Source organism: Pelagovum sp. HNIBRBA483, from assembly GCF_040931995.1.
In the GTDB taxonomy this organism is placed as follows: domain Bacteria; phylum Pseudomonadota; class Alphaproteobacteria; order Rhodobacterales; family Rhodobacteraceae; genus JAEPMR01.
In genome coordinates, this window is record NZ_CP162412.1 from 2,907,189 (window position 1) to 2,963,303 (window position 56,115).

At 61.6% G+C, this 56,115-nt stretch carries 55 protein-coding genes, 1 pseudogene and 1 riboswitch (2 of these 57 running past the window's edge); of the genes and pseudogenes, 22 read left to right on the top strand and 34 right to left on the bottom strand.

Annotated features, from left to right (window positions below; genetic code table 11):
• Nucleotides 1-711: the 5' portion of an N-acetyltransferase DgcN gene (gene dgcN, locus AB1E42_RS14285; protein WP_368344905.1), read on the bottom strand. 291 nt of this gene lie to the left of the window's left edge; the window shows 711 of its 1,002 coding nt (coding positions 1-711); it begins with the start codon at nucleotides 709-711; its stop codon lies off the left edge, out of view.
• Between the two features lie 267 nt (nucleotides 712-978).
• On the opposite strand from dgcN, the gene AB1E42_RS14290 reads away from it, so the two are divergent.
• Together AB1E42_RS14290 and AB1E42_RS14295 are read left to right on the top strand one after the other, a co-directional pair.
• Nucleotides 979-1,935, top strand: a complete 957-nt coding sequence (locus AB1E42_RS14290; protein WP_368344906.1) for an L-malyl-CoA/beta-methylmalyl-CoA lyase — start codon at nucleotides 979-981, stop codon at nucleotides 1,933-1,935.
• Between the two features lie 67 nt (nucleotides 1,936-2,002).
• Complete coding sequence (locus AB1E42_RS14295; RefSeq protein WP_368344907.1) at nucleotides 2,003-2,965, top strand: acetyl-CoA carboxylase carboxyltransferase subunit alpha; 963 nt, start codon at nucleotides 2,003-2,005, stop codon at nucleotides 2,963-2,965.
• On the opposite strand, the gene AB1E42_RS14300 is transcribed toward AB1E42_RS14295, so the two are convergent.
• Genes AB1E42_RS14300 through AB1E42_RS14315 form a run of 4 tightly spaced genes read right to left on the bottom strand, consistent with a single transcriptional unit; the run spans nucleotide 2,966 to nucleotide 6,759 of the window.
• Nucleotides 2,966-4,462 (bottom strand): ArnT family glycosyltransferase, encoded by a 1,497-nt coding sequence (locus AB1E42_RS14300; RefSeq protein ID WP_368344908.1) that lies wholly within the window; start codon nucleotides 4,460-4,462, stop codon nucleotides 2,966-2,968.
• Nucleotides 4,452-5,180: a lysophospholipid acyltransferase family protein gene (locus tag AB1E42_RS14305; RefSeq protein ID WP_368344909.1), complete on the bottom strand. Its 729-nt coding sequence runs from the start codon at nucleotides 5,178-5,180 to the stop codon at nucleotides 4,452-4,454. The genes AB1E42_RS14300 and AB1E42_RS14305 overlap by 11 nt, the downstream gene beginning before the upstream one ends.
• The gene (locus AB1E42_RS14310) at nucleotides 5,177-6,055 is read right to left on the bottom strand and encodes a cell division protein FtsX (RefSeq protein WP_368346441.1); all 879 of its coding nucleotides are present in this window, start codon (nucleotides 6,053-6,055) and stop codon (nucleotides 5,177-5,179) included. Before AB1E42_RS14310 ends, AB1E42_RS14305 begins: the two co-directional genes overlap by 4 nt.
• 29 nt (nucleotides 6,056-6,084) lie before the next feature.
• The gene (locus AB1E42_RS14315) at nucleotides 6,085-6,759 is read right to left on the bottom strand and encodes a cell division ATP-binding protein FtsE (RefSeq protein WP_368344910.1); all 675 of its coding nucleotides are present in this window, start codon (nucleotides 6,757-6,759) and stop codon (nucleotides 6,085-6,087) included.
• Nucleotides 6,760-6,925: 166 nt separating this feature from the next.
• Between AB1E42_RS14315 and AB1E42_RS14320 the strand changes: the two genes are divergently transcribed.
• Nucleotides 6,926-7,846 (top strand): zinc-ribbon domain-containing protein, encoded by a 921-nt coding sequence (locus tag AB1E42_RS14320; RefSeq protein WP_368344911.1) that lies wholly within the window; start codon nucleotides 6,926-6,928, stop codon nucleotides 7,844-7,846.
• Here AB1E42_RS14320 and AB1E42_RS14325 read toward each other — a convergent pair.
• From AB1E42_RS14325 to argH, 4 genes are all read right to left on the bottom strand, one after another.
• Complete coding sequence (locus AB1E42_RS14325) at nucleotides 7,843-10,401, bottom strand: TIGR02302 family protein (protein ID WP_368344912.1); 2,559 nt, start codon at nucleotides 10,399-10,401, stop codon at nucleotides 7,843-7,845. The genes AB1E42_RS14320 and AB1E42_RS14325 overlap by 4 nt on opposite strands.
• Nucleotides 10,392-11,657, bottom strand: a complete 1,266-nt coding sequence (lysA, locus tag AB1E42_RS14330; RefSeq protein WP_368344913.1) for a diaminopimelate decarboxylase — start codon at nucleotides 11,655-11,657, stop codon at nucleotides 10,392-10,394. Before lysA ends, AB1E42_RS14325 begins: the two co-directional genes overlap by 10 nt.
• Nucleotides 11,658-11,735: 78 nt before the next feature.
• Nucleotides 11,736-12,053, bottom strand: coding sequence for a DUF2834 domain-containing protein (locus AB1E42_RS14335; protein ID WP_368344914.1), 318 nt, complete (start codon nucleotides 12,051-12,053; stop codon nucleotides 11,736-11,738).
• 118 nt (nucleotides 12,054-12,171) lie between these two features.
• The gene (gene argH / locus AB1E42_RS14340) at nucleotides 12,172-13,560 is read right to left on the bottom strand and encodes an argininosuccinate lyase (RefSeq protein ID WP_368344915.1); all 1,389 of its coding nucleotides are present in this window, start codon (nucleotides 13,558-13,560) and stop codon (nucleotides 12,172-12,174) included.
• 12 nt (nucleotides 13,561-13,572) lie between these two features.
• Here argH and AB1E42_RS14345 point away from each other — a divergent pair, with 12 nt between their 5' ends.
• Entirely contained in the window at nucleotides 13,573-14,133 is a 561-nt protein-coding gene (locus AB1E42_RS14345; RefSeq protein WP_368344916.1) for a TlpA family protein disulfide reductase, read from the top strand.
• Nucleotides 14,134-14,138: 5 nt separating this feature from the next.
• Here AB1E42_RS14345 and AB1E42_RS14350 read toward each other — a convergent pair whose 3' ends face one another.
• Nucleotides 14,139-14,708 (bottom strand): YqgE/AlgH family protein, encoded by a 570-nt coding sequence (locus AB1E42_RS14350; RefSeq protein WP_368344917.1) that lies wholly within the window; start codon nucleotides 14,706-14,708, stop codon nucleotides 14,139-14,141.
• Between the two features lie 103 nt (nucleotides 14,709-14,811).
• Here AB1E42_RS14350 and AB1E42_RS14355 point away from each other — a divergent pair, with 103 nt between their 5' ends.
• Nucleotides 14,812-15,609 (top strand): protein-disulfide reductase DsbD domain-containing protein, encoded by a 798-nt coding sequence (locus AB1E42_RS14355; protein WP_368344918.1) that lies wholly within the window; start codon nucleotides 14,812-14,814, stop codon nucleotides 15,607-15,609.
• A 7-nt stretch (nucleotides 15,610-15,616) separates the two neighbouring features.
• Here the strand turns inward: AB1E42_RS14355 and moaB are convergent, their stop codons facing one another.
• Entirely contained in the window at nucleotides 15,617-16,159 is a 543-nt protein-coding gene (gene moaB / locus AB1E42_RS14360; RefSeq protein WP_368344919.1) for a molybdenum cofactor biosynthesis protein B, read from the bottom strand.
• Entirely contained in the window at nucleotides 16,156-16,971 is an 816-nt protein-coding gene (locus AB1E42_RS14365) for a uracil-DNA glycosylase (protein WP_368344920.1), read from the bottom strand. The genes moaB and AB1E42_RS14365 overlap by 4 nt, the downstream gene beginning before the upstream one ends.
• Before the next feature lie 113 nt (nucleotides 16,972-17,084).
• On the opposite strand from AB1E42_RS14365, the gene AB1E42_RS14370 reads away from it, so the two are divergent.
• The 3 genes from AB1E42_RS14370 to plsY are packed head-to-tail and all read left to right on the top strand — an operon-like array spanning nucleotide 17,085 to nucleotide 19,941.
• A complete protein-coding gene (locus AB1E42_RS14370; RefSeq protein WP_368344921.1) occupies nucleotides 17,085-18,056 on the top strand; it encodes an aspartate carbamoyltransferase catalytic subunit in 972 nt (323 codons plus the stop codon).
• A complete protein-coding gene (gene pyrC / locus AB1E42_RS14375) occupies nucleotides 18,053-19,333 on the top strand; it encodes a dihydroorotase (RefSeq protein WP_368344922.1) in 1,281 nt (426 codons plus the stop codon). The genes AB1E42_RS14370 and pyrC overlap by 4 nt, the downstream gene beginning before the upstream one ends.
• On the top strand, nucleotides 19,333-19,941 hold the full coding sequence (gene plsY, locus AB1E42_RS14380) for a glycerol-3-phosphate 1-O-acyltransferase PlsY (RefSeq protein WP_368344923.1): 609 nt from the start codon (nucleotides 19,333-19,335) through the stop codon (nucleotides 19,939-19,941). The genes pyrC and plsY overlap by 1 nt, the downstream gene beginning before the upstream one ends.
• 2 nt (nucleotides 19,942-19,943) lie before the next feature.
• Here the strand turns inward: plsY and AB1E42_RS14385 are convergent, their stop codons facing one another.
• Genes AB1E42_RS14385 through AB1E42_RS14395 form a run of 3 tightly spaced genes read right to left on the bottom strand, consistent with a single transcriptional unit; the run spans nucleotide 19,944 to nucleotide 22,609 of the window.
• On the bottom strand, nucleotides 19,944-21,314 hold the full coding sequence (locus AB1E42_RS14385; protein ID WP_368344924.1) for a glutamate--cysteine ligase: 1,371 nt from the start codon (nucleotides 21,312-21,314) through the stop codon (nucleotides 19,944-19,946).
• Between the two features lie 60 nt (nucleotides 21,315-21,374).
• Nucleotides 21,375-21,890 (bottom strand): hypothetical protein, encoded by a 516-nt coding sequence (locus tag AB1E42_RS14390; protein ID WP_368344925.1) that lies wholly within the window; start codon nucleotides 21,888-21,890, stop codon nucleotides 21,375-21,377.
• On the bottom strand, nucleotides 21,890-22,609 hold the full coding sequence (locus AB1E42_RS14395) for a 16S rRNA (uracil(1498)-N(3))-methyltransferase (protein WP_368344926.1): 720 nt from the start codon (nucleotides 22,607-22,609) through the stop codon (nucleotides 21,890-21,892). Before AB1E42_RS14395 ends, AB1E42_RS14390 begins: the two co-directional genes overlap by 1 nt.
• A gap of 12 nt (nucleotides 22,610-22,621) precedes the next feature.
• On the opposite strand from AB1E42_RS14395, the gene ubiA reads away from it, so the two are divergent.
• The 3 genes from ubiA to AB1E42_RS14410 are packed head-to-tail and all read left to right on the top strand — an operon-like array spanning nucleotide 22,622 to nucleotide 26,055.
• Nucleotides 22,622-23,593: a 4-hydroxybenzoate octaprenyltransferase gene (gene ubiA / locus AB1E42_RS14400; protein ID WP_368344927.1), complete on the top strand. Its 972-nt coding sequence runs from the start codon at nucleotides 22,622-22,624 to the stop codon at nucleotides 23,591-23,593.
• A 55-nt stretch (nucleotides 23,594-23,648) separates the two neighbouring features.
• Nucleotides 23,649-25,721: an OmpA family protein gene (locus AB1E42_RS14405; RefSeq protein ID WP_368344928.1), complete on the top strand. Its 2,073-nt coding sequence runs from the start codon at nucleotides 23,649-23,651 to the stop codon at nucleotides 25,719-25,721.
• A 4-nt stretch (nucleotides 25,722-25,725) separates the two neighbouring features.
• A complete protein-coding gene (locus tag AB1E42_RS14410; RefSeq protein ID WP_368344929.1) occupies nucleotides 25,726-26,055 on the top strand; it encodes a hypothetical protein in 330 nt (109 codons plus the stop codon).
• On the opposite strand, the gene AB1E42_RS14415 is transcribed toward AB1E42_RS14410, so the two are convergent.
• On the bottom strand, nucleotides 26,052-27,011 hold the full coding sequence (locus AB1E42_RS14415; protein WP_368344930.1) for an L-threonylcarbamoyladenylate synthase: 960 nt from the start codon (nucleotides 27,009-27,011) through the stop codon (nucleotides 26,052-26,054). The two genes, AB1E42_RS14410 and AB1E42_RS14415, sit on opposite strands and share 4 nt — an antisense overlap.
• Nucleotides 27,012-27,112: 101 nt before the next feature.
• Here AB1E42_RS14415 and AB1E42_RS14420 point away from each other — a divergent pair, with 101 nt between their 5' ends.
• Entirely contained in the window at nucleotides 27,113-28,804 is a 1,692-nt protein-coding gene (locus tag AB1E42_RS14420; RefSeq protein WP_368344931.1) for an acyl-CoA dehydrogenase, read from the top strand.
• Nucleotides 28,801-29,853: an MBL fold metallo-hydrolase gene (locus tag AB1E42_RS14425; protein WP_368344932.1), complete on the top strand. Its 1,053-nt coding sequence runs from the start codon at nucleotides 28,801-28,803 to the stop codon at nucleotides 29,851-29,853. The genes AB1E42_RS14420 and AB1E42_RS14425 overlap by 4 nt, the downstream gene beginning before the upstream one ends.
• Here AB1E42_RS14425 and AB1E42_RS14430 read toward each other — a convergent pair.
• Nucleotides 29,831-30,865, bottom strand: a complete 1,035-nt coding sequence (locus tag AB1E42_RS14430; protein ID WP_368344933.1) for an NAD(P)/FAD-dependent oxidoreductase — start codon at nucleotides 30,863-30,865, stop codon at nucleotides 29,831-29,833. The genes AB1E42_RS14425 and AB1E42_RS14430 overlap by 23 nt on opposite strands.
• A 54-nt stretch (nucleotides 30,866-30,919) precedes the next feature.
• On the opposite strand from AB1E42_RS14430, the gene mnmD reads away from it, so the two are divergent.
• Both mnmD and AB1E42_RS14440 read left to right on the top strand, forming a co-directional pair.
• On the top strand, nucleotides 30,920-31,594 hold the full coding sequence (mnmD, locus tag AB1E42_RS14435) for a tRNA (5-methylaminomethyl-2-thiouridine)(34)-methyltransferase MnmD (RefSeq protein ID WP_368344934.1): 675 nt from the start codon (nucleotides 30,920-30,922) through the stop codon (nucleotides 31,592-31,594).
• Complete coding sequence (locus AB1E42_RS14440) at nucleotides 31,591-32,460, top strand: DMT family transporter (protein ID WP_368346442.1); 870 nt, start codon at nucleotides 31,591-31,593, stop codon at nucleotides 32,458-32,460. Before mnmD ends, AB1E42_RS14440 begins: the two co-directional genes overlap by 4 nt.
• Before the next feature lie 19 nt (nucleotides 32,461-32,479).
• Here the strand turns inward: AB1E42_RS14440 and AB1E42_RS14445 are convergent, their stop codons facing one another.
• The 4 genes and pseudogenes from AB1E42_RS14445 to AB1E42_RS14460 form a co-directional block, all read right to left on the bottom strand.
• Nucleotides 32,480-32,677, bottom strand: coding sequence for a DUF2892 domain-containing protein (locus AB1E42_RS14445; RefSeq protein ID WP_368344935.1), 198 nt, complete (start codon nucleotides 32,675-32,677; stop codon nucleotides 32,480-32,482).
• A gap of 69 nt (nucleotides 32,678-32,746) precedes the next feature.
• Nucleotides 32,747-32,917, bottom strand: a complete 171-nt coding sequence (locus AB1E42_RS14450) for a helix-turn-helix domain-containing protein (protein WP_368346443.1) — start codon at nucleotides 32,915-32,917, stop codon at nucleotides 32,747-32,749.
• Between the two features lie 80 nt (nucleotides 32,918-32,997).
• Nucleotides 32,998-33,198, bottom strand: a pseudogene (locus AB1E42_RS14455) (cyclic nucleotide-binding domain-containing protein); the annotation flags it as partial.
• 82 nt (nucleotides 33,199-33,280) lie between these two features.
• Complete coding sequence (locus AB1E42_RS14460) at nucleotides 33,281-35,356, bottom strand: transglycosylase SLT domain-containing protein (RefSeq protein ID WP_368344936.1); 2,076 nt, start codon at nucleotides 35,354-35,356, stop codon at nucleotides 33,281-33,283.
• A gap of 150 nt (nucleotides 35,357-35,506) precedes the next feature.
• Here AB1E42_RS14460 and dapA point away from each other — a divergent pair, with 150 nt between their 5' ends.
• Nucleotides 35,507-36,379, top strand: coding sequence for a 4-hydroxy-tetrahydrodipicolinate synthase (gene dapA, locus AB1E42_RS14465; protein WP_368344937.1), 873 nt, complete (start codon nucleotides 35,507-35,509; stop codon nucleotides 36,377-36,379).
• 80 nt (nucleotides 36,380-36,459) lie between these two features.
• Here dapA and cobO read toward each other — a convergent pair whose 3' ends face one another.
• From cobO to cobW, 6 genes are read right to left on the bottom strand one after another with little or no spacing between them, the layout of a single operon-like run.
• Complete coding sequence (cobO, locus tag AB1E42_RS14470) at nucleotides 36,460-37,068, bottom strand: cob(I)yrinic acid a,c-diamide adenosyltransferase (RefSeq protein ID WP_368344938.1); 609 nt, start codon at nucleotides 37,066-37,068, stop codon at nucleotides 36,460-36,462.
• Between the two features lie 54 nt (nucleotides 37,069-37,122).
• Nucleotides 37,123-37,860: an LrgB family protein gene (locus tag AB1E42_RS14475; RefSeq protein WP_368344939.1), complete on the bottom strand. Its 738-nt coding sequence runs from the start codon at nucleotides 37,858-37,860 to the stop codon at nucleotides 37,123-37,125.
• A complete protein-coding gene (locus AB1E42_RS14480; protein ID WP_368344940.1) occupies nucleotides 37,853-38,206 on the bottom strand; it encodes a CidA/LrgA family protein in 354 nt (117 codons plus the stop codon). The genes AB1E42_RS14475 and AB1E42_RS14480 overlap by 8 nt, the downstream gene beginning before the upstream one ends.
• The gene (gene cobN / locus AB1E42_RS14485; protein ID WP_368344941.1) at nucleotides 38,203-41,913 is read right to left on the bottom strand and encodes a cobaltochelatase subunit CobN; all 3,711 of its coding nucleotides are present in this window, start codon (nucleotides 41,911-41,913) and stop codon (nucleotides 38,203-38,205) included. The genes AB1E42_RS14480 and cobN overlap by 4 nt, the downstream gene beginning before the upstream one ends.
• The gene (locus AB1E42_RS14490; RefSeq protein WP_368344942.1) at nucleotides 41,913-42,386 is read right to left on the bottom strand and encodes a GNAT family N-acetyltransferase; all 474 of its coding nucleotides are present in this window, start codon (nucleotides 42,384-42,386) and stop codon (nucleotides 41,913-41,915) included. The genes cobN and AB1E42_RS14490 overlap by 1 nt, the downstream gene beginning before the upstream one ends.
• Nucleotides 42,383-43,456: a cobalamin biosynthesis protein CobW gene (gene cobW, locus AB1E42_RS14495; RefSeq protein ID WP_368344943.1), complete on the bottom strand. Its 1,074-nt coding sequence runs from the start codon at nucleotides 43,454-43,456 to the stop codon at nucleotides 42,383-42,385. Before cobW ends, AB1E42_RS14490 begins: the two co-directional genes overlap by 4 nt.
• A gap of 72 nt (nucleotides 43,457-43,528) precedes the next feature.
• Between cobW and AB1E42_RS14500 the strand changes: the two genes are divergently transcribed.
• Nucleotides 43,529-43,858, top strand: coding sequence for a DUF1636 family protein (locus tag AB1E42_RS14500; protein WP_368344944.1), 330 nt, complete (start codon nucleotides 43,529-43,531; stop codon nucleotides 43,856-43,858).
• Here the strand turns inward: AB1E42_RS14500 and AB1E42_RS14505 are convergent.
• On the bottom strand, nucleotides 43,855-44,532 hold the full coding sequence (locus AB1E42_RS14505) for a CbtA family protein (RefSeq protein WP_368344945.1): 678 nt from the start codon (nucleotides 44,530-44,532) through the stop codon (nucleotides 43,855-43,857). The two genes, AB1E42_RS14500 and AB1E42_RS14505, sit on opposite strands and share 4 nt — an antisense overlap.
• Before the next feature lie 21 nt (nucleotides 44,533-44,553).
• Nucleotides 44,554-44,727 carry a CbtB domain-containing protein gene (locus tag AB1E42_RS14510; RefSeq protein ID WP_368344946.1) on the bottom strand — a complete coding sequence of 58 codons (174 nt, stop codon included), beginning with the start codon at nucleotides 44,725-44,727 and terminating at the stop codon, nucleotides 44,554-44,556.
• A 34-nt stretch (nucleotides 44,728-44,761) separates the two neighbouring features.
• Nucleotides 44,762-44,981, bottom strand: a riboswitch (cobalamin riboswitch).
• 200 nt (nucleotides 44,982-45,181) lie between these two features.
• Here AB1E42_RS14510 and smc point away from each other — a divergent pair.
• Nucleotides 45,182-48,640, top strand: a complete 3,459-nt coding sequence (smc, locus tag AB1E42_RS14515; protein WP_368344947.1) for a chromosome segregation protein SMC — start codon at nucleotides 45,182-45,184, stop codon at nucleotides 48,638-48,640.
• A gap of 6 nt (nucleotides 48,641-48,646) precedes the next feature.
• Here smc and AB1E42_RS14520 read toward each other — a convergent pair whose 3' ends face one another.
• The 5 genes from AB1E42_RS14520 to AB1E42_RS14540 form a co-directional block, all read right to left on the bottom strand.
• Entirely contained in the window at nucleotides 48,647-49,816 is a 1,170-nt protein-coding gene (locus AB1E42_RS14520; protein WP_368344948.1) for a lytic murein transglycosylase, read from the bottom strand.
• Nucleotides 49,817-49,878: 62 nt separating this feature from the next.
• A complete protein-coding gene (gene cbiB, locus AB1E42_RS14525; protein ID WP_368344949.1) occupies nucleotides 49,879-50,775 on the bottom strand; it encodes an adenosylcobinamide-phosphate synthase CbiB in 897 nt (298 codons plus the stop codon).
• A complete protein-coding gene (locus AB1E42_RS14530) occupies nucleotides 50,772-51,716 on the bottom strand; it encodes a threonine-phosphate decarboxylase (protein ID WP_368344950.1) in 945 nt (314 codons plus the stop codon). The genes cbiB and AB1E42_RS14530 overlap by 4 nt, the downstream gene beginning before the upstream one ends.
• 6 nt (nucleotides 51,717-51,722) lie before the next feature.
• On the bottom strand, nucleotides 51,723-52,097 hold the full coding sequence (locus AB1E42_RS14535; protein WP_368344951.1) for a DUF1636 family protein: 375 nt from the start codon (nucleotides 52,095-52,097) through the stop codon (nucleotides 51,723-51,725).
• Nucleotides 52,098-52,170: 73 nt separating this feature from the next.
• Nucleotides 52,171-53,172 (bottom strand): glutathione S-transferase family protein, encoded by a 1,002-nt coding sequence (locus tag AB1E42_RS14540; protein WP_368344952.1) that lies wholly within the window; start codon nucleotides 53,170-53,172, stop codon nucleotides 52,171-52,173.
• Nucleotides 53,173-53,478: 306 nt separating this feature from the next.
• Here AB1E42_RS14540 and AB1E42_RS14545 point away from each other — a divergent pair, with 306 nt between their 5' ends.
• The 4 genes from AB1E42_RS14545 to cbiE form a co-directional block, all read left to right on the top strand.
• Entirely contained in the window at nucleotides 53,479-53,700 is a 222-nt protein-coding gene (locus tag AB1E42_RS14545) for a DUF6732 family protein (RefSeq protein ID WP_368344953.1), read from the top strand.
• Nucleotides 53,697-54,989 (top strand): sirohydrochlorin chelatase, encoded by a 1,293-nt coding sequence (locus AB1E42_RS14550; protein WP_368344954.1) that lies wholly within the window; start codon nucleotides 53,697-53,699, stop codon nucleotides 54,987-54,989. The genes AB1E42_RS14545 and AB1E42_RS14550 overlap by 4 nt, the downstream gene beginning before the upstream one ends.
• 55 nt (nucleotides 54,990-55,044) lie before the next feature.
• Nucleotides 55,045-55,686: a precorrin-8X methylmutase gene (locus tag AB1E42_RS14555; protein WP_368344955.1), complete on the top strand. Its 642-nt coding sequence runs from the start codon at nucleotides 55,045-55,047 to the stop codon at nucleotides 55,684-55,686.
• A gap of 123 nt (nucleotides 55,687-55,809) precedes the next feature.
• Nucleotides 55,810-56,115 carry the start of a precorrin-6y C5,15-methyltransferase (decarboxylating) subunit CbiE gene (cbiE, locus tag AB1E42_RS14560; protein WP_368344956.1) on the top strand. Its footprint extends 897 nt past the window's final position, so only the first 306 of its 1,203 coding nucleotides appear in the window; the start codon lies at nucleotides 55,810-55,812; the stop codon falls past the right edge of the window.

Here is a 56,115-nt window from a genome sequence, read left to right on the forward strand (position 1 = left end):
GCCATGAATGAGCGCCATCGTCACACCCGAGTACGACACATGGAACAGGCTCCCCTGTCCTTCGATGATGTCCCAATGATCCGCGTCATTGTCGGGCGTCAGCCATTCAACGGCTCCGGCCATGAAATCGGCTACAACCGCATCGAGCGGCACACCCTCACCTGTGATCAGAATGCCTGTCTGCCCCGTGGCACGGAAAGAGGATTTCATCCCACGCGCCCGCATCTCGGCATCAATGGCCAGAGCGGTATACATCTTTCCAACCGAGCAATCAGTGCCAACCGCCAACACCCGCTTGCCTGTACGCTTCTTGCCATTAGCAATCGGGTACTGGATCGTCGGGATGCGGACGTCGAACATCTGGCGCCCCTCGGCTTCGGCCACCGCCACCAGCTCTGGCTCGTCGCCCAGAAGGTTGTGCAGACCGCTGGCAAGGTCAAAGCCCATGCGCAACGCTTCAATCAAGACTTCTTTCCAAGCGGCGCTAATCACCCCGCCGCGATTGGCCACGCCAACCACCAGCGTCTGCGCACCGGCATCACGCGCTTCCTGCAACGTCATGTCCGGCACACCGACATCTGCGCCACAACCCGCCATACGGAACTGACCGACCGCATATTCCGGTCGCCAGTCTTTGATACCTTGCGCAACCTTCGCCGCGAGGTCGTCCGGCGCATCACCGAGAAACAGCAAGTAGGGCGTCTTGATCATTGTGGCCTCCATGTCCGTACAATCCGATAAATCGCAGCGAACCTGCGGGATGGCATCCCTAAATCAGCAAAAAATCAAAATTTTTCGGGCAATCATTCGATTGATGAACCCTTTTGCACAATTTTCTGTCGCAAAATCTCCGCACCGCGAATCTTTTCGCCTTGCAGCGCGATAAATTTCTGCACCTGCGAAATGATCCTTGAATGCTGCGGCGCAATAATCTACCCAAACTGGGACCAAGATTGAAACTTCATTGCCGGAGCACCCATGTCCTTCCGTATCCAGCCTACGCCGCCTGCTCGCCCAAACCGTTGCCAGCTGTTCGGCCCCGGCTCGCGCCCTGCGATCTTCGAGAAAATGGCCGCCAGCGCCGCAGATGTGATCAATCTGGACCTCGAGGATTCGGTCGCCCCGAGCGACAAGGATCAGGCGCGTCAAAACGTGATCGACGCTATCGGCAGCATCGATTGGGGCACGAAGACCCTTTCCGTTCGCATCAACGGGCTTGATACCCCGTATTGGTATCGCGATGTTGTCGATCTGCTGGAGAACGCGAGCGACCGCCTCGATCAGATCATGATCCCCAAGGTTGGCTGCGCTGCCGATCTCTACGCGGTCGATGCGCTTGTCACGGCTGTCGAACGCGCCAAAGGCCGCACAAAACCCATCGCCTTCGAAGTGATCATCGAGTCCGCCGCCGGAATCGCCCATGTCGAAGAAATCGCCGCCGCCTCACCGCGCCTGCAAGCGATGAGCCTCGGCGCTGCCGATTTCGCCGCCTCTATGGGGATGCAGACAACCGGCATCGGCGGCACGCAGGAAAATTACTACATGCAGCACGGCGAAAACCGTCACTATTCCGACCCTTGGCATTGGGCGCAAGCTGCCATCGTCGCCGCCTGCCGCACGCATGGCGTCTTGCCCGTTGATGGGCCCTTCGGCGATTTCTCCGATGACGAAGGCTTCCGCGCTCAAGCCCGCCGCTCCGCCACTTTGGGCATGGTGGGAAAGTGGGCCATCCACCCCAAGCAGGTCACGCTGTCGAACGAGGTTTTCACCCCATCTGAAGAGGCCGTCACCGAAGCCCGCGAGATTTTGCAAGCGATGGAGGATGCCAAGGCCCGAGGCGAAGGCGCCACGGTTTACAAGGGCCGCCTCGTTGATATCGCATCGATCAAACAGGCCGAAGTCATCGTCCGTCAGGCAGAGATGATTACCGGATAAACGCTTCCCGAGTTGCAATACCCTCCGGTCCCGCCTTATATCGGCAGAAACGGGTCCGGAGGCACGCATGACCAATTACCTCGAATTCGAAAAGTCGCTTGCCGAGATTGAAGGCAAAGCCGAAGAACTGCGGGCCTTGGCGCGCACGAACGAGGAAATGGACGTCGAGAAAGAAGCCGCCGCGCTGGATAAGAAGGCTGCTGACCTCCTCAAGACCCTCTACGCCGATCTCACGCCTTGGCGGAAATGCCAGGTGGCGCGCCACCCTGACCGGCCGCACACCAAAGATTACATCGACGCACTTTTCACCGAATACACCCCGCTCGCAGGTGATCGGAACTTTGCGGATGACCATTCGGTCATGGGCGGCCTCGCCCGTCTCGACGGCATGCCTGTCATGGTGATCGGCCATGAAAAGGGCAACGACACAAAGAGCCGGATCGAGCGCAATTTCGGCATGGCCCGTCCAGAAGGCTACCGCAAGGCTATTCGCCTGATGGAAATGGCCGACAAGTTCGGCCTGCCAATCGTGACCCTTGTTGATACCCCCGGCGCATATCCGGGCAAGGGCGCCGAAGAGCGCGGCCAATCCGAGGCCATCGCTCGCTCCACAGAAAAATGCCTGCAAGTTCGCGTGCCGCTGGTTTCAGTGATCATCGGCGAAGGCGGCTCCGGCGGCGCTGTGGCCTTCGCCACCGCCAACCGCGTAGCTATGCTCGAACACTCGATCTATTCCGTTATCTCGCCCGAAGGCTGCGCGTCGATCCTTTGGAAAGACGCCGAAAAGATGCGCGAAGCAGCAGAGGCTCTGCGCCTGACTGCTCAGAACCTCAAGGAACTGGGCGTTTGCGACCTGATTATCAAAGAGCCCCTTGGCGGCGCACATCGCAACAAGGATGAGGCGATCAAATCGGTCGGCACTGCGGTGAAGAAGATGCTGATCGAGTTGAACAAGCTCTCCGGTGATGACCTGCGCAAAGACCGCCGCCAGAAGTATCTTGGCCTCGGCGCAAAGGGACTCGCTGCCTAATCACCCGCGCGGGAACAACGCGCGGTCCAGATAGCAGCCACCATAAGGAAATGGTGATTTTGCGTAGGTTTCCGCCACGAACGGCGCGAGCCAATCGCGGTAATAGGCCTCCGGCTTGAAGCCTTTTCCTTCATACACCGTCAGGGCGCCCCATCGCGTCTGCACCTCACGCAATGCGACTGCGGCGAACATCGGCGCAATCTCATCCAACCCAATCGCACCCGTCGGGATGATGAGGAAATCCCTGCCGGCAAAAGCGTCAAATTCCACGAACAGGTCATCGTTTCGGCCGTAAACGTCACGGGAGAATGTCACAACGTCCCCCTGCCCTGAATTGCGCAACATCGACGTCAGACCGTAGTTGGTTGTGGCGACAGCCTGCCCCTCGCTCACATCCAATCCTCCTGCATCAATCAGGAGCTGCGCTCGCTGTAACTGCATCTCGCTTGCCGGAAATACCCGTTCGAGCGGCAGCCATCCCGCCTTCAGCGCAAACAACGCCAGCAAAAGCGGAAACACAGTCACCGCGCTCAGGAGCGTGTTCACCGCCAAAACCCGCCGCCCGTTGTTCGCCCCCTCAGCCAATGCCAGTATGGCAAGCGGTCCGGCGACAACCACCCAATTGGCCCCGAGCGACCCAAGTGCCACCGCAAGCAGCAGCACCAGCGCCATGAAAATGCAGAATGTCATGGCAAAGAAATCCGGCTTCCGGCGCGATCGTATCACCTGCGCGAAAACCGCGATCCATGCGCCACCCGTTACAAGGAACGCCGCCACGAGGAAGGAGCCGATGACCCCCTGACCGCTCTCCTCACGAAAAGAAAAATTGAACGCGAAATTGACGGCGCAGTTTTCCCAATTCCACCATAGTTGCGCAGCAAACGGCACCGCCGCAACCAGCGCCAACGAACCCAGCCGCAGCACAACATCACGGCGCAAACCACCGCCGAGGAGCACCGCAAGCGCCACGGCAATGAAGATCAGTGCGCCAGAATACTTGACGAGCAACACCCCACCAAACGCCGCTCCGCCGAGCAGAACCCAGCGCCAGACTGCACCTCGCAAGATCCGTTCGACCGCCAACACAAAGACCGTCGATAGAAACAGAACAATCCCATCGTTGACGAACATGACCGCCAGCGCCACCGTGCCCGGAACGATGAGGAAAGAAAGGCCCAAACGCCAGACATCCTGCCTCTCAAGACCGTCGCGCCGAAGCCGTGCCGCAACCATCCCAACTGTTGTAAGAACCATCAACAAAGCGAAAAGGCGATGAACCGCGCCATGCACTTCGATGCCAATAGCGCGCTCAATGGCAATCGCGATGGCGCTCAACCACCCCGTCAACGGCCCGTGGTCGTAGTAACCCAGCGCCGGCGTCAGCCCCCACGAAACGAAGTAGGCTTCATCGCTCAGCACAGGCACGATCAGTTGCCCACCAATCACCGCAAGCGCAAAAAGAGCCGCAGCAATCGCGGGCCATCCCCTAGACGGCAAAGCCCGCCTCCCGCGCCAGTGCATCTGACCGCTCTTCAATCTCGCTTTCCAGCCTTTGCAGGAACGCCTCTTGGCTCAGTCCTTGTTCGATACGCGGCAGAAACTCGACAATCGCCGTTCCCGGCTTGCGATAAATCCCCCGCTTCGGCCAGAACACACCCACATTGCACGCCACCGGAACCACAGGCAGTCCGCTCGCCTCGTAAAGCGCGAACGTCCCCATCTTATAGGGTGCTCTCACCCCCGGTGCGATCCGTGTTCCTTGCGGATAGACGACAAGTTGCCCGGGTTCCGCGCGCCCCGCAATCACGTCATCGACCATCTTCTTTACCGCCTCTGCCCGCTTTCCGCGCCGGACAGGGACGCTGCCCACGCGCAGCGCATATTGCCCCAAGATCGGCGTGTAGATCAGCTCGCGTTTCATGATGAATTTTCCGCGCGGAACGGCGGAGTAAATCAGGATGATATCGAGAAAAGACTGATGCTTCGCCGCGACGATAACCTCGTCAGTTGGCGGCGTTCCACGGATTTCAAAGTGCAAGCCAATGAGCCAACCGGCCATCCACTTCACAAACCGGCACCACCCATGCGCCGCTGCCAATGCTCCGTCTCGGCTCAGGATCGCCCAAGGCAGATAGAACAGCGCATAAGGCACCATCGCGGCATACATCAATATGATGAAAACCAGCGACCGCGCCCATTGCAAACCGTGTGTCATGCGTGCCTCCTCAGCGTCCTAAAGGCCGCCGCGCGGGTCGCGACAAAAGCCACCAAAGCTGCAAGGATCGGGATCGCCAAGACCCAAAGCCACTCGGCGCCGGAAAAGCCGATCCCCTCCAGAATGCCCCCCGCAACCTCCAACTCAGGCAAAAGCCCGACGGCCACCCCACTCACGAGAACCCCAATCGCAGCGCCGGTCAAGGCTCTGAGCGTGAAGCGTCTGACAAAGGCACCAGCGATATAAACGTCCCGCGCACCCACCAGCCGCATCACCTGTATCACCTGTGCATTGGCGGCCAACGCCGCCTGCGCCGCCAATGTGATCATTGCCGCCGTCGCACCCGCAATCAGGATCACAGCAGAATAGCCCAGCAGCTTCAGCCGCTCAGCTGCCGCCACCAAAGGGGCACGCCATCTGGCATGATCATCCAGTAATGCCCCGGGAACCTCGGCCTGCAATCGCGCGCGCAAGCCTGTCGCGTCATAGCCACCCGCTTCCTCGAATATCTCGATCAACTGCGGGATCGGCAGAGACTCCACTGGCAAATCAGGCCCGAACCACGGCGCCAGCAGCGCGCGCTGTTCATCATCAGTCAGGGCGCGCGCACTGGCCACGCCGGGCGTTGTCTCAAGCACGCGGATAGCCGCCTGCACCTGCGCATCCACCTGCCCTTCCGGCGCCGAGATACGCAAGGTCGAGGTCCGCGCCAATTCTTCGGTCCAGCGATCCGCCACCCGACCGGCGGTTAGTGAAAGCGCCAGAACGAAGACAGCCAGAAAGGCCATCGCTCCGGCGGTAAAAATCGTCAACCGTGCGGTAAACCCCGTTGGCGGAACGGCACGGTCTGCCTGACGATCTCCACCGAACAGCATCGCCACGGCTCTGATCCGCTCCACCGCGCTCACAGGTCCACCTCCGCCGCCTGGATCTTACGATCTTTCAGGCGCAGCACCCGCGCCGAAACCTGCGCCTTTGCCGCGCGGATCAGCGCCAGATCATGGCTAGCGATCAGCACCGTCTTGCCCAGCTTGTTCAACTCCACCAGCAGTGAAAGCAGCCGTTGCGACATCTCCCAGTCAATATTTCCGGTTGGCTCATCTGCGATAATCACCTCGGGCGACATGATGATCGCCCGCGCGAGCGCCGCGCGCTGCCGTTCTCCACCTGACAGTTCGGGCGGCAGTTGCTCCTTCTGGCGGCTCAGGCCAACCCAGGCGAGCAATTCGTCGAGATAGGCATCAACCTCGTCACCCCGTCCAGCGACAGTCAGCGGCAGAGCAACGTTTTCAGAAATCGGTAAATGGTCAAGGAACTGGCAGTCCTGATGCACCACCCCGATCCGCCGCCGGTTCATGGCAATACGGTCACGGTCCATCTTGCGTGTGTTTTCGCCAAACAGCCGCACCTGTCCTGATGTCGCGATCAGCGCACCATAACATAGCTTCAGAAGGGTTGTTTTCCCAGCACCGGATGGCCCTGTCAGGAAATGGAATGAACCCGGCGCCAAAGAAAGCGTCACATCGGCGAACAGCTCTTCACCCCCGTAACTATAGGCCACCCGCTCCAGCTCAATCACACTGCACCCTCTCTTTAACCTTGGCACTTCTGCCCAAATTCACACAGTTAATCAATGACATCTCAAGCAGGCGCACTCAAATCCTTTGCCTGCGCCGCCACAATTGCTAAAAGAACAAAAAAGCAAGTGTATCGGACAGTGAAATTCAACGCATAGGAGAACATTGATGCGGCTCGTCTGCCCGAATTGCGGGGCACAGTATGAGGTTCCAGACGACGTCATCCCGACAACTGGTCGGGATGTGCAATGTTCCAATTGCGGCCATACCTGGTTTGAAAATCCCGGTGCCTCTGCCGAAGCAGAAGCCGAGATCGAAAGCGTAACCTACAGCCCCGACGAAGAGACGCCGGCAGCAGCCGAGGAGGCTCCAGCGCCTTGGGCCAAAGACCCCGATAATACGCGGCTTTTCGATCATCTCACTGATGACGAGCAGAATTCCGTCCCTGCACCGAGCCCATCCAGCGACATCCTTGCCGACGATGAAGTCGAGGACGAGCCGATAGCGTCCGCACCAACGCCGAAGGCCGAGCGACGCCAACTTGATCCCGGCATTGCCGAAATTCTGCGGGAGGAAGCCGAGCGCGAAGCCCGCAAACGCGAGGCCGAAGCCCGCAGCAGTATCGAAAGCCAGCCGGATCTTGGCCTTGATGCCTCCGAACCGCTCGATCAGGCCGCCGAGTCCCGCCGCCGGATGGCGCGACTCACCGGCGAGGAGGACGCACCGGATCCCGCGCCGCTTGCCCAGCCCCCGATGGCAGATGACCGCCCCCGCCGCGAACGACTTCCTGATATCGAAGAGATCAACTCAACCCTCGTCGCCTCGGAAGAGCGCAACGCTCCCACCCTACAGGAAATAGCCGAAGCCAAAAGCAGGCAGCGCCGTGGTTTCCGCCGTGGGTTTAGCTGGTCCCTCGTGCTGGCAATGGTCGCGGTGGTGGTCTACCTCTACGCGCCTGCGCTCTCAGCCAGTTTTCCAGCCGCCGAGCCTCTGCTGACCTCATATGTCGAAATGGTGAATGATTGGCGCATCGGCTTGGATGTCTGGATGCAGGAAGCCGCCGCGCGGATGAACGGCTCCGGCGCCTAGAACTGCTCCAACAAGCGTTTCAGGTATTCCTGCTCGTCCTCGGAACGGCTTCTGTCACCCGCGCGATCACGCAGCTCACGCAAAATCTCGGCGGCGCGTTCATCTTCCGATATCCCATCGCCCAGCATTTGCTCATCGGTTCCCTGCTGACCCAATCGCCCGATATCACGGCCGAGAGGGTCACTGCGGTTTTGATCCTCAGTCGCGGTCGCGCCGCCCTGCTGGCCGCCCTGACCGTCCATTTCGCGGTTGTCCGCCAGCGCCTGCCCAAGGTTCCGCAACCCGTCCCGCAAGGCCTCCATCGCCTCGGCCTGATTGTCTAATGCCTCCGCCAAGCGCCCTTCACGCAGCGCCTCTTCAGCACCGTCCATCGCGCCCTCGGCACGCTCGAGCGAGCGCTCCGCACGCTCTGCTGCCTCCCCTTCCAGCAGCGGCAGACCACCGCGCTGGCGCTCCAACTCCTCGCGCAAGGCTTGCTGCCGGTCGGCCAGCGACCGTCCTGCCTCACGCCCATCCGGCCCCGCCTCGGCCCCGCCGGAACCTGTCCCGTTCTCGCCCTGCGGCTGTCCTTGCTCTCCGCCTTGCTGTTCCTGCCCGTTGTAGCGCTCTTGCAAATCTTGGAACGCTTCGTCCGACAACTCCTGCTGCTCGCGCAACGTCTCACCCAAATCCTGCATGGATTGCTGACCTTGCGATCCTTCCCCTTCACTCTGCGTGACGCGCAGGTTCTCCAACAGTTCGTTCAGGGCCTGCATCATCTGCTGCGCCTCTTCCATGCGCCCCTGTTCCATCAGCTCCTGAATCCGGTCCATCATCGCTTGCAGCTGATCACCGCTCAGCTCGCGGCTTTCGCCCTCTTGTTGCTGGCCATCTTCACCTTGCTCTTGCGGCTGCTGTTCGGCCAGCATTCGAGTGTAATCATCAATCGCATCGCGCAGCTCATCCATTAATTCAGCAATCTCGGCCTCGCTCGCGCCGTTGCGCATCGCCTCCGCCAGCCGCTCTTGCGCGCGCCGCAGCCGCTCGCGCGCATCAGCCAAGCGGCCCTCTTCCAACTCGACCGCCACTTCCCAGAGCATGTCAGCAATCTCACTTACCTGCTCATCGTCGGCGGCAACTGGCTCCAAAGCCTCCAAATGCCGGATCGCAACCCGCAACCTCAAATAGGCCGTCTCGTTGCCAAAACTTTCCTCCGGCCGGTGCGAGATCGCCCGCAAAATCTGCGCAACGCGGGGCGCATTGGCGCGGTTCCACAACAGGTCGCTGCGCTGCTCGATCACCGCCCGCGCCACCGGCTCGAAAAACCGCCGCCCCGGTAGGATCATTGCAACAGGCACGGTATCGCCGGTCTGCGCCAACGCATCCTCGATCTGCATCTCCAAACTCACCGGCAGATTGGCGTATGGATGTTTCGAAAAATCTTCGAGCAACACTTCGCTCACCTGCTCTCGCCCACCGCGAATGGGCATCGGCAGATCGACCACAATCGGCGCGCGCTCTTCGGGGGCAATCGCCTTGCCGTGCTGGCGGGTCACCTGATCCACATCCAGCACAAACCGCGCGGCACCTTGGGTTACGCCATAATCGTCTTCGGCCTTGAAAGGCTGCTGCATCCGTCCAGACGCATCGGTTTCCAGCGGTCCATCAAGGGCAATCTCAGGGATCACATCAGGCACCGCCGATACTTGCCAGCGTGCGTTATCCGCGCCATCGATCTCCACCAAGCCACTACGATCAACCTCAAGCCGGTAGGTCATCTCCTGCGCGTCCACCCCCGCCGAAGATACCGTTTCCCGCAGGTTCAAGGCACCTTCCGCTCCATAGAAGCGCACCGTCACGCGGCTGCCAATGGGCACCGATATTTCGCCTCCCTGCTGATCAGCGAGGTAGAGCGCCGGCCTCCCTGTATAGGCAGGCGGCTCGATCCACCCTTCCCATACAGCATCGGGAATGTCCGCAACGGCGCCTCCTGCAATTGGTGCTCTGGCATCGCGTGGCGCAAAGAGAAGCGCCACAACGAACAACAGCAAAGCAGCATAGCGCAGGCCGAAAGGATCATCCGCCGCAACCGAAAGATCAGGCCACTCCGCGCGCAGCGTCCGGCTCCGCACCAACATCCGCTGCCGATGCGCCTGCCATAATGCATCAGTACCCGCATCTCCGCCCGCCAGTACCGGCGTATCTACTAATGCAGCCAGTGGCCGGTCGGAATGGCTTTGGTCGAGCGCGGCAACGGCATCCGCTAATGACGGTCGCCGCCAGCCGATCACGCCACGCACAAGCGCCGCGACCGCAGCAAGGCCCAGAACCCACAGAACTGCCAAGCGCCAAAGCTCGGGCAACAGATCCAGCGCACCGAAGAGCCAAAGCCCGCAACTGAAAAAACCGATACTCCAAACCGGCCAGAAACCACGCACAATACGCTTCGCCCACAGCCCTAGCAGCGCCAGCCGCAAGGGGCGTCGCAGATGCGCCAGTTCTGGCAGATCGTTTTTCAGCTCGTTCTCCCGTTCCTTCCCGCACCGCGCGCGGGTAACGCAATGGCTTACAGCCACTCGGGAATGGTATCGCGCGCAATCATTTCGTCAAAGGTAGGACGCGGACGGATGACAGCGAATTGATCATCCTGCACCAAAACCTCTGGGATCAGGGGCCGCGAATTGTATTCGCTCGCCATCACCGCACCATATGCGCCCGCCGAACGGAAAGCGACCAGATCACCCTCCTTAACCGGTGGCATATGCCATCCCTTGGCAAAGGTGTCGCCCGTTTCACAGACCGGCCCGACGATATCGAACGGCACTTGCTCAACGCCAGTTTCCGGCTCAATTACAGGCACGATATCGTGATGCGCTTCGTACATAGCAGGGCGGATCAAATCGTTCATCGCACCATCAAGGATCAGGAAATTCCGCCCCTCACCCTCTTTGATGTAAATTACCCGCGACACCATCAGCCCCGCATTGCCCGAGATCAGCCGCCCAGGCTCGATCTCGACCTCACATCCAAGATGCCCGACCGTGCGCTTGATCAGCGCACCATAGTCGAGCGGCAGCGGCGGCGCCTCATTCGAGCGCGTGTACGGGATACCCAGCCCGCCCCCAAGATCGAGGCGGCGAATGTCATGCCCGTCGGAACGCAAAGCCTCGGTCAGATCGGCTACCTTGCGATAGGCCGCCTCAAAAGGTTCCAACTGGGTCAACTGGCTGCCGATATGTACATCAATTCCGACAACTTCGATCCCCGGAAGGGCGGCAGCTTCGGCATACACCTCCCGCGCCTTGGCGATCGGGATGCCGAACTTGTTTTCCGATTTTCCCGTGGCAATCTTCGCGTGCGTTTTCGCGTCCACATCAGGGTTAACCCTAATGGTGATCGGCGCGACCGCCCCCATAGCCGAGGCAACTTCGCTCAGCGCGCGCAATTCCGGCTCGCTCTCCACATTGAACTGACGGATGCCGCCTTCCAACGCAGTGCGCATTTCCGCGCGGGTTTTACCCACGCCGGAAAAGACAATCCTCTCTCCCGGCACGCCCGCAGCCTTAGCGCGGCGGTATTCACCCTCGGAGACAACGTCCATGCCCGCCCCGCGCTGCGCCAAGAGCCGCAAGATCGCTTGGTTCGACAGCGACTTCATCGCAAAGCAAATCGTATGCTCCAGCCCATCGAGCGCCTCTTCGAACAGGCCGAAATGCCGCAGTAACGTCGCAGAGGAGTAAACATAGAACGGCGTCCCCACGGCCGCGGCGATTTCCGCAACCGGCACGTCCTCGGCGTGCAACACCCCGTCTCGATAGAGAAAATGGTCCATCAGGCTCTCCGCTCAGGCTCTCGCACGCCTATACCAGAGTTTTTGGCGATCCCAACCCCGCAGCGCGCGCACGGCACCCTATTCGAGCGGTTTTGTCCGCAGGAAAAGGTACAGCGGCAAGCCGCAGCTCACCCCGATGCAAAAAGTCGCCGGAATTGCGATCAAGGCTTCCCAATTGCGGCGCACCGCCACCTCGGCAAGGATCCAGAAAGTCAGCGTGACCGCTGCAATCGTCAGATCCCAAACAAGGCCAGAAGATGCGGCATTCGCATGCCATGCATCCACCATCGCCATCAGGCTAAAGCCCTCCGCCATGAACCATGTGATGAAATAATACATCGGATGCACCGCACCCCAAATGGCCAGCAGCAAATAGACAGGACGTAAGCTTTTCATCTCTACAACCCTTCGAAATCGACAATCTCGCCATCTGGCCGCGCAGGTGCGCCGTCAACACCGCAGCTCGCCACCGCACAGACCAGCATCAGCGCCATGATCACTACGATCGCACGGATCACGCGAGCACCTCTTTCCAACGGGCGACCTGCTCGCGCACGCGCACAGGCGATGTCCCGCCATAGCTGAGGCGCGACGCCACCGAATTCTCTACACCCAGCACGTCGAACACATCGGCGTGGATCTCTTTATGCACAGATTGCATATCCTCGAGCGACAGATCAGGCAGATCGCAGCCTTTGCCCTCGGCCATAGCCACCAGCGATCCCGTCACATGATGCGCATCGCGGAACGGCAGATTCAACTCCCGCACCAGCCAGTCAGCAAGGTCGGTCGCGGTTGAAAACCCGCTCGATGCCGCCGCCTTCAGGGACGCGCGATTCGCCGTCATGTCCGAAACCATCCCCGCCATCGCAGCAAGCGCCAGCAGGAAGTTATCCGCCGCATCAAAGACCTGCTCTTTGTCTTCCTGCATGTCCTTCGAATAGGTCAGAGGCAGCCCTTTCATCACCGTCATCAACGCAACATTCGCCCCGAAAATCCGCCCGATCTTGGCACGGATCAATTCGGCGGCATCAGGGTTGCGCTTCTGCGGCATGATCGACGATCCGGTGGACCACTTGTCAGACATTGTCACAAACCGGAACTGCGCCGACGACCAGATCACCAGCTCTTCGGCAAACCGGCTCAAATGCATCGCGCAGATGCTTGCCGCCGCGAGGAATTCCAACGCGAAATCCCTGTCCGAGACGGAATCGAGGCTATTCGCGGTCGGGCGGTCAAAGCCCAGCGCTGTTGCCGTTGCATGGCGGTCAATCGGGAAGGAGGTTCCCGCCAGCGCGGCCGCACCAAGCGGGCTTTCGTTCATCCGCTTGCGCGCATCGGCAAAACGGCTGCGATCACGGGCAAACATCTCGACATAGGCCAGCATATGATGGCCCCACGTCACCGGCTGCGCCGTCTGCAAATGTGTGAAACCGGGCATCACCCAATCTGCACCGGCCTCGGCCTGCGCCAGCAGCGCCTTCATCAGCGCCTCAAGCGCGCCATCCACCGCATCGCACTGGTCACGCACCCACAACCGGAAATCGACCGCCACCTGATCGTTACGGCTCCGCGCGGTATGCAGTCGCCCCGCCGGTTCACCCACGATCTCTTTCAGCCGCGCTTCCACATTCATGTGGATGTCCTCAAGCGCAGTCGAAAAGGTGAAATTTCCGCCCTCGATTTCTGACAATATGGTGAGCAGCCCTTCCCGAATGGCCTCCGCATCCTTATCGCTAATGATGCCTTGTGCTGCCAACATCGCAGCATGAGCGCGCGAACCGGCGATATCTTGTGGCGCCAGTCGTTTGTCGAACCCGATGGACGCATTAATTGCTTCCATTATGGCGTCCGGCCCAGCGGCGAAGCGCCCGCCCCACATCTGGTTCGAGGATTTGGTCATTTTGGAGGTCCCATGCCGCAGTTCAGATCAGCGTTGCTTTATACGGCCCTCGCGCTCGTTGCAAACATCGGCTGGGCCGATCCTTACGCAATCGTAGACCTCCGCAAAGACGATATGCGCAAACTGGCCGTCCACGAAACGCCCCTCGAGCTGCCCAATAGCACCTACACTGGCGAAGACGGCACCCCCCGGACCTTCGCGGACGAAGGCAGCGCCGTGCTGCTGGTGAATTTCTGGGCCACATGGTGCGCGCCCTGCCGGAAGGAAATGCCCTCCCTCGCCGCCCTGCAATCTGCCTTCGCACCTGAGGATTTTCGCGTCATCACAATCGCCACAGGACGCAACCCGCTCCCCGCGATGGAACAGTTCTTCGAAGAAATCGAAGTCGACAGCCTGCCGCTCCATACCGACCCGCGCCAGTCATTAGCGCGGGAAATGGGCGTTCTCGGCCTTCCGGTATCGGTGCTGATCGACCGCGACGGAAAAGAGGTCGCCCGCCTCATGGGCGATGCCGACTGGGACAGCGAAAGCGCCCGCAGCATCATAACGGCATTGGTCGAAGGGGCGCCTTGATCCGCTCAGGCGCTGCCAGAGGTGCTCGACAATAAAAGCGGGTCAATTCCCATGTGTTTCAGCGCCGCGTTCCATTTGAACTCGTTCGCGCGGCCATAAACGATGTCGTCACGCGCATCGCACACCAGCCAGCCGTTCAGCGCGATCTCGTCCTCCAACTGGCCCGGTCCCCAGCCCGCATAGCCAAGCGCCAACATGGATGATTCAGGCCCGCGACCGGCGGCGATGTCTTCCAGCACGTCCATTGTCGCCGTCATTGACGTGGTGTCATCCACCTCCAGCGTCCCATTCCCGCTGTTGTAATCCGCGCTGTGCAAGACGAATCCCCGCCCATGCTCAACCGGCCCACCAAAATGCACGCGAATATCACGCGCTTCGGGATCGGCTTCGATACCCAGTTGCTTGAGCAAATCGCCAAACCGTACTTCCGGCGCGGGTTTGTTAACGATAAGCCCCATGGCCCCGTCATCCGAATGCGCGCACATATAGATGACGCTTCTTTCGAACCGCGCATCGCCCATATCAGGCATTGCGACCAGCAGTTTTCCCGCAAGAGAGAGGTCTAGACCTTCCATATCAGACTCTGTTTTCCCTTTGCACATTGGCCTATCAGCTTGTCTCACAGCCGATGACCCGAACGTGACTTCCTTTCCCTCGATATTTTCTTATCTTGCGCCCATGAACCGGATATTCGCAACCCTTTTCGCCTTCTTTCTGCTGCCCATTCCGCTCCTAGCGCAGGAGGTGGAAAACGTTGTGACGGTCGATTTCGTCCCCGGTTGGCGCACCGCCGAAGGGACCCATATGGCCGGTCTGCGAATCAGCCTTGCGCCGCATTGGAAAACCTACTGGCGCGCACCCGGTCCGGCGGGCCTCCCGCCGGCGTTCGATTGGTCTGGCTCTCAAAACATCACCGATGCGGTGCTGCACTGGCCTACGCCTGAGCTTCTCGACGTAAACGGAATGGAGAGCTTCGGCTACAACGGCTCCGTGCTGATACCCATCGAGCTTTCGCTAGAGGATTCAGAACAGACGGCACATGCCAAGGGGCACGTCGAAATCGGCGTTTGTAACAGTGTCTGCATCCCGTTTACCGCGCGGTTCGATATGGCGCTTCCAGTCGCAGCCCAACGCAGCCCGCCGATTATTGCGGCGTTGCTCGATCAACCCCTCGACGGCCTGCAAGCGGGCTTCGCGCCCGTCTCCTGCGACTTCCGCCCTACTGGGAAGGGAATCCGCATCGAAGCCCATCTGCCAGAGGCCGCGAAAATCGCCGCGACCGCGGGCGCGATCGAATTTGCGTCGAAAGACGTTTGGATCGCCGAGACGATGCACGAAATGCGGGGCGATACGATGGTTTTCACGGCCGACGCAATTGCCCTTGGCACCGCTCCTATGGCCATCGACCGTCATTCCCTGCGCTTGACGGTGCTGACCACCAATAACGCCTACGAGTTCATCGGTTGTCAGGGCTGACCGCCGGTTACTTTCGCCGTAAATGCTCGTCGAGCCGCGGCATGATCTCGACAAAATTGCAGGGGCGGTGCCGATAATCCAGCTGCTTCACGAGGATTTCGTCCCACGCATCCTTACAAGCCCCCGGGCTTCCGGGCAGGGCGAATAGATAGGTGCCGTGCGCCACCCCCGCCGTCGCACGGCTCTGGATCGCACTGGTGCCGATCTTCTGCATAGATATCATGGTGAAGACAGTGCCGAAGGCATCAATTTCCTTCTCGTAAACATCCCGATGTGCCTCAACCGTGACGTCACGCCCCGTCAACCCTGTCCCGCCGGTGGAAATCACCACATCCACCTCCGGATCAGCGCACCACTCTGACAAACGCGCCGCGATCTCCACCCGCTCGTCGGGCAGAATCGCGCGATCGACCAACCGATGCCCAGCCGCTTCGATCCGCGCGACGAGCGTGTCGCCAGATTTATCCTCGGCAAGCGTTCGGGTGTCACTCACGGTAAGCACTGCAATGCGCACAGCCATGAAAGGGCGATCAGTATCAATACGGCTCATTGTAACTCTCTCAACTTGGCTTTCAGAGACAGAAGATCCGCCCATGTGTCCCGTTTCTTGTCCGGATCCCCCATCACTTGCATGGGATGGAACATCGGCAAAGCCGGTCGGCCCTCAATCTCTGCCCAATGGCCCCGTTTTCGGGCCATTCCCCCCTGCCCTAAAAAGGTCTGGCACGTCACACCGCCAAACAGCACCAGCACATCCGGCGCGACAAGGCTGATATGCTTTTTCACGAAAGGCAGCATCATTTCGACTTCGTCGGCACTTGGCGTGCGGTCGGAAGGCGTCCGCCATGGCAGAAGGGTGGTGACGTAAAGCGCCTCCGCCGATAGCTCACTGTCCCTTCTCAACCCGATCGCTTCAAACATCCGATCAAATAATACACCAACTGGCCCGACAAAAAGCTGTCCCTTCACATCGTCATCGCGCTTTGGGGCATCACCAAGGATCATCACCCGCGCCGAAGGCATTCCTTCGGCAAAAATGAAATTGCGCGCACCGTGCCGCAGATCACAATGCTCGAACGCCTCCATAGTCGCGGCAAGCTCTTCCAAAGATTTTGCAGATGCCGCGCGCCGCGCCGCAACCGCAGCAGGGTCCACCTTCAGCACATCCGGAATAGGCGGCGGCGTTCCTTTTTTGTCTTTCGCGGCGGGGGCGTCCACCCGTGCGGGTTTTTCGGCCGTGGGGGCAGGCGGTTCAAGCGCATAGCGGTCTAAAGGCGCGTCGAGGATCGCCTCGTCCGCTCCCATCTCGACCTGCCACTTCAACAGGTCCGCCGCCACCCAATAGTCCACCGCTAAGTCCATAGCCGCACCCTAGGCCGCATTTACCGGAATGTGCAGCCCCAAATCGCAGCTCAGGACCACTGGACGCGACGAGGTTGCCTTCCTATAAGCGACCAAACTGCACGAGGGCCACCATGACATTTCGCGCGCAGCATCTTCTCGGGATAGAGCATCTCCGCCCCGAAGAAATCACAACGTTGCTCGATCTTGCCGACCGCTACGCCAACGAGAACCGCCAGCGCAGAAGTCACAAAGACATCCTCGCCGGCCTCACCCAAATCAACATGTTTTTCGAGAACTCGACCCGCACACAGGCGAGCTTCGAACTGGCGGGCAAACGCCTCGGTGCCGACGTGATGAACATGACGATGCAGGCAAGCTCGATCAAGAAGGGCGAAACCCTGATCGACACGGCACTGACGCTCAACGCCATGCACCCCGATCTGCTGGTTGTGCGGCATCCGAACTCCGGCGCGGTCGATCTCCTGTCGCAAAAGGTCAATTGCGCGGTGCTGAACGCGGGCGATGGCCGCCATGAGCACCCGACCCAAGCCTTGCTTGACGCGCTCACGATCCGCCGCGCCAAGGGGCGTCTGCACCGCCTCTCGGTCGCCATCTGCGGCGACATCCTGCACAGCCGCGTCGCCCGCTCCAACATCATGCTTTTGGGCAAAATGGAAAACCGCGTCCGCCTGATCGCACCGCCAACCCTAATGCCCGCAGGCGTTGCGGAATTTGGCGTCGAGGTGTTCCACGACATGCGCGAAGGTCTGCGCGATGTGGATGTGGTGATGATGCTCCGCCTGCAAAAAGAGCGGATGGACGGCGGCTTCGTCCCGTCTGAGCGCGAATATTACCACCGCTACGGTCTGGATGCTGAAAAACTCTCCTATGCCAAGGAAGATGCAATCGTCATGCATCCCGGCCCGATGAACCGCGGCGTCGAGATCGACGGCACCATCGCCGACGACATCAACCGCTCGGTCATCCAGACTCAGGTCGAAATGGGTGTCGCCGTGCGCATGGCCGCGATGGATCTCCTCGCCCGCAACCTCCGCGCCCGTCGCGGCGCTGAGCTTCAAAATGAAAAAGGCATCATGGTATGACCGAACTGCTGTTTACCAATGCCCGCTTGATCGACCCCGTGGCCATTACTGATTCCGCCGGTTGGATTCTGATCAAGAATGGCAAGATTGCCGCCACTGGCGAGGAAACCCCGCCAGATACCAAAGGCACCGTGATAGACTGCGGCGGTCAATGCATCGCTCCGGGCATCATCGACATCGGCGTGAAAGTCTCCGAACCGGGCGAGCGCCACAAGGAGAGCTTCCATTCCGCTGGGCTTGCAGCTGCTGCTGGTGGCGTCACCACCATCGTCACCCGCGCCGATACCCTGCCGGTAATCGACACCCCCGAAACACTCGAATTCGTCGCGCGTCGTGCCGCAGAAGACAGCGCGGTGAATGTCCTGCCGATGGCCGCTCTCACCAAAGGCCGTGAAGGCAACGAAATGTCAGAGATCGGCTTTCTGCAAGACGCAGGCGCCGTGGCATTTTCCGACGGCCTGCGCGTTGTCAGCAAAACCAAAGTTCTCTCACGCGCCCTAACTTATGCCCGCTCGCTTGACGCACTGGTGATCGGCCATGTGCAGGAGCCGCAGCTGTCCGAGGGCGCCGTCGCCACCAAAGGCAAATTCGCTTCACTGCGCGGCCTGCCGGATGTGTCCCCGATGGCCGAGCGCATGGGGCTGGACCGTGATATTTCCTTGTTGGAGATGACCGGCGCCAAGTACCATGTGGACCAACTTACCACCGCCCGCGCCCTCCCCGCGCTCGAACGCGCCAAGCGCAACGGGCTCGACATCACAGCTGGTGTCTCGATCCACCACCTCACTCTTAATGAGTTCGACGTCGCGGATTATCGCACCTTCTTCAAACTGACCCCGCCGCTGCGCGCTGAAGAGGATCGCCTCGCGGTGATCGACGCACTGCGCTCCGGCCTCATTGATATTTTGTGCTCCATGCACACCCCTCAGGATGAAGAAAGCAAGCGCCTCCCCTTCGAGGAAGCCGCCAGCGGCGCGGTTGGGTTGGAGACACTTCTGCCCGCTTCGCTTCGGCTCTATCACGCAGGCCATCTCACCTTGCCCGAACTGTTCCGCGCGCTTTCGCTCAACCCTGCGCGGCGGCTCGGCCTCAAAAGCGGGCGCCTGCTTGAAGGCGCGCCCGCAGACCTGATCCTCTTCGATCCGGACGCACCATTCATCCTCGATCGCGCGACTTTGCGGTCAAAATCGAAAAATACCCCCTTTGACGGCGCAAGAATGCAGGGCAAGGTCATCGGAACATGGGTCAACGGGGCCCGCGTTTTCGGAGACGGATGATGCCAGAAATCACCACTGCCCTACCCCAGCTGCTCGTCTGGGCTTTAATCGGCTATGGTCTTGGGTCTGTACCTTTCGGTTTGATCCTGTCGCGGCTGATGAACCTTGGGGATTTGCGGCAGATCGGCTCCGGCAATATCGGCGCGACGAACGTGCTGCGCACCGGCAATAAAACAGCTGCTTTCCTAACCCTTCTACTCGATGGCGGAAAAGGCGTCGCAGCCGTGTTGCTCGCCCGCGCATTCGCCGCAGAAGACGCGCTGCAATTGGCCGCGCTGGCGGCCTTCATCGGGCATTGCTTCCCCGTCTGGCTGGCTTTCAAAGGGGGCAAAGGAGTTGCGACCTTCCTAGGCCTCTTGCTCGCTATCGCATGGCCCGTCGGGGTCGCCGCCTGCGCTACTTGGCTGGTGACAGCCGTGCTGTTCCGTTTCTCATCGCTGGCAGCACTCGTCGCGGCAGTGGCGAGCCCCGTCTGGGCGCTGTTCTTCGGCTACAGCTCACTGGTTCTGGTGATCGCGCTTCTGGCCGTGCTGATCCTCTGGCGCCACAGCGCAAACATCATCCGCCTGCGCGCGGGCACCGAGACAAAAATCGGCCAGAAAAGCTAGAATTAGTAGCTGAACTCTTTGTAAATCTTGCTCAGGTCACCATTCCACGCACCGTGATAAGCGTCGAGCAGTTCATCAGCAGGTGTCTTACCCGACTCGACGCTCTCATGCAGCGCGTTGAGGAAATGCGTCTCATCCGCCACCATGCCACCGGCACCTGGAACCGCGCGCGCCTTCAGTCCGCTCGCGGCGATTTCAACCGCTTGTCGGGCCAGATCATGCATCTTGAGCCCGTTAACCTCAGCCTGTAGCCCCTGCTCGGAGGCCGCCACACGCAGCGCCTCGCGCGTCTCGGCATCCCAGCCTTTGACCATATCCCACGCAGCATCCAAAGCGCTCTGATCATAGGTCAATCCGACCCAGAACGCAGGTAAGGCACAGAGCCGCCGCCAAGGGCCGCCATCCGCGCCGCGCATCTCGATAAATTGCTTGATCCGCGCCTCGGGGAAAACCGTCGTCAGGTGATCCGCCCAGTCGCTCAGCGTCGGCTTCTCACCAGGCAATGCGGGCAGCTCCCCCTTCAAAAAATCGCGGAAGGATTGCCCAAGCGCATTAATGTATTTTCCATCGCGATAGACAAAATACATCGGTACATCCAGCACCCACTCCGCCCAGCGCTCAAAGCCCATGCCCTCCTCGAACACCCAAGGCAACATTCCCGTGCGCGAATCGTCCAAGCTGCGCCAAATCCGGCTGCGCCAGCTCTTGTGGCTGTTCGGCTTGCCCTCGAAGAACGGCGAATTCGCGAAAAGCGCTGTCGCCACCGGCTGGAGCGCCAGCGCCACGCGCAACTTCTGCACCATGTCGGCTTCCGAGCCAAAATCGAGGTTCACCTGCACGGTGCAGGTGCGATACATCATCTGCTTTCCATGCGTGCCGACGCGGTCCATGTAATCCGTCATCAGCTTGTAGCGGCCCTTCGGCATCACCGGCATTTGCTCATGAGTCCACTCCGGCGCCGCACCCAGCCCGATGAAGCCAACGCCGATCTCATCCGCGACCGCCTTCACCTCACGCAGGTGCTCGTTCACTTCGTCACAAGTCTGATGGATGCTCTCCAATGGCGCGCCGGAAAGCTCCAACTGGCCACCAGGCTCAAGGCTGACATTCGCGCCGTCTTTCTTGAGGCCGATCAGGTTTCCAGCTTCCTCAATCGGCTCCCAACCGTAGCGATCCTTCAACCCCTCCAGCACTGCCAGAACCGACCGCTCGCCGGCATAGGGGAGCGGCTGCAGCGTATCTTTGCAGTAACCGAACTTCTCGTGCTCGGTGCCAATCCGCCATTGATCACGGGGCTTGCACCCGTCAGCGAGGAATTGTGCAAGCTGCTCATGCCGCTCGATGGGGCCGCCGCCGGACTGGGGAATGGACATAGCTTGTTTCCGTCGCTGACTGTTAACTCGGGGCAGAGGTGGCGCGGTGTGCGGGCAAAGTCAATGGATGCGCCGCAATTCCCGCACCCAAAGCGCCGTCCGCACAGAAGGTGTGTTTGAAAGCACATCAAGCACCTTGCCCGTCCGCAATCCCGGCAGCGCGGCAAAAGCATCGAACAACACTTCCGATCCCGCCGCATCGATCGGGATCTCCAGCCGCGTTCCATCCTGTCCCGTCAATATCCAGTGTGGCGCGGGGTAGGCATCAGGCTCGATCTCCAGTTCAGCAAGGTCGTCAAGATCAACGACACCGCCCGTGAGCGGGCCAAAGTAGGCCACGCGGCGCTCATCCACCGTTACAACGCCGATGCCCCCGCTGCGCGCAAACCGCACCCTTTGCACCGCCAGAAGTGCCAGCACAGCGCCAGCCGCGAGCATCGCCCAACCAAGCCATTTCAAAGGGCCGAAACTGGTGCTTCCCCACCACGCGCCTAATGCTGCCAGCAAAACCGCTGCAAAAACTTCGCGCCATTTCCATAGCGCCGCCCGCGCCTCCGGCCTGAAGAACCCTTCCATCACCAGTCCCCTAGTGCCTGCTGCCAAATCGTCATCGCCGCCACCGCCGCAGTATCGGCGCGCAGAATACGCGGCCCAAGGCTCACCGCATGTGCAAACGGCAAGCCGCGCAGTTTGGCCCTTTCGGCATCCGAAAACCCACCTTCAGGCCCAATCAGAATCGCCCATGGCCCCTTGCCCGCCGCGCCAAGCACCTGCCCCGCGCCCACCAGCGCTTCGTCACAAAACATCAAGTGCCGCTCTTCCGGCCAATCGGCCAACACGCGCTCTAGCTTCAGCGGCTCGGCCACCTCCGGCACAAAGGTACCGCCGCATTGCTCCGCTGCTTCAACCGCATGCGCCTGCAAGCGATCCACCCGCACCCGCTCCGAATTGGTGAAGTCTGTCACCACCGGCACGATCCGCGCCGCGCCCATTTCAGTGGCCTTTTCAACGATGAAATCCGTACGGGCTTTCTTGATCGGCGCAAAAAGCAGCCACAAATCCGGCGGCAGTTGCAGGGTCCGCGTCTGGGCGCGGCAGGTAAGAACGCCACCTCGCTTCCCCGCTTCGATGACTTCTCCATCCCACTCGCCATCGCGCCCGTTAAACAGTGACAGCACCGCACCAACCTGCAACCGCATCACCCCGAAAAGGTAATGCGCCTGCTCTCGCGAGAGGGGAACCATTTGCCCTTCCCCTAAAGGCTGATCTACATAGAGCCGAACCTTGGATGCCATGAGCCGAACCATATGACCGAGAAGAGCCAAGCGCCAGCGCCTTCGTCGCCGGATACCGTCGCAGATGCGGTCCAAGGCAACTGGGTCGACCGATACGCGCCAGCTGCTACCCGCCCCTACCTGCGCCTCAGCCGCGCCGACCGGCCTATCGGCACTTGGCTGTTGCTGCTCCCCTGCTGGTGGGCGCTCGCGCTTTCATCTCTGCAAACAGGGCGCTTCGGGCTGTTCGAACTATGGATCGCCATAGGTTGCGCCATTGGCGCGTTCCTGATGCGCGGCGCTGGCTGCACATGGAACGACATCACCGACCGCGATTTCGATGGTGCCGTCGCCCGCACCCGCTCACGCCCGCTTCCCTCCGGTCAGGTCACAACGCGCGGCGCGGTGCTGTGGATGGTCGCGCAAGCACTTGTGGCGCTTCTAATCCTTCTAACCTTCCCGCCTGTCGCCATTCTCCTCGGGGTTCTGTCGCTGATCCCTGTCGCTATCTACCCCTTCGCCAAGCGCTTCACCTACTGGCCGCAAATCTTCCTTGGCCTTGCTTTCAATTGGGGCGCTTTACTGGTTTGGGCCGCGCAATCGGGGCGCTTTGCATGGGAATCCCTCCTGCTCTACGCCGCTGGAATCGTCTGGACGCTGTTTTACGATACGATCTACGCCTATCAGGATGTCGAGGATGACGCCCTCATCGGCATCAAATCAACTGCCCGCCTGTTTGGGGATACGGCCCCCCGCTGGCTGCGACGTTTCCTGATCGGCGCGGTTCTTCTCCTCGGCGCTGCGGCCCTCTTGGCCACCATCGACCGGAGCGTGCTGTCTCTTGTGCTTGCCCTTGGAGGCGCTTGGGCAATGGGCTGGCACTTGATGTGGCAGCTCAGCCGCTTCGACCCCGCCAATCAACAAACGCTTCTCGCCCTGTTTCGCTCAAACCGGAACGCTGGGCTCATTCCCTTGCTGTTTTTTGCCGCTGCGGCATTCGGCTGATTGAATAGAGCGCCCGCGCACCATACAGAGAACTGAAGCATCAAGAAGAACACGCATGAACCAGCGCTTTTCCTCCATCCTCCTGCCGCTTGCCGCCTTCACGGTGGCCGCGATCCTGTCGGCGCTTGGCGCCCGCGTCGCGGTTTCACTGGTCGAGGATCTGTCCCGCTCGGCGGTGCAGGAAGCCCTCGCGGATGACGGTCAGCAATGGGCAGACGTGCTGGGCGATGGCTTGCAGGTTGTTATCGAAGGGACCGCCCCCAACGAGGCCGCCCGCTTCCGCGCGATGAGCATCGCAGGCCGCCATGTGGATGCCAGCCGCGTGATCGACAATATCTCCGTGGTCCAACGTGATGATATAATCGTGCCTGAATTCGTGGTCGAGATCCTGCGCAGCGACAGCGGCATTTCCCTGATCGGCCTTGCACCTGCCACGACGGACCGCGATGTCCTGACCCGCTCCTTGTCAGAAATCGCTGGCAACACCCGCGTCGCCGACCTGCTAGAGCTTGCCGAATATCCCGCGCCACCCGAATGGCGCAGCGCAATGACCTACGCCACCCGTGTCTTGCGCGAACTGCCCCGCGCTAAAATCTCGGTCCGCGCGGGCAGGGTCGAAATTTCCGCCATCGCCGAAAGTGCCGCTGAAAAGCGCGACTTGGAGCGCGAACTTGCCGATATGGCGCCGCGCAACGTCGCGACCCGCATCGCCATCACCGCGCCGCGCCCCGTCGTTACGCCTTTCACACTGCGCTTCACGCTCAATGCGCAAGGCGGCAGCTTCGATGCCTGCGTCGCCGAAACCTTCGATGATCGCGATCTCATGATCGAAGCCGCCCGCGCCATTGGCTTTGAGGGCGACGTGACCTGCCCCATCGCAATCGGCGCCCCTGACCCAGAGTGGAGCCGCGTGGTGAGCCAAGCGATCAGCACGCTGGGCGCGCTTGGTGGCGGCACCTTGACCGTCTCTGATACCGATCTGCACATCATTGCCCAGCAAGGCACGGACGAAACGCTCTTCGACACCCAAATCACCGCACTGGCCGATGCCCTACCGGCGCTTTACGCACTCGAAGCCGACCTCCCCGCCCCTCCCGCCCCCGAGGGTGGCGAGGAAGCACTGGTCGCCTCTTTTACCGGCACCCTCAGCCCCGAAGGTCTTGCCCAATTCCGCGGTATGATCGGCGACGATCTGATGAAGATCACCGCCGACAACTACGCCGCCGCCCGCTTCGGACGCAGTAGCCTCTCCATCCGCACGACGGTCGAACCCTCCGTTCCATCGGGCTGGAATATCCGAGTTCTGACTGCAATCGAGGCCCTGTCCCGCCTGAAGAACGGCGCGGTATCCGTTTCGCCCGAAAGCGTAACCTTAACCGGCACAACAAACGATCCAGAAGCCAGCACAGCGATTTCAGCCCTGTTTATCGAGAAATTCGGTCAAGACGGATCTTTCGACATCGACATCGAGTTTGTCGAAGAAATCCCCGAAGAGGAAAGCGGCCCGACCCCGCAGGAATGTCTCGCCAGTATTCGCGCAATCACAGACGAAACCAAAATCCTCTTTGACCCCGGTTCCGCGACCCTCACCGCCGAAACCCGCCCTGTGATCGACGACATTGCAAAGGTACTCCGCGATTGCCCCGAATTGCCACTGGAAGTGGCAGGCTACACCGATAGCCAAGGCCGCGAAGTGATGAACCAGCAACTCAGCCAGGAACGCGCCGAAGCCGTTCTGACAGCGCTGCGCGGCCGCCGTGTGTTGACCGGATCGTTCCGTTCCATCGGATACGGCGAGGAAAACCCGATCGCCGATAACGATACCGAAGAAGGCCGCGAAGCCAACCGCAGGATCGAATTCCACCTCTACGACCCCGAGTCCGAGGACGGCGGGCGGCTGGAAACAGACGCCACCGCCGATTCTGCCGAGCAAGACACAGCGGCGGATGATGCCACCGGCGAGGCCGAAGATACCGATGTGCCTACCGCTGATGGTACCGACGAGACAACGGGCGATGCGCCCACGTCGGAAAGCGACGCTACTGCCGCCGACGCGCCAGAAACGGACTCGCCTGATACCGACACACCCGCAAACGACACGCCCGACGCAACAGACTCAGAGGGATGACGCCGTGAACAGAACCGAATTCATCATCGCGACAGCCATCGTGCTGTTCATGGCCTTCTGCCTTGGCTGGTTCGCCAATTGGCTGGTGCACCGTTTCAACCGCGTCTCCGCTTCCGATATTGGAGAGCTGGAGAAAATGGCAAAAACCTTGCACGAGGCCGAAGAGGAACGTGACCGCGCCGTCACCTCCCAGCGTGAAAGCGAAGGTGCCCTGCGCAGCCAACTCTCGCAAACCGAGGCCGAACTGCGCGCCGCGATGGATGGGTTGAGGGACGCTCGGCGCGAGGCCGAGGAACTGCGCTCCTATATCGAACGGAAAAATATGGGCAGCTAGTCGCCCCGCGGCGCCGCCGCGCGTCTCAACCTGTCATTGATCGCGCGGCCCAAACCGTGATCAGGGATGGGCGATACCGCGATCCGCTCCGCACCCTCGTCATCCAGCCGGTGCAGCGCTGCGAAAAGGCTTGCCGCAGCTTCTGTCAGATCGCCCGAAGGGGAAAGGTTCAGCGCCGCGCCCTCAACATCCCCGAAACCGAGCAATATCTCGCCTGCTTCAGGTGACGTCACGTTGAGCCGCACTCTCCCGCGTGGCGCATAATGGGACAGCAATTGCCCTGGTGACTTCGGCGCATTCGGGTCTTCTTCCGTCTGCAACGGATAGCCCAGGCAAGCCTCAATGGCCTCTACCGGCAAGCCGCCCGCGCGCATTAATACGGGCGCTCCCGCACAGCCGATGATCGTCGATTCCAGCCCGACCTCGCAAGCGCCGCCGTCCACCACCGCAGCGATCCGGCCCGCCAACCCCCCCATGACATGCGCTGCCGCTGTCGGGCTGATCCGCCCCGAAGGGTTGGCAGACGGCGCCGCCACAGGGGCGCCAAATGCCTTGAGGAGCGCCCGCCCAACAGGGTGATCCGGCACCCGCACCGCAACCGTGTCCAGCCCTGCTGTCACTAGTTTAGAGATCCCGCTCTCCGCGCGTAGCGGCAAAACCAACGTCATCGCACCCGGCCAAAAAGCCTGCGCCAGTCGCCCCGCTTCGGGCGTGAAATGGCAATATTTTTCGGCGGTTTCTGCGCTATCGACATGGATGATGAGCGGGTTGAAACTTGGCCGCCCCTTCGCCGCATAAATACCCGCCACCGCTTCGTCGTTTCGCGCATCGGCACCCAGCCCGTAGACAGTCTCCGTTGGGAAGGCCACCAGCCTTCCATCCGCCAGCAACCGCGCCGCTTCGTCGATTCCGTCTGCATCGGGACGTAACGTAACTGTTCGCTCATGCTGGTTCATAACGTCGCGTTCTCATTGATAACCGATGCGCGATCCATACGCTGGTTAACTCGGAAGTCCAACACCTTGGCAACAGGGTGCCCTCAATACCGGAAGCCGAAATGCCTTATACGAGCCCTGCACAAGACATCTATTTCACGCTTTCCCATGTTCTCGATTTCAAGTCGGTTCAGGGCACAGATCGCTTTGCCGATGCGACAGACGAGACAACACGCGCCATCCTCACCGAAGCCGCCCGCCTGTGTGATGACGTGCTCGCGCCGTTGAACCGCGCTGGTGATACCCACCCTGCCCGCCTCGAAAACGGCATCGTCCGCACCTCGCCCGGCTTTTCTGATGGGTACCGCGCGATTGCCGTTGGCGGTTGGGTCGGCATCGCCTCGTCCCCCGAATTCGGCGGCATGGGGCTGCCGCTCACACTTGCGACGGCTGTGAATGATATGATGGCCGGCGCCTGCCTGTCGCTTCAGTTGAACCCATTAATGACCCAAGGCCAGATCGAAGCCTTGGAAAAGCACGCCTCCGACACCCTAAAAGAGTTGTACCTGCCCAAGCTCATCTCGGGGGAGTGGAACGGCACGATGAACCTGACAGAGCCGCAAGCCGGTTCAGATGTCGGCGCACTCACCACCAAAGCAACCCCAAACGACGATGGCACCTACGCCATCACCGGCCAGAAGATTTACATCTCTTGGGGCGACAATGACTTCACCGGCAATGTCTGCCATCTCGTCCTTGCGCGCCTGCCGGATGCCGCGCCGGGAACGAAAGGCATCAGCCTTTTCATGGTCCCAAAATGGCTCCCCAATGCGGATGGTACGGCGGGCGCAGCGAATGCGCTCCGCGTTGTCAGCCTTGAACACAAGACCGGCCTGCACGGATCGCCCACGGCAGTGATGAGCTATGAAGGCGCGACGGGCTGGCTCGTCGGCGCGCCGCATGCGGGCATGGCGGCCATGTTCACCATGATGAACAACGCCCGCCTCGGCGTCGGCACACAAGGCATCGGCGTCGCCGAAGGCGCTTTCCAAAAGGCACTCGCCTATGCACAGGACCGCCAGCAAGGCCGCGCAAAGATCGTTGAACATGCAGATGTCCGGCGGATGCTCGCAACGATGAAGGCCGAAACATTCGCCGCCCGCGCCATCGCGCTGGATTGCGCCATTTCGCTCGATATGGCGACGGCGACAGCTGATCCGGCCGCAACCGCCCGCGCTGCTTTCCTGACCCCGATCGCCAAGGCTTTCGGCACCGAAACGGGCATTTCCGTTTCCAATCTGGGGATTCAGGTGCACGGCGGCATGGGCTATATCGAGGAGACAGGCGCAAGCCAGTACCTGCGCGATGTCAGGGTCACTGCGATCTACGAAGGCACCAACGGCATTCAGGCGATGGACCTCGTTGGCCGCAAGCTGATGGATGAAGGCGAGGCCGCATTTGCCCTCCTCGAAGAGATTGAAACCGCCACCGAAAAAGCCCGCGCTAGCCTCCCCGATCTGGCCGATCCTGTTTGGCAGGCCGCCGAAACTCTGCGCGAAGCAACCGAGGCATTGCTTGCCCGCGATCCGGCGTCCCGCATGGGTGCATCGGTGCCCTATCTCATGGGCTTTGCCAGCGTTCTCGGGGGGCATTACCACCTCGCCGCTGCGCTCAGCGGAGATGCCAGCCGCACCCGCCTAGCCCAGTTCTACATCAGTCACCTTCTGCCAAAACATGCTGGAGATCTGGCCCGCGCCCATGTAGCAGATGACGTGTTGATGAGCCTCACCGCGGAAAACCTCGCCACCCCATGAACACAGATACCCGCATGATCCGCTATCCGGTGGAAACCCCGCCGGAGCACGGCACCGCGCATGAAATCGCTGAAGGCGTGCTCTGGTTCCGCTTCCCGCTGCCAATGGCGCTGGATCACGTCAACATCTACGCGCTGGATGATGGCGACGGCTGGACCCTGATCGACACCGGCATCGACAGCCGCAAATCACGCGCAATCTGGGATACAGTTCTCGCCGGCCCGCTGGCAGGCAAGCCCGTCCACCGCGTGATCATCACTCATCACCACCCCGATCATATCGGCCTTGCTGGCTGGTTCATCGCGCGCGGAGCCGAGCTGGTGATCCCTCGCACCGCCTATCTCGTCGCGCGTATGCTCACACTCGACGAACAGCCACAATATACCGACGACGCGCTCACCTTTTATCAGCGCGCTGGCATGGACCCTGAAATGCTGCAGGCACGGCGCAATGAGCGCCCGTTCAATTTTGCCGATTGCGTCGCCCCGCTTCCCACCGGTTTCACCCGCATCATGGAAGGTGACACCATCCGCATCGGCGGGCGGCTTTGGGATATCCGCATGGGCGACGGTCACGCCCCCGAGCATGCCACCTTCTGGAGCCGCGACGATCATCTCGTGCTCGGCGGCGATCAACTTCTGCCCTCGATCAGCCCGAATATCGGCGTTTACCCCACCGAACCAGAGGCCAACCCACTGGCCGAATGGCTGGCCAGTTGCGCCGCTCTACAGCCCTACGCACGGGCAGAACATCTTGTTCTCGGGGGGCATAAACTGCCCTATTTCGGCTTGCCCACGCGACTGTCCCAGCTGATCGAAAACCACACCGGCGCGCTGGAACGGCTCAGCGCCCATCTGGCAACACCCAAACGCGGCGGCGAGTGTTTCCCACCGCTTTTCAAGCGCGAAATCGGGCCTGCAACCTATGGGCTGGCGCTGGTCGAAGCCATTGCGCACCTCAATTATCTACATCAATCCGGCGCCGCATCGCGCTGGCTGGGCGAGGACGGGACCTATCGCTGGCAGATCACAGGCTCGCCTCGGGTTTGAAGCCATCAGGGACCGTGTCCCGCCCCTCCAACACAAGATCAGCCATTACTGCGCCCACTTTTGGCGCCATGCCAAAGCCGATTTTGAACCCGCCATTGGCAATATATGCGCCCTCGATCAACGGATGCACGCCAAGCATCGGCGCACGGCTCTTGGCCCTCGGCCGTACCCCCGCCCAGCGCTCGATCACCGGCGCATCAGCTAATACAGGGAACGCCGCCCGCGCCCGCGCGATAATGTCGTCGAGCTGTTCGTCGGTTGTATCCGGTACTGCAAATTCTCGTTCTGAGGTCGATCCGATCGCCACCGTCCCGTCCGCATGTGGCACGATATGCAGCGCATCGGCAAAAAGCTGCGGCGCGTCGGCCGCATCAAACTTCAGCAATGCCGCTTGCCCCTTCACCCCGTTGCCCACGGTCTCTCCCATCGCCTCAGAGAGCGCAACCATCCCCTGCCAGCCGGTCGCGTGAACCACTTTCCCCGACACCACTCCATCCCGCAGGATTTCCCCACCGAGCGCCGTAATCGCCGCCGCCAGCGCCAGTGACGCCTGCCGTGGATGCAATCGTGCTGTAAGCGTGTCATGCACCAACCACCCACTTGGCGAAACGGGCGCCCACTCTCCCGCCTCTACTGCGGGTACCACGCGCCACGCGGCCTTTCCCTGCCACAACTCTTTCGCCGTTTCCGCACGGGCATGGGCCATATCCACTGCACGGTCATCGGCCAAGGGCTGCAAACGGCCACTCCTCAAATACCCGGGATCACTGCCACCCTCCTGCGCCACGTCCCGCCAAAAGCCTTCAGCCATTATCAGGCTCTCAAACTGAAACGCTTTCTTATCATTCCAGTTCTCCGGCACATGCGGCGCAAGCGCCCCCACCAAACCACCGCTAGACCCTGCACCGACTCCGGCAGGATCAATCACACGCACACTTGCGCCCCGCTTCACACAGGCATAGGCCACCGACAGGCCAAAAATGCCTGCCCCCAGTACCGTCACATCAACCATTGCCTTCGCGCCGTCCTCTCACCAATCTCGGCCATGTAACTAGGACAACTTGCCATGACTCACCAGACGGCAGACCTTGATTGGCGCGATGACCGCATTCCCGTGTCACGGCAATTCGATGACCCCTATTTCTCGCTTGAGGATGGTCTTGCCGAAACCGAGCATGTCTTTTTACAGGGCAACCACATCGCCACACGCCTGCATGCGCCACTGTCGATTGCCGAACTCGGCTTCGGCACCGGCCTGAACTTCCTTGCGACATGGGCCTTGCACCGCGCCAGCGGCAGCACTTCGCCACTGAAGTTCACCACTTTCGAAGCCTTCCCGATGACGGCAGACGATATGGCCGCTGCCCTCGCCGCCTTCCCGCAGCTCTCTGATCTCGCCGCGCCACTCGTCAAAATGGTGCGCTCAGGTGAGTGGCAAATACAATCTGGCCCCGTGTCACTGCAAGTGATCGTCGGCGACGCCCGCGAAACACTCCCCAAGTGGGAGGGCAAGGCCGATGCATGGTACCTCGATGGCTTCTCCCCCGCCAAAAACCCTGAGCTGTGGGGCGCCGATCTGATGGCGCAAGTCGCCGGCCACACAACCGCAGGCGGCACACTCGCCACCTATACCGCCGCAGGTCACGTCCGCCGCGCGCTTGCGGAAGCAGGGTTCACCGTCACCCGCAGCCCCGGCTTTGGCCGCAAAAGGCACATGACCAGCGCGGAGATGCCCAACTGATGCAAACCAACACCCGCCTCGGCATCCTCCTGATGATCGCCACCACCTTCATCTTCGCCGCGCAAGACAGCATCTCACGCCATCTGGCGGGGGAGTATAACGTCTTCATGGTGGTGATGATCCGCTACTGGTTCTTCGCAGCCTTCGTCATCACAATTGCCGCCCGTCGCGAAGGATCGGTGCGGGCCGCCGCCGCAACCAGCCAGCCCGCCTTACAGATCGGGCGCGGCCTGATCCTCGTTGGGGAAATCTGCGTGATGGTCTATGCCTTTACGCTCCTCGGCCTTGTCGAAAGCCTCGCCGTATTCACCGCCTATCCCCTGATCATCGCCGCCCTTTCCGGCCCCATTCTGGGAGAGAAAGTCGGCTGGCGGCGCTGGTCCGCGATTGGCGTAGGTTTTGTCGGCGTACTGATCATCCTCCAGCCCGGCGTGGGCGTCTTCAGCCCCGCCGCCTTGGTGCCACTGCTTTCCGCCACGCTGTTTGCTATCTACGGCCTGCTCACCCGCTACGCCGCACGGCGCGACAGTACGGCGACCTCATTCTTCTGGACGGGTGTTTCGGGTGCCGTCGCCATCACGCTCATCGGCGTCTGGTTCTGGGAACCGATGACACTGGCCGATTGGGGCTGGATGGCGCTTCTATGCCTGACCGGCGCGAGCGGCCACTGGCTCTTGATCAAATGCTACGAAGTGGCCGAGGCGAGCGCTGTGCAACCGTTTGCCTATATGCAGCTCATCTTCGGCACAGGTTTCGGCATCCTCATTTTCAGCGAAGTTCTGCGCCCCAATGTGGCGCTGGGCGCAGCGATTGTCATGGCTGCGGGCCTGTTCACCTTCTGGCGCGAAAACCGCGCGGCCCGTTAGGCAGGCCGCGCGAATAAGGTCAGTTCGAGCTCTTCATCGGGCAAGTGCTGAAACCGAAAACACGGTACAGCGGGCAATGACCGAAAAGACCCGTCACAAGCGGGACAACCCCGATCCATCCCCATGCCGTCTGTGGCCCAACGAAAACGAGCGACAGCAACACCAAACCCACTACGACTCGCAGGACGCGATCAACTGTTCCTTCGTTCCTGATCATTTCAAATGCCTCCATTTGTTTGCTTCCCGACTATCATAGCAAATGTTTGGGCAATCGTCGGTGACAAAGTCACCTGTCCTCATCTGCGATCCGCTGCAAGGCGTCCCGATTGGTGATGGCGATACCTTCCTTGCGCTGCGTCACAAACCCACGCGCTGCAAAATCCGCCAAACGACGGCTGACATAGGCTCGCCCGCTCGCGGTTTCAGCAGCCAGCGCATGATGCGTTGCCGCAACCAGCCCCGCCCCATCCGCCCCGCAAACTGCGCCGCTGGGATGATCTCGCCCTTCAGATCAGTCTCTGCCATCCCTTCGGCAGCATAGGTCGTCCCATCCACAAGGCAGGAAAAGGTCTGCAAACATACCTCCCCCGGCCGCACCCGATAGAGCACCACTTCCCGCCCACTGGCCCCTGTTAAAGTTACCTTGATCGCGCCTTGAGCCAGTATCAGATAGCCCGCGCACTCCTGCCCCGGCTGAAAGATCACCTGTCCCTTCTTCGCTTCGAACGGTCTTTGCATCTCACCCACCTGCACCCGCGAACCACTGCGATCAAGTGAACGCAGCCAGCCGCAAAGTTGCAAGGATGATCTGTCGTCCGCGCTAGCGGCTCGGCCGCGCAACGGGGCGCATCGTACGCTCCGGCACCAAATCCGACGGCGCTTCACCCGACTCAGGGCGGGCAACAGGCGTCAGCGTTGCTTCCGGCACCAGCCCAGAAACCGGCCGCGCGGCTACGGGCGGCAAGCCGCGCCGCAACAGGGCCTCCAGCCCGATGTCACCACCCGCGTTGCCCAACCGCGCCCGATAGACGATCACCGCCTCCGCCACGCGCTGCACATAATTTCGCGTTTCGCGGAACGGGATATGCTCAAGCCAGTCAATGATATCGACATCGTCATTGCGTGGGTCACCCCGCGCTTCGACCCACTCGTCCGCGCGGCGTGGACCCGCATTATAACCCACCGCGACGAGCGCCAAGCCATCGCCAAAGCGTTCATACAAGCGCGCGAGATAGCCGGTTCCCAGTTCCGCATTATAGGCCCAATCCGCCGTCAACCGCCCGCGCGAATAAGGCAGGTCCAGAAACCCTGCCATTTCCTCTGCCGTGCCGGGCATCAGTTGCATCAGTCCCAGCGCCCCAGCCGGACTGCCCACCACCGGATTGAACTCGCTCTCCCGCCGCGCAAAAGCCAAACCGATCTCTGGCGCGACAGCCAAGCTCCGCTCCGCCAACGGATGTAAGGGGAATTGCACCGCCGGAAGGAATATCCCCCGCGTTGCCGCGGTCTTGCCCAGCAAAATCTCGAAAAACGGCTCGCCTGCCTCTTCCAGATACGCCCCCAATCGCGCCAGATCATCAGGCTCCAGCTCCCGCGCGAGGTGAAAGACGAAAGCAACCGCACCTGCCCGTTCCCCACCGGCAATCAGCTTTTGAAGCGCTTGGAAACGGTCATCCGCTGCCAGAGCGGTTCCGCGCCACTGTCCCAATGACGCCCGCCCCGCCAGCGCTGGGTCCAATGGCCGCCCCACCCGTTCCGCTGCGAGCTGCCCGTAAAAGGCGCTCTGATGTTCCGCCGCGCGGGCAAAAGCGGCTTGTGCTGCCTCGGCATTGCCCAGTTCCAAATGCGCGCGCCCTGTCCAATACCATGCCCGCCCCAAGGAAATCGCTCCGTCGACCGCATCAGCCGTCCGCTGGAAATGCGCCACTGCCGCTGCCGGTTCATTCAATTTCCGCAGCGCGATGTAGCCGGCCAGCCATTCAAGATCGGCAAAATCCTCACCCTCGCTCGGCTCAAGCCCGTGTGTTGCAGCCAGAAGGTAAGCCGAGCGATCTTCGCCCTCACGCATCTGCCAACGCGCGATCACCCGCCGCCAATTGGCCCAGCGGGCCGCATCGCCCAGCTCCGTTTGCGCACGCAACAGGCCCATCGCATCCGTCCAATCGCCACGCGCCGCCAATTGATTAAAACGGTCCGCCGCAACGGACGCCTTGCCGCGCAGCGCCGCCGGAGCTGCTGCAAAGGCCGCATCGCCCAGTTCTCCGCCTCGCTGAACGGCAATCCTCAGCGCCACCTCCGCCGCGCTCGCTCCGTCCAGCACTGGCAGCAAACGCTCCGCCGCCGATACCGCGCCGCGATCCAACATCGCCGCTGCGCGTTCCGCATGCATTAGCGAAAGGCCACTCTCAAACCGCGCCCGCAGCGCCGTTTCCTCCGCCTCTTCCATCACTAGAGCGAGCCACCCGTCGCGCAGCACCGTCGCTGCACCGACGGCATCATCCATCGCCAGATGCGCTTCAGCTAACAACCGGACGCCGCGCCCCGTCTGCGGTGCATGGCCCTCAAACCAAGCCTTCACCTCTTCGGCAGAAAGCGTTTCGGGCATCACCTTCTCGGCTTCCTCCCGCAATGACCGCAGTTGCGGCCAGTCATCGCGCCGCGCCAGAAAACCCTGCGCCGCCTCAAAGCCCAAACCCCCGCTGCGCAGCTGCATCCATGTCACCAGATCACGCAGCACCGCGTCACCATTTGGGACGGCTGCCGACGCCTCATCCCATGCGCCATCGCGCGTGAACGCAAAAACCCGCGCCAGCGCCGGATCTTCGGCAACTATTTGCGCGGCCGCCCCTGTTGCAAGTGACAGGCACAAGGAAAGGGTCAGGAAAACCCGTCTCATCGAAAACAACTGCCTCATATTTGTTTTGCTCTATCCTAGCCTGCCGCCACACAATATCAATTCACCAACTTGGCAATCGGCGGAAACCCGTCTAGGTTCCGCGCGATTTTAGTCGGGTAGAATCTCCTGCCCCTACAAAGGAAACGCACCATGTTCCGTGGGTCCCTCCCCGCACTCGTCACCCCCTTCGACAACGGCCAGCTTGATCTCGAAACGCTGGAGAAACTTGTCGAATGGCACATCGCGGAGGGAAGTCACGGCCTCGTTCCCGTCGGCACCACGGGCGAAAGCCCCACGCTCAGCCATTCCGAGCATGACCTCGTTGTCGAAACGGTGGTCAAAACCGTCGCCGGTCGCGTTCCGGTAATTGCCGGTGCTGGGTCAAACAACACGATCGAAACCGTTCGCCTTGTTGAGGCTGCCAAGAATGCCGGCGCAGATGCCGCGCTTGTGGTGACGCCTTATTACAACAAGCCCACCCAGCGCGGGCTTCTCGCCCATTTCCTTGCAGCGGCTGAATGCGGCCTGCCGATTATCATTTACAACATCCCCGGCCGCTCGGTTGTTGATATGACGCCCGCGACGATGGGCGAATTGGCCAAACATCCGATGATCGTCGGTGTGAAAGACGCCACAGGCGACCTCGCCCGCGTGCCCAAGCAGCGCCGTTGCTGCGGCACCGATTTCATTCAGCTCTCAGGCGAGGACGCCACCGCGCTCGGCTTCAACGCCCACGGCGGCACCGGCTGCATTTCCGTCACCGCCAACGTTGCGCCAAAGCTTTGCAGCCAGTTTCAGGAAGCCACCCTCCGCGGCGACTACACCGCCGCTCTGGAACTCCTCGACCGCCTGATGCCGCTGCACGAAGCCATCTTCATGGAGCCCGGCGTTGCAGGCGCGAAATACGCGATGTCCCTGCTGGGCCTGTGTAAAGACGAAGTGCGCTCCCCCCTCACCCCGCTCGATGAAGGCACCCGCCTCTCGATCAAGGACGCGATGAAGCACGCTGGTTTGATCAACTAATTCAGGCCTATGCCGCAAAGAAAAGGACCGCAAAAGCGGTCCTTTTTGCATATTAATATTTTCATTTTGATTTCATAAAATCAAAATTCCACACCAATCTGTGCTTTGATCCCAGCGCGGAACGGGTGCTTCACCAGCTCCATTTCAGTCACCAGATCGGCAATTTCGATCAGGTCGTCATGCGCGTTGCGCCCCGTCAGAACTACATGCGTCATCTCTGGCTTTTCCTCCACGAGGAACTGCACAACTTCTTTGATGTCCACATAATCATAGCGGATCGCGATGTTGATCTCATCCAGAAGCACCATCGTGTTGGACGGATCGCGGATCAGCTCTTTCGATTTTTCCCACGCCGCCTGCGCCATTTCGATATCGCGGGTTTTGTCTTGGGTTTCCCAAGTAAAGCCCTCACCCATCGTGTAGAACTCACAGACGTCACCAAACCGCTCGGTGATCAGGTTGCGCTCGCCGCATTCCATCCCACCTTTGATAAACTGCACCACGGCGCATTTCATCCCATGCGCAATACAGCGAAAGATCATCCCGAACGCGGCCGAGGATTTGCCCTTGCCCTTGCCGGTATGGACGATGATCAAGCCCTTCTTATCGGTCTTGGTGGCCATGATCTTGTCGCGGGCGGCCTTCTTCTTGGCCATCTTCATCGCGTGGCGGTCTGCATCCTCGGTCATATCGTCCTCCATCTTTCATCCCACCCTGCGGCAGCGCCGCGACAGGCACAAGTTCTAGTTCAGTCCGCTCACCAGCCCGATCAGCCAAGGCGCCAGAAGCGGCGCAATCAGCGCGGTCAGCACAGCATTCAGCCCCATGCCCACGCCTGCAAACGCGCCCGCCGTTTCATTCACCTGAAACGCCCGCGCGGTGCCGATCCCGTGGCTCGCTACGCCCAGCGCAAAGCCCCGCGCCCGACAATCGCGGATGCGCAGCAGGTTCAGCAGCGGCGTCGCGACAATCGCACCAGTGATACCAGTCAGGATCACCATCACCGCCGTGAGCGTCGGCGTACCGCCCATCGCCTCAGATACGCCCAACGCCACTGGCGCGGTTGCCGATTTTGGCGCGATCGATAGCAACATCGCACGATCCACGCCCATCCACCCCGCAATCAGCACCGAACTGGCAATCGCCGTCACCGACCCCGCAACCAGCGCTGCCAGCATCGGCACAGCGGTCGCCCGTATCCGCCCCAGATTAGCATAAAGCGGCACCGCCAGCGCCACTGTCGCTGGGCCTAAAATGAAGTGGATAAACTGCGCGCCTTCGAAATAGGTCGCGTACTCAGTCTCCGTCACCCGCAGCATAATCGCCAGCAGGGCCACCGCGATGAGCACCGGATTGACCATCGGCCGCCGCCCAGACGCGCGGAAAGCCGCATCGCCAATCCCGTAGCTCACAAGGGTCAGCGTCAGCCACAAGAGCGGGTCTTGCGCCAAGTAACTCCAGATCTGGGTCACGTCATTCATCGCGCACCCCCGTCAGCCGCCCCACGAGGAGAAACGTTCCTACCCCTGCGAGGATCGTCAGCACCGTCGAGCCGATAATCGCCACCGCCAGCGCCGTTCCATGCGTCGCCAGCTTGTCGAGATGCCCAACCACGCCAACGCCCGCAGGCACAAACAGCAACGACAGATGCGCCAGCAGCACCTTGGTCGTCGGCTGGATCAGCTCCCCCAGTTTCGGAAACAGCACAAAGCTGATGAACAGCGCCGCCATGCCGATCACCGGCCCCGGCAACGGCAGGCCCAACACCCGCGCCGCAACCTCACCGCCCAATTGGTACAGGAGCAGTATGGTCAGATGCAGAATCATGCCACGTCTCCACGCACCAGCGCCGCAATCCGCGCCCGTGCCGAGTTCGACCTCGGCTGCCAAAGCCCCCGATCAATCGCCTCCTGCAAACGCTCGGCAATCTCGTGCAGTGCCGGTTCGTTATGTTCTTCAATGAATGCGCGCGTGGCGTCATCCTCGAGGAAAGCGCTTTCCACCAAATCAAAATGATGCCCGCGCACCGCGCCGGTGGTCGCCGCGAAGGCAAAAAGATAATCCACCGTCGCCGCGATCTCGAAGGCACCTTTGTAGCCGTGCCGCTTCACGCCCTCGATCCACTTCGGGTTCACCACGCGGCTGCGCACCACACGTCCAATCTCGTCATCCAGCGTCCGTATCACGGGGCGTTCAGGGCGCGAATGGTCATTGTGATAGATCGGCCTGTCGCGCCCTTGCAGGCTCGAAACAGCCGCCGCCGCGCCGCCTTCGAACTGATAGTAATCATCGCTGTCGAGAATATCGTGCTCGCGGTTGTCTTGGTTTTGCACGATGGCTTCGACCTCGCCCAGCCGCGCGGCAAACCCTTCGCGGTCGCGCACGCCTTCCTGCCCCGCGCCATAGGCATAGCCGCCCCATTCAAGGTAGGCATTGCCCAGATCCGCCTTGTCGTTCCAGATCCGCTCGTCGATCAGCGCCTGCAATCCCGCGCCATAGGCCCCCGGTTTCGAGCCATAGACCCGCGCGGCATTGCCCCCCTCGCGCACCCGCGCTGCGGCGGGGTTCTGGTCAGCGCCTTCCTCAAGCGCCTGCACCGCCCGCGCCGCACTGTCCACCAGCGCAATCAGTTGCGGAAACGCATCACGGAAGAAGCCCGAAACCCGCAACGTCACATCGACGCGCGGCCGCCCCAAAGCGCCCTCCGGCAAAATCTCGAAGCCCGTCACCCGCCGGTTCGCACTGTCCCATTTCGGCTTAACGCCCATCAGCGCCAGCGCCTGCGCAATGTCATCGCCGCCGGTGCGCATATTGGCCGTGCCCCAAGCTGTCACCAGCATCGTGCGCGGCCAATCGCCATGATCTTGCAGGTATTTCTCGATCAGCAGGTTCGCCGATTTCCATCCCAGCGCCCACGCTGTCGGCGTCGGCACGGCGCGACTGTCCACGCTGAAGAAGTTCTTGCCGGTCGGCAGCACGTCCATCCGCCCCCGCGTCGGCGCGCCGGATGGCCCCGGCGCGATTGCTTTGCCGTCCAGCCCACGCAACAGCGCAACCCCTTCCTCCGGCCCGCAGGCCGCGACGGTTGGCATGATCCGCTCGCGGATTTCGGCCATCACCTCAGCCGACGCCGGCCCCGGTGCTTCCACCAGCCCGTCCACCATCTGCGCCGACAAAAGCTCCAATCGCTCGACCGTATCGCCCGCACTGCGCCAAGCGCCTGCGTCCAGCGCGTTCAACGCCTCAGGCCGCGCGGCCTCCCAAGGTTCCGCCATATCGCAGTCGAGCGGATCAAACCCCAGCGCCAGATCATCCGCAAGCGCCCGCAACAGCGACGCATCGCGCCCCTTGCCCGCGCCCCTCGGCACCCGCGCCAGCGCGATGGCCAGATCACGCGCCTGCACACCCTCCGGCGATTGGCCAAAAATATGCAAACCGTCGCGAATCTGCGCCTCTTTCAACTCACAAAGGTATGCATCGAGCTTCGCCAGATCCTGCTCCGCATCGCCCTGCATGCCCACATCAGCAGCAAGCCCAGTCACCTCGGAAAGCGAGAGGATTTCCTTGCGCAAATGCGTGATCCGGCGCGGGTCGACCCCCGCCGCCTCGTAATATTCGTCCACCAACGCTTCCAGATCGCGCAACGGTCCATAGCTCTCGGCGCGGGTCAGTGGCGGCGTGAGGTGATCAATGATCACCGCCTGCGCACGGCGCTTCGCCTGCGTGCCCTCACCCGGATCGTTGACGATAAACGGATAGAGATGCGGCACCGGCCCAAGGATCGCCTCCGGCCAGCATGTCTCTGACAGCGCCAGCGCCTTACCCGGTAACCATTCAAGGTTCCCGTGCTTGCCCATATGCACGATCGCATCGGCATCAAAGCTATTCCGCAGCCAAAAATAAAAGGCGAGGTAATTATGCGGCGGCACCAGATCCGCCGCGTGATACGTCTCCGTCGGATCGACGTTATAACCCCGCGCGGGTTGCAGCCCCACCACGACATTTCCGTATTGCATGACCGACAGCTTGAAGCGCCCGCAATCCACAGCGCCCGCCTCAAAGAACGGGTCCGCTTCAGGCTTGCCCCAGCGTGCCTCGATGTCCCGCCGCAGCTCCCACGGCAACTGCCCATAGGCACGCTCGTAATCGCCAAGTGACAGATCCACACCGCCCGTCCGCACCGCGCGGTCAGTCAGCCAGTTCGTCGGCCCCGCCATCATCTGATCCATCAGCGCCTTTGCGTCAGCAGGGGCGGCATGGGTGCGATAGCCTGCCTCCTCCAACAGCCGGATCACATGCACCGTCCCCGCCGGCGTATCGAGGCCAACGCCATTCGCCAGCCGCCCGTCCTTGTTGGGGTAGTTCGCCAATACCAGCGCAACACGCCGCTCGGTCACATCCTTGCCCCGCAGCCGCGCCCAAGATGCCGCCAGCGCCACCACGAAATCTATCCGGTCGCCCCGCGCCTGATAGGTGGCAATCGGGCATTCCGTCGCCTCGTCAAAAAACGCTTCCCCCTTGAAGCTGATCGCACGGCTCAGGATGCGGCCGTCCACCTCCGGCAGCGCAACGTTCATCGCGATGTCCCGTGCAGACAGGCCCGTCAGCCCCTCGTCCCAGCTTGCCTCCGATCCTCCCGACAACACGACCTGAAACACCGGCGCATCATGCGCCGCTTTCATCGCCAGCGGATTGGCTGGCCCCTCATCGCCCTCATGCGGACTGCCTACCGCGAAGGAGGTACAGTTCAGGATCACGCTCGGTGGCGCGGCGGTGAAAAGATGCTCCAGCGTCGCCACGCTGACCGGATCTTTCAGCGATGCCACGAACACCGGCAATGGGTTCAACCCCGCCCGCAGCAAAGCCCGTGTCAGCCGGTTGATCGGGTTCAACCCCGCACCCTGCACCAAGGCACGGTAAAATACCACCGGCACCACCGGCGCGCCTTCGGTCCAGCTGGCCTGCACATCCGCAAGGTCCGCACGATCCGCACCCGGCCAGTAGATGCCCGCCCGCAGCAAGGGCCGCGCTGCTTCAGGCTTCTCGCTGCCATCCAGCATCGTCTGCGCATAGGACAGGAACGCCGCCGCGTTTTGCGGCCCGCCCTCCACCAGATAGGCCCAAAGCGCATCGTAATCCGCTTCTTCAACGGTCGAGAGCGCCCGCAACTCCGCATCCGGCTTGTCATCGCCGGGGAGGAGCGCCACCGGCACACCCGCCTCCCGCAACCGCGCCGCATATTGCTCGACGCCATAGCGCCAGTAACCCACGCCGCCCAGCACCCGCGCAATCACCAGTTTCGAGCGCGTTGCACATTGATCAAGGTGCAGATCGACAGACATCGGATGCTGAAGATGCATCATATTCGCCAGCCGCAAGCGCGGCGGCGCATCCATCTCCGCCCGCGCCACCGACAGCCCCGCCAGCTCGGTATCAGCGGCAGAGATAACCACCACATCCGCAGGCGTCTGCCCTAGATCGACAGGCTCTTTCCCGTCGTCAATGCTTCCTGGCGTGGCGGCAAGGAGATGCATCAGGCACCCCCTTCAGGCATGCCCATGCGGCGCTCCATAAAGATTGAATGCGGCCCTTCCTGATAGTCGCCAAATGGCCCACTCATGGCAAAGCCGTGTCGCGCATAAAGCCTGTGCGCCTCGTAAAGGTCATCACCCGATTCCAGCCGCATCCACTGCAGCGCTTGCGCCTCTGCCGCCGCGATAAGCGCCTCGACCAAAGCCGCGCCAGCCCCTCGCCCGCGCCCTTCCGGCGAAACGAAGACGGATTTCACCTCGCCATAGTCACCCTTGTTCGCCAGCGCCGCGCAGCCGACAGCCGCGCCATCAGCCTCCGCGATGAAAAAACGCACATGTGGTTCCGCCAATGCCTCGGCCGGCAGCGCAAAGACATGCTCCGGCGGATATTTCGCCGCCATGAACGCATGGCTCTGCGCCAAAAGCGCCCGCCCTTCCGCGCTCAACGGGTTAGCCTGACGGACGCGGATGCTCATGCCACCAGCGCTGCCTCGATGGCCGCGCGGTCCAGCCCCGCCTCACCGATCACCACAAGCCGCGTCTGGCGTGGCGCGGTTCCAAAGGGCTGATCGAAATACGTCTCGATCCGAGGCCCAACGGCCTGCAAGGTCATCCGCATCGGCTTACCTGAAACGGCAACAAAACCCTTCAGCCGCAAAATATCATGCGCGCGGATCACATCCGCCACCCGCTCGGAATAGCTCTTTGGGTCTGCAATCTCGCCCAGCGTCACCACAAAGCTTTCAAACTCGTCATGCCCATGCTCATGCTCATGGTCGTGATGGTGATCGTCATCATGGTCGTCATCATCGTGGTGGTGATGGTGATGCACTTCGTGGCGGGACTCCAGATCGCTCTCCGCACCGATGCCCTGCCCCAGCAGCACATCAACCGGCAGCGCGCCCATCGTCGCTTTCACCACCTGCACCCCGTCACGGCTCTGGGCCTTCAACTTGGCGCTCAGTGCATCAGCTTCCTCGGCGGTTAACAGGTCCGTCTTGTTGACAACGATCATATCCGCACAGGCCACCTGATCCTCGAACAGCTCCGAAAGCGGCGTTTCGTGGTCAAGGTTCTCGTCCAGCTTCCGCTGCGCATCAACAGCCGCCACCGAATGCGCAAACCGGCCTTCGCTGACGGCCTTACCGTCCACCACAGTGACCACACCGTCTACCGTCACCTTGGTCGAAATTCCGGGCCAGTTGAACGCCCGCACCAGCGGCTGCGGCAGCGCAAGGCCGGAGGTTTCGATCACGATGTGATCCGGCTTGTTTTCACGCTCAAGGAGCTTCTCCATCGTCGGGATGAAATCGTCCGCCACGGTGCAGCAGATGCAGCCGTTCGACAGCTCCATCACATCCTCTTCGGTGCAGGTTTCCTCCCCGCATCCTTTCAGGATATCGCCATCAACGCCCAGATCACCAAACTCGTTGATGATGAGCGCGATCCTTTTGCCATTGGCATTTTGCAGCATATGGCGGATCAATGTTGTCTTGCCGGCTCCGAGAAAGCCGGTAACGACGGTTGCGGGAATCTTGGCAGGCATGATGGACTCCGTTATCTGACGTGTCTGATGTGGCCCAAACGGGCCGGAATGAAAAGGTCGGGATCACAATCGATGGCGGATCGGATCACAATTTGCAGCACTTGCGCCGAGGGTGAGGGCCGTGCCCTCGCTGCCTCCCTGCGCACGCGCATTGCAGAGTTGGGTCTGGCCACCGAAGTCACCGAGATCGACTGCATGATCGTCTGCGGCCAACCCGTTACCGTCTCTGTGCGGGCCGAGGGCAAGGCAGCGTATCTGTTTTCAGGCGTTGATCCGGCCACACAAGTGGCCGATCTCGCCGCCTTCGCCGCCCTGTATGAGGCCACACCGGACGGGATCATCGAAGATGCCCGTCCGGCTGGTGAACTCAGGTTCAAGCTTATCGGCCGCATACCGGCCTAGGCTTTACGCGCCCAAAGAGCACCCGCGATACTGCCCAGCATTACCCAGCTTGCCGCCGCTACGCCCAGCGAGCGCGTCACGAAATGCGATGCCAGTTCCGGCGGCGCGATCCCGTAATAGGCGTCCAGATGCGGCGCACCGATCACATGCGGTGCGGCGATCAACAGCACACCGACCGCAATGCCCGCAGCATTTCGCACATAGGTCATGGAGGCGATGCCCAGCAAGGTCGCGAGCACACAGCCCGCCCACCAAATTTGCCGCGCACCAAGGTCGGCAGCGGCCGTTCCGGGCAGCTCAGGTGGCAGCCCGAAGGCCGGGGCCAATTGCACAGCGATGAAGCCCGCAAGCCCCCACACCGCACCCACGCGGCCATTGACTTCGTGCCCTGTACGCTTCGCCAGCGCAAAGCCCGCGACCATGACAAAAGCGAAGCCCGTGTAAGCCACGAGGTTCATCGCAACAGTGCCGATATGACGCCCCATATCGCCCCAGATCGGCGGCGCACCCGCCTCAGACTCGGCACCGCCCACGCTGAAATGCACGCGCGCGCCGGTTTCATACAGCTCCCCCTCCATCAGAAGGGGAACCACAAACATGAATTGGAGAATGGCTGCGAGAACGCCCACAGCCACACCAGCGAACAACGCGCTGGTCACTAGATTTTTTGCCATTGGACTGGTGTCAGTCAGCGCTTAGTGGCAGGGGAACGCGATGGCGTGGCGCTGATCGTGAGCCACATCATGCATTGCCGATGCGTGGCTAAAGCCAGCCGCAAAAACCAGCCCGAGGCCGAACAGCGCAGCAAAACCGATGGCCAACAGATCGTTGGATGCAGCAGCCTTTGCGGTTGCGAAAGAATTGGTCATGTCTTCATCTCCTGTCCCGTCACACCCGACGGGGATTGGGTTGCATTCGCAAGGCCGGTCTCCTGGCTCGCGGGTCGTGGCGCGTCGTCGCCTTCCCGGGAAAATCCCAGTGGCAAATGACGGGCGCTCACCGCTTACAGTCGCGGGGGCGGCTGTGGTTTTGTGCCTCCTGTCTGGATCGGCCCGCACCACATTCCCATTTCATCCCCGGACGCTTTGCGCCTGATCGGGGAACCATGCCCGCCCTACATGCGCTTCGATCTCCGCTTCCGTCAAGGTGATTTCCGACACTGCAATGCGTTCTTGCGGCGCGCAGACAATCCCGAAACAGGTCCACAAAACGCAATATCTTGTGGATAAGTCGCGGAATACCGCTGCATCATGGGGTCAAACGTTGACTCAACGGCCCTCCCCCCTCCAGATTTGTAGGATCAGAATCACCAGAGGCAGGCATTTGCGTTTTTCCAAGCTCAAGCTCAACGGCTTCAAAAGCTTCGTTGACCCGACCGATCTCGTGATCGCGGACGGGTTGACAGGCGTTGTCGGGCCAAACGGCTGCGGAAAATCGAATCTGCTTGAGGCACTGCGCTGGGTCATGGGCGAGAACCGTCCGACCGCCATGCGCGGCGGCGGCATGGAAGATGTGATCTTCGCTGGTACCAACACCCGCCCCGCGCGTAACTTTGCCGAAGTGATCCTCACGATCGACAATTCCGACCGCCTCGCGCCTGCCGGTTTCAATGATAACGACACGCTCGATATCGTCCGCCGCATCACCCGCGATGCCGGCTCCGCTTACAAAGTCGGCGCAAAAGATGTCCGTGCCCGCGACGTGCAGATGCTCTTTGCCGATGCCTCCACAGGAGCGCATTCTCCCGCGCTCGTCCGGCAAGGGCAAATCTCCGAATTGATCAATGCCAAACCCAAGGCACGCCGGCGGATCCTCGAAGAGGCCGCCGGCATCTCGGGTCTGTACCAGCGCCGGCACGAAGCCGAACTGAAGCTCAAAGGCGCAGAGCAAAACCTCGCCCGCGTCGATGACGTGATCGAACAGCTTGCTAACCAGCTCCAGCAACTCGCCCGTCAGGCGCGTCAGGCCGCCCGCTACCGCGAGATCGGCGACAAACTCCGCATTGCCGAAGGCCTGCTGCTCTATCGTCGCTGGAAAGAAGCCGAAGAATCCCGCCTCGTGGCCGTGTCGCAATTGCAGGAACGCACCGTCGCCGCCTCCCGCGCCGAATCTGAGGCCCGCGCCGCCACCAAATTCCGCACCACCTGCGAAGAGGCTCTGCCGCCATTGCGCGAAGAAGAGGCCATCGCCGGTGCCGTGCTCCAGCGCTTGCAGGTGCAGCGTGATTCTCTGGCCGAGCAGGAAACCCGCGCGCTCGACACGATCGAGACGCTCAAATCCCGCATCGAGCAGCTTGCCCGCGATATCGACCGCGAAGCAGGCCTCAACCGCGACGCAGGCGAAACGATTGAACGGTTGGAATGGGAAGCCCGCGAGATCGCCAAAGCCAGCGAGGGTCACAATGACCGCCTCGCCGCCGCGCAAAGCGCCGCGCATGACGCAGCCGGAATACTGCAAGAGCGCGAAACCGATCTTTCGCAACTCACAGAGGATGTCGCCCGCCTCGCAGCCCGCCATCAGTCTGCCCAGCGCTTCCTTGACGACAGCCGCACCACTCTGAACAAGGCTGAATCCTCTGCCGAACAGGCAAAAGCCGCAATGCGCGACGCTGAAGCCGCAGTTGCCAAGGCCGAACAGGATTTCAGCACCGCCCAACAAGCCGATGCCGAAGCCGCCCGCCGCGCCGAGGAAGCAGACGCCGCCCTCACCGCCGCCGACGAAGCCCGTGCCGCAGCGCAGGACCGCGAAGTCGATGCCCGCGCCGCCCGCTCCGATGCCGAAGGTGAGGCCAACGCCCTCCGCGCCGAGGTCAACGCGCTGGCAAGGCTTGTCGAGCGCGATACCGCCGAAGGCGGGCAGTTGCTTGATCTCTTGCAGGTCAAAAGCGGCTACGAAAAGGCCCTTGGTGCGGCGCTCGCCGATGACCTTCGCGCGCCGGTTCTCGGCGGCGAGGGTATCAAATCCGGTTGGGCCAGGCTTGCCGGATACACAACCCCACCCGCACTGCCCGAAGGTGTGCAAGCGCTGACGAATTTCGTCACCGTGCCAGAGGTTCTGATCCGCCGCATGGGGCAGATCGGCCTTGTCGATCCCGCAGATGGCCCCTGCTTGCAAGAGGCCCTCCAGCCCGGTCAGCGCCTTGTCAGTCTCGAAGGCGATCTCTGGCGCTGGGATGGCTTCCGCGCCGCCGCGGAGGATGCCCCCTCCGCCGCCGCCCTGCGCCTGCAGCAGCTTAATCGCCTCGTTGAGTTGAAGCGCGACCTTGAGGAGGCCAACGCCAAGGCCATCGGCGCCGCACAAGCGCATGACATTCTGACCGCCGAACTGACCCGCCTGACCGAAGCTGACCGCGCCGCGCGCGAAGCCCGCCGTGAAGCTGACCGTCTCGTCGCCGAAGCCGCCCGCGCCCTCTCCCGCGCGGAAGCCGACCGCAATCTGGCACAAGGCAAGCTGGAGAATTCCGGCCTCGCCTTCAAACGCCACGAGGAGGAGGCCCTAACCGCGCGGAAATCTCTTGCAGAAGCCGAGCGCGGACAACGCGAGCTTGCCTCCCTCGAAGACGCCCGCGCCGCCGTCGAAGACATCAAGATGACCGTCGAAGCCGCGCGTATGACGATGATGGCAAAGCGCTCCGCCCATGACGAGGTCCGCCGCGAAGGCGAAAGCCGTCTGCGCCGCTCGCAAGAGATCACCAAGGAAATTTCCGGCTGGAAGCACCGCTTAGAGACGGCCTCCAAGCGCTCCGCCGAGCTTTCCGAGCGCAAGGTCACCTCCGAAGCCGAGCTGAAAGAGGCCACGACCGCCCCCGCTGAAATCGCAGCCAAGCGTGCCGAACTGGCCGACACGATCGACGAGGCCGAAGCCCGCCGCAAAGCCGCCGCCGACAAGCTTGCCGAAGCCGAGAACGCCCTCCGCGATGCCCAAGTGGCCGAGCGCGACGCCGAGCGGCTCGCGTCAGAGGCCCGCGAAGCCCGCGCCCGCGCCGAGGCCCGCAATGACGCCGCGCGTGAAACCGTCGCCTATGCCGCCGAGCGGATCATGGAGGCGCAAGAGGTCACGCCGGACAAGCTCCTCGAAAGCCTCGACGCCGACCCAGATAAGATGCCCCCCTCCGAGGAGATCGAAGCACAGGTCAACGCCTACAAACGCCAGCGCGATGCCCTCGGTGCGGTGAATTTGCGGGCCGAGGAAGACGCCAAGGAAGTGCAGGAAGAGCACGATACCCTCCTCGGTGAGAAAACCGATCTCGAAGAGGCAATCAAAGCGCTCCGCACCGGCATCGCCAGCCTCAACCGCGAAGGCCGCGAACGCCTCCTGACCGCCTTCGAGCAGGTGAACGAAAGCTTCGGCCTGCTCTTCACCCACCTCTTCGGCGGTGGTGAGGCCAAGCTTGTCATGGTCGAGAGCGAAGACCCCCTCGACGCCGGATTGGAGATCATGTGCCAACCGCCCGGCAAGAAACTCTCGACCCTGTCGCTCCTGTCAGGCGGCGAGCAAACGCTTACCGCACTGGCGCTGATCTTCGCCGTGTTCCTCGCCAACCCCGCCCCGATCTGCGTGCTCGACGAGGTCGACGCGCCGCTGGATGACGCCAATGTCGGCCGCTTCTGCGACCTGCTGGACGAAATGACCCGCCGCACCGAAACCCGTTTCCTCATCATCACCCACCACGCGGTAACGATGAGCAGAATGGACCGTCTCTTCGGCGTCACGATGGGCGAACAAGGCGTCAGCCAGCTCGTCTCCGTTGACCTCAAGAAGGCCGAGGCACTGGTCGCCTGACCCTTCTTACAAACGGTCCAACAGCGCCCGTGTCGGCCATGCATCCGCTGGCAACCCCAGCCGCGCCTGCTCCGCTTGCACCGCCCGCCGCGTTCCGGCACCGAGGATCCCGTCGATTCCGCCCACATCATGCCCACGGGCCTGCAACTTGCGCTGAAGCTCCTGCATTTCTGGCCCGCTCAAGCCCGTATTAGGATTGCCGGCATCATAAACAGGTGCTCCGCTCAGCCGCTTCGCAAAATAGGCCGCCGTGGTCACATAGACCATCGACTGGTTCCACTCGAAATAAACATTGAAGTTCGGATAGGCGAGGAAGGCCGGCCCCTTATGCCCCATCGGCAAGAGGACAGAGGCCTGAAGATTACCCGCACCCAGCGCGCCGCTCCGCGCCCGCACCCCAAGCCGCGCCCAGTCCGCAACGCGCTTCGTCGTCTCGATGCCCGTCTCGCGCCAGTCCAACCCCTCGGGAACCACAACCTCTTGCAGCCAAGGCTCCCCCGCGCGCCAGCCAAGCCCGCTCAACATCCGCGCACCAGAGGCCAGCGCATCCGGCGCCGATCTTTTCAGGTCCACATGCCCGTCGCCATCGGCATCCACACCGCTTTCGAGAATATCACCGGGTAACATCTGCACCTGCCCGATCTCTCCTGCCCATGCGCCGGTTGTTCCGTTCGGGTCAAAATCTCCGCGCTTGTAAAGCTCCAGCGCCGAAAATACCTGCGGCCGGAACAGCTCCGGCCTACGGCAGTCATGTGCCAGCGTCACCAATGCATCACGGGTGTTGATGTCCCCCTGAAACGCGCCAAAATCTGTCTCAAACGCCCAGAACGCCAGCAATACCCAACGCGACACGCCATATTGCCGCTCGATCGCGTCAAACAACGCGTCATAGCGCTGCGCATTCTCCGAGCCCTTCTGCAAACGATATTGCGAGATAAGCGACTGCGAAAAATCAATGAAATCCTTCTGGAAAATCCCCTGCCGCCGATCACTCGCCAGCACCGATTGGTTCTGCGCAACGCCGTCGAAAAACCCATTCACAACCGCCGCCGAATAGCCCGACGCCCGCGCCTCCGCCTTCAGTTCTGCAACAAAATTACCAAAACTGCCGCCGCAGCCCTGCGCCATCGCCGCGGATGTCCAGAGACTTACACCAATAACCGCTGCCAACCGCATACCTGCCTCCTGCTTATTTTGAACAGGAGCCTATCACCGGCGCGAAACGGTTCAACCCTGCATCAGAATAGCGCCAGCAGCCCCACCAACACCGCCACCAAGAGCCAGACCCGCCACAGCAGCCGTACAGCGGCGATGATCTCATCCGCGCCAATCACCCGCTTGCCTTCAGGGTTCACAAACGGGTCATCGCTCAAGCTGCCGTGATAGCTGCGCGGTCCCGCCAGCGCGACGTTCAATCCCCGCGCAAATGCCGCCTCCGGCCAGCCCGCATTGGGCGAGCGGTGCCGCCGCGCGTCGGCCGTGATGTCTGCCCAGCGCCCTTTACCAGTGACCACCAGTATCAGCAGCGCCGTGATCCGCGCAGGCACCCAGTTCAACAAGTCATCAAACCGTGCCGCCGCCCAGCCAAAATCTTCATGCCGCGGCGTGCGGTATCCCACCATGCTATCCGCCGTGTTCACCGCTTTGTAGACGATCAATCCCGGCAACCCCGCGACGAGGAACCAGAACAGCGGCGCGATCACCCCGTCGCTGAAGTTCTCCGCCGCGCTCTCAATCGCCGCCCGCGCAACCGCAGGCTCATCCATCTCTGCCGTGTCCCGCCCGACGATCCGCGCCACCATCATCCGCCCGTCACCAAGCGACACCCGCAGCGCATCCGCCACATCGCGCACATGGTCCGCCAGAGAACGCTGCGCCAGAAGGATCGCTCCCACCAACACCACAGCCACCGGCCCGAGAAGCGCCTCTATGACAACGCCAGCCAGCGCACCGCCCGCGACCAATGCAATCAACAGGCCCACACCTTTCGCACGGCGCAGCCCTCCGCTGTTAAAGCGCTTGTCAGCCCAGCCAATGACCCGCCCGATCAACACCGCCGGATGCGGGATCCGGTCCCAGACCCATTTCGGCTCGCCAAACAGCGCGTCCAGAAGCATCGCCAACAAAACTGTCACAGCGCCGCCTCCAGCTGATCCCAGCCATCAAGGTGCGGCAAGCCAAGCCGCAACCAGCGCTCCGAATAGGGGAAGATGCGGCTCCATACATGGCCTTCCGCCAACCGCGCCTGCCAGCGGGCCGCATCGCCCACATCATAGAGGCGGAACAAATCCGTGCCGCCGACGACCTGCGCACCTTTTTCGGCGAGCAGCGCATCAAGCCGCGCGGCATCCTCTGACAGCCGTGCGCGGGTGGCCTCGGCCCATGCGGTATCCTCCAGCGCCATTGCCCCGATCCGCAGCGCAGGACCGGATACCTGCCACGGGCCGAGCATCTCGCGTAGCGGCGCAAGCGTCTCTTCGCGCCCGATGGCAAAGCCAAGCCGCAGGCCCGCAAGGCCCCAGAACTTGCCAAAACTTTTCAGGACAACGCGCCCCTCATCAGCCGCAAGCGCGATGAGGCTGTCCTCGGGGGTCACATCGCAAAAGCTCTCGTCAATCACCGCGAAAGACGCCGTAATCTCCTCCGCCCGCCAGATCCTTCCGTCGGGGTTGTTGGGATGCACCGCCACTTGCGCCGCACCTTCACCGGCCGTGCCGTTTGCGATCCGCCAGCCAGAGGCATCAAAAGCCGCCGCATGTTCGTTATAGGTCGGGGCAGCAATCGCTACCGTGGTCGCAGGCCGCAATGCGGGCAATCGCGCAATCAGCGCCGATGCCCCCGCCGCCGCGAGCACGCCCACGCCTTCTGGCACATTCCAAAACCGCCTTGCTGCCCGCTCCAGCAGCGCAAAAGCGGCAGCGTCAGGCAGAGCGGTCCAGTCATCTTGCGTCAGTGGCGGGATCGTATAGGCAACAGGATTGATCCCCGTCGACAGATCAAGCCACCCCGCGCGCTCACCACCCCAGCGTGCGATGGCGGCGTCCAGCCCGCCTCCGTGATCCCGCCCGTTGCCCAAGCGCGTCTACTCGGCTGCGGGCAGCGGTGCGTGACGGCTGACGAAATGCCCCTTCACCCCTTGCGGCCATTCGCGGAAGTTGACCTGACCAGTTTCGCTCTGCGCATGTTTTGCGGCATATTCCACGATTGCGGCGGCATCCTCTGCAGTGGGTTCGAACTTGCCAAGCGAATAGCACAGTTTGCCCGCGCTCTGAACCACCACGTTACAGGCCCGCTCGCAGCCCATCGTGCAAGATACGCGCCGCGTGCGCACCGTTGCCTGCCCTTCGGCGGCTGCCTCGACCAATGCCGCCAGCACCTCGCCATCCGTTTGCGCGGCACCACTCTCGGCCCAGCCTTCGCGCTTGCAGGTGTCACATACCGTGATCCAACTCGTCATTCCCGACTCCCATCTGTTCGCCGCAAGGCTTCAACCGGAAATCCGGCCGAAGCTCAAGCAGTTCCGTCATTGCTCATCCAGCAAGCGACATCTTGGAACTTCCACCCCGCCCATGCGGCGCGTCAAAATCCGGCCGCGGCCCGATCGGAATAATCCGGTGCGGGTTAATGCTTTCGTGGCTGTAGTGGTAGTGGCGGATGATGTGATCCATATGCACCGTGTCACGCACACCTGGCCACTGGTACAGCTCACGCGTATGCGCCCACAGGTTCGGATAATCCACAAGCCGCGCACGGTTACATTTGAAATGCCCGTGATACACCGCATCAAACCGCAGCATGGTGGTGAACAAACGCCAGTCCGCCTCGGTGATCTGATCCCCTGCCAGATAGCGCTGCTCCGACAGTCGCTCCTCCAGCCAGTCCATCGTCTCGAACAGCGGAACCACCGCCGCGTCATAAGCCTCCTGCGTGGTCGCAAAGCCGGATTTGTAGACACCGTTATTGATCGTGTCATAGACCCGCGCATTCACCTTCGCGATCTCGTCACGCAGTTCCTCAGGCCAGTAATCATCATGATTCCCTGTCAGCCCATTAAACGCCGAATTGAACATGCGAATGATCTCAGAACTTTCGTTCGAGACAATCGTATCCCGCTCCTTGTCCCACAGCACCGGCACCGTCACACGCCCGCTCATGTCCGGCTTGGCACGGAGGTACACATCGCGCAAGAAGGCGACCCCATGGAGCTCATCGCCCGTCGCACCATCGAAATCAGTTTCGAATGTCCAGCCATCCGCCAGCATATCAGGATGCACGACCGAAACGTCGATATGCGGCTCAAGCCCCTTCAGGCTGCGGAAAACCAGCGCACGATGCGCCCACGGGCAGGCATGGCTGACATACAAATGATACCGCCCGCTCTCTGCCTTGAAGCCCGCCTCGCCGCTCGGTCCCGCGCTGCCATCAGCCGTGATCCAATTGCGGAATTTCGCCTCCGTGCGCACAAATGCACCCTTGCTCGCCTCCGTATCGTACCAGACGTCTTCCCATTTTCCGTCGACCAAGCGTCCCATTACGCACTCCTTTTTCATCAATCATGAGAGAGAGATAAGGAATCACTTGCAAAGAGAAATGCCCGTCATCGCGCAGCCACGTCCGCAAATATGCACAAGTCGGATTCAGCTTCCCGTGCGACGTTTAACCATTTGCGCCGCGTCGCGCCGCCAAGTATACGGAGCGCCAACAGACGAAGCCCGGCAAGGGCCAGAGAGGTTGGTGACCCGTCGGTCGACCCAAACAGGGGGCCAGAGGGACGCATCGTCGCTTGACCCCGCACAGCCCGCGGGCCTCTGGTTTCTGCCCGACACGGAGGTCCGATCATGCGCCACGCGCTCGCCCTATTTTTTGTTGTGCTCGCAAGCACAGCATCCGCTCACCCCGGTCACCTCGGCGAACTCGCCGGTCACGATCACTGGGTCGCCGGTATTGCGCTCGGCCTTGCGATCCTGCTCGGCATTCGCGGCGCGCTGAAGGGCAAGGAAGCCGCCAGCGAAGAAGACAGCGAAGAAGAAGAGATCGACGCCGAAGAGGCCGCCGCATGAAAACTGGCGTCATGATTTGCGGCCACGGGTCGCGCAGTAAATCCGCAGTCGACGAGTTCAAGGTTCTGGCCGAGAAGCTCCCCGCCTACCTGCCTGACGAGTGGGAGATCGACTACGGCTATCTCGAATTTGCCAATCCGGTGATCCGCGATGGCCTCGACCGCCTGCGCGAAGCCGGCTGTGATCGCATTCTCGCCGTTCCGGGCATGCTCTTTGCCGCGATGCACGCGAAGAACGATATTCCCACCGTTCTGAACACCTACGCTGCCAAGCACGGCATGCAGATCTCCTACGGCCGCGAACTAGGCGTTGACCCAAAGATGATCGCCGCCGCCGGCGCCCGCATTCAGGAGGCCGTCGACCGCGCCAACACAAAGCACGGCGCCGTCAGCCTGCACGAAACCTGCCTCGTGGTCATCGGGCGCGGCGCATCCGACCCCGATGCCAACGGCAACGTCGCCAAGATCGCTCGCATGCTGCAAGAGGGCATGGGCTTTGGCTGGTGTGAGGTTGGCTATTCCGGCGTCACTTTCCCGCTTGTGGAGCCGTGCCTCCAGCACGTTGCGAAACTCGGCTATAAACGCGCCATCGTATTCCCGTACTTCCTGTTCTCCGGCATCCTGATTGACCGTATCTACGGCTTCACCGATCAAGTCGCTGCCGAGCATCCTCACATGCAGTTCATCAAGGCAGGCTACTTGGGCGATCACCCCAAGGTGCTCGAAACCTTCGCCGAGCGGGTGCGCGAGCAAACCTACGCGGTTCCGCCACCGAACTGCGGCACCTGCCAGTACCGTACGCAAGTGCTCGCCATTGAAGACGGCACCGTCACCGAAATCACCCCCGAACGACGCGCCGCTCTCGCCGCCGAAAAGGGCGCAGGTCATCCTGCTTTCAGTGATGTTCCACCGCCGACCTGCGTTTTGTGCAAATACCGGACGCAAGTGCTTGGCTTCGAATCCGAGGTCGGCGCCGTACAGGAAAGCCACCATCACCACGTCGAGGGCCAAGGCGCATCGGCACCGGGATCGAACGTGGCTGATTGCACCCTGTGTGATACGTTCTGCACCGGCCTGTGCCGCCTGCAAGCCACTCATCACCACCATCACCATGATCATGATCACAGCCATGACCACAGTCACGAGCACGGGCACGATCATCATCACCACCATGATCACGGCCATAGCCACGGCCATCATCACCACGATCATGACCACCACCACGCGCCCTACCCGCATGCGGATCACCCGCACGGGCCTCAAAGCGCCTTGAAATCGCGCAAGGCCTGACCGCCGCGCAGTTACCCCCCAGCCGGGCCACACGGCCCGGCGCGAAAGACCCGCCATGCGCCCCTACGAAAAAGATCCAAAGGCCATCTACGCCGAAAGCTTCGCCACTGTCCGGCGCGAAGCGCGGCTGGAGCGCTTTCCTGCGGGGATGCAGGCGATGGCGACCCGCCTGATCCACGCCTGCGGCATGGTCGAGATCGCGGATCGCCTCGCTTTCTCCCCCTCAGCATTCGAGGCTGGGCATGCAGCGCTGCAAAATGGTGCGCCGATCCTCTGTGATTGCGAAATGGTCGGCGCGGGCATTATCCGCCGCTACCTTCCCGCGCAGAACGAGGTCATCGTCACCCTCAATGATCCGTCGGTTCCGGCACTGGCCGCCGAGATCGGCAATACCCGCTCCGCCGCCGCCGTCCGGCTTTGGGCAGAGCGGTTGGAAGGCGCAGTCGTCGCCATCGGCAACGCGCCCACCGCGCTCTTTCACCTGCTCGAGTTGATCGACGCAGGCGCGCCCAAGCCTGCTGTCATCCTCGGCTTCCCCGTTGGCTTCGTCGGCGCGGCGGAGTCCAAGGCAGAGCTGGCGGCAGACCCGCGCGGCTGTGATTTCGTGGCACTTCGCGGGCGTCGCGGCGGTTCCGCAATCGCCTCCGCTGCTGTCAATGCGCTTGCCGCTGGCGGCCTGCCGGAGGAACGGTCGTGACCGCCCGCCCCGTTAACTTTCTGCAGGTGCGATATGCATCAGTTGTGCATCAGTTGTGCATCACTTGTGCATCCCCCGATTCGGCGCTTTTCGCTGCACCTGCAAACACTCTGGAGGCCCTCAATGGCTGAGCCTTGGCTGCATATTATTGGCATTGGCGAGGACGGTCTTGATGGCCTTTCTCCGGCCACCCGCGCGGTGCTCGAAGCCGCCGAAATCATCATCGGCGGGGACCGTCATCACACGCTTTCGGCCAGCATAACGGCTGAACGTTTGTCATGGCCCAGTCCCTTTAACGCATTGATAGAAAAGCTTGAATCCTTCCGTGGCCGCCGCGTCGCCGTGCTGGCTACGGGCGATCCGCTCTGGTTCTCCGTCGGTGCCCGCATCGGTCGCGCAATTGACCCTTCACAGATCGTCTACCACCCG

Coding starts and splice junctions, on each gene's coding strand:
- AB1E42_RS14550 (WP_368344954.1), top strand. CDS start 53,697: ATGAAAACTGGCGTCATGATTTGCGGCCACGGGTCGCGCAGTAAATCC.
- AB1E42_RS14520 (WP_368344948.1), bottom strand. CDS start 49,816: ATGCGGTTGGCAGCGGTTATTGGTGTAAGTCTCTGGACATCCGCGGCG.
- AB1E42_RS14430 (WP_368344933.1), bottom strand. CDS start 30,865: ATGGTTGATGTGACGGTACTGGGGGCAGGCATTTTTGGCCTGTCGGTG.
- AB1E42_RS14395 (WP_368344926.1), bottom strand. CDS start 22,609: ATGGCATCCAAGGTTCGGCTCTATGTAGATCAGCCTTTAGGGGAAGGG.
- plsY (WP_368344923.1), top strand. CDS start 19,333: ATGCCAGAAATCACCACTGCCCTACCCCAGCTGCTCGTCTGGGCTTTA.
- AB1E42_RS14490 (WP_368344942.1), bottom strand. CDS start 42,386: ATGAGCATCCGCGTCCGTCAGGCTAACCCGTTGAGCGCGGAAGGGCGG.
- lysA (WP_368344913.1), bottom strand. CDS start 11,657: ATGGACCATTTTCTCTATCGAGACGGGGTGTTGCACGCCGAGGACGTG.
- AB1E42_RS14405 (WP_368344928.1), top strand. CDS start 23,649: ATGAACCAGCGCTTTTCCTCCATCCTCCTGCCGCTTGCCGCCTTCACG.
- AB1E42_RS14420 (WP_368344931.1), top strand. CDS start 27,113: ATGCCTTATACGAGCCCTGCACAAGACATCTATTTCACGCTTTCCCAT.
- AB1E42_RS14415 (WP_368344930.1), bottom strand. CDS start 27,011: ATGAACCAGCATGAGCGAACAGTTACGTTACGTCCCGATGCAGACGGA.
- AB1E42_RS14370 (WP_368344921.1), top strand. CDS start 17,085: ATGACATTTCGCGCGCAGCATCTTCTCGGGATAGAGCATCTCCGCCCC.
- cobN (WP_368344941.1), bottom strand. CDS start 41,913: ATGCATCTCCTTGCCGCCACGCCAGGAAGCATTGACGACGGGAAAGAG.
- AB1E42_RS14390 (WP_368344925.1), bottom strand. CDS start 21,890: ATGGAAGGGTTCTTCAGGCCGGAGGCGCGGGCGGCGCTATGGAAATGG.
- AB1E42_RS14345 (WP_368344916.1), top strand. CDS start 13,573: ATGCCGCAGTTCAGATCAGCGTTGCTTTATACGGCCCTCGCGCTCGTT.
- AB1E42_RS14545 (WP_368344953.1), top strand. CDS start 53,479: ATGCGCCACGCGCTCGCCCTATTTTTTGTTGTGCTCGCAAGCACAGCA.
- AB1E42_RS14305 (WP_368344909.1), bottom strand. CDS start 5,180: ATGACACACGGTTTGCAATGGGCGCGGTCGCTGGTTTTCATCATATTG.
- AB1E42_RS14320 (WP_368344911.1), top strand. CDS start 6,926: ATGCGGCTCGTCTGCCCGAATTGCGGGGCACAGTATGAGGTTCCAGAC.
- AB1E42_RS14555 (WP_368344955.1), top strand. CDS start 55,045: ATGCGCCCCTACGAAAAAGATCCAAAGGCCATCTACGCCGAAAGCTTC.
- cobW (WP_368344943.1), bottom strand. CDS start 43,456: ATGCCTGCCAAGATTCCCGCAACCGTCGTTACCGGCTTTCTCGGAGCC.
- AB1E42_RS14510 (WP_368344946.1), bottom strand. CDS start 44,727: ATGACCAATTCTTTCGCAACCGCAAAGGCTGCTGCATCCAACGATCTG.
- AB1E42_RS14310 (WP_368346441.1), bottom strand. CDS start 6,055: ATGCTGTTCGGTGGAGATCGTCAGGCAGACCGTGCCGTTCCGCCAACG.
- AB1E42_RS14385 (WP_368344924.1), bottom strand. CDS start 21,314: ATGTCCATTCCCCAGTCCGGCGGCGGCCCCATCGAGCGGCATGAGCAG.
- AB1E42_RS14295 (WP_368344907.1), top strand. CDS start 2,003: ATGACCAATTACCTCGAATTCGAAAAGTCGCTTGCCGAGATTGAAGGC.
- AB1E42_RS14355 (WP_368344918.1), top strand. CDS start 14,812: ATGAACCGGATATTCGCAACCCTTTTCGCCTTCTTTCTGCTGCCCATT.
- AB1E42_RS14540 (WP_368344952.1), bottom strand. CDS start 53,172: ATGGGACGCTTGGTCGACGGAAAATGGGAAGACGTCTGGTACGATACG.
- AB1E42_RS14505 (WP_368344945.1), bottom strand. CDS start 44,532: ATGGCAAAAAATCTAGTGACCAGCGCGTTGTTCGCTGGTGTGGCTGTG.
- AB1E42_RS14500 (WP_368344944.1), top strand. CDS start 43,529: ATGGCGGATCGGATCACAATTTGCAGCACTTGCGCCGAGGGTGAGGGC.
- AB1E42_RS14460 (WP_368344936.1), bottom strand. CDS start 35,356: ATGAGACGGGTTTTCCTGACCCTTTCCTTGTGCCTGTCACTTGCAACA.
- mnmD (WP_368344934.1), top strand. CDS start 30,920: ATGACTCACCAGACGGCAGACCTTGATTGGCGCGATGACCGCATTCCC.
- AB1E42_RS14365 (WP_368344920.1), bottom strand. CDS start 16,971: ATGGACTTAGCGGTGGACTATTGGGTGGCGGCGGACCTGTTGAAGTGG.
- ubiA (WP_368344927.1), top strand. CDS start 22,622: ATGACCGAGAAGAGCCAAGCGCCAGCGCCTTCGTCGCCGGATACCGTC.
- AB1E42_RS14535 (WP_368344951.1), bottom strand. CDS start 52,097: ATGACGAGTTGGATCACGGTATGTGACACCTGCAAGCGCGAAGGCTGG.
- AB1E42_RS14480 (WP_368344940.1), bottom strand. CDS start 38,206: ATGATTCTGCATCTGACCATACTGCTCCTGTACCAATTGGGCGGTGAG.
- moaB (WP_368344919.1), bottom strand. CDS start 16,159: ATGAGCCGTATTGATACTGATCGCCCTTTCATGGCTGTGCGCATTGCA.
- cobO (WP_368344938.1), bottom strand. CDS start 37,068: ATGACCGAGGATGCAGACCGCCACGCGATGAAGATGGCCAAGAAGAAG.
- AB1E42_RS14445 (WP_368344935.1), bottom strand. CDS start 32,677: ATGATCAGGAACGAAGGAACAGTTGATCGCGTCCTGCGAGTCGTAGTG.
- argH (WP_368344915.1), bottom strand. CDS start 13,560: ATGACCAAATCCTCGAACCAGATGTGGGGCGGGCGCTTCGCCGCTGGG.
- pyrC (WP_368344922.1), top strand. CDS start 18,053: ATGACCGAACTGCTGTTTACCAATGCCCGCTTGATCGACCCCGTGGCC.
- AB1E42_RS14425 (WP_368344932.1), top strand. CDS start 28,801: ATGAACACAGATACCCGCATGATCCGCTATCCGGTGGAAACCCCGCCG.
- AB1E42_RS14335 (WP_368344914.1), bottom strand. CDS start 12,053: ATGAAAAGCTTACGTCCTGTCTATTTGCTGCTGGCCATTTGGGGTGCG.
- AB1E42_RS14475 (WP_368344939.1), bottom strand. CDS start 37,860: ATGAATGACGTGACCCAGATCTGGAGTTACTTGGCGCAAGACCCGCTC.
- dapA (WP_368344937.1), top strand. CDS start 35,507: ATGTTCCGTGGGTCCCTCCCCGCACTCGTCACCCCCTTCGACAACGGC.
- AB1E42_RS14290 (WP_368344906.1), top strand. CDS start 979: ATGTCCTTCCGTATCCAGCCTACGCCGCCTGCTCGCCCAAACCGTTGC.
- AB1E42_RS14350 (WP_368344917.1), bottom strand. CDS start 14,708: ATGGAAGGTCTAGACCTCTCTCTTGCGGGAAAACTGCTGGTCGCAATG.